A 57,671-nucleotide genomic window follows, 5' to 3' on the forward strand; every position below is an offset into this window, starting at 1 on the left:
ATGGCTACCGAAACCTCGAACGATTCTTTTTGAGATTGCGCCTCGAGCTTGGTGGTTAAAATAGCAACCACGTGTTATGGTGATGAGCCAAAATTATGGAGTAATGCAAATGTTTCGTTTTGATGACGAAAGACCTGTTTCCCTTAGGAATCGTTGACTTCCGAAATAAAATTCATCTATTCTTAATGAGATTGAAAAAAACTGATAATATATTTTTCCGTTTTTTTTTTTCTTGCGAGGACGAATGAAGCAGACGAGAGGGGAAGTTTATCTATTATGAAACGTATTATTATTCGTGCAGGTATGACACCATTCGAACAGTTCGATGCTCCTTATTTGATGAAACATAATTCCATTGGAGGAAACGTTGGAAATCTTATCTATCAATACAGTATCTTTCGTACGTTGATGACAGAAGGTACGACGATTACACCTGACTATTACTATTACGACGAAGAACGGGCAGACGAAATCAATGCCAACTTTGATCTTTATGTCATTCCGTTAGCGGACGCATTCCGAAAAGAATTCGTACCGACGTTACGGAAATATACACGTCTCATCAAAAAATTAAAGATTCCAGTCGTCGTCATCGGTGTAGGATTACGTGCACCGTTTGAACCAGACTTAGATGGTGGATTCCCATTCGATGAAGATGTTAAAGCATTCGTCAGTGCCGTTCTCGAGCGCTCAAGCATGCTTGGTCTTCGCGGAGAGATCACATCGAAATACTTAACACGTCTTGGTTTCCGCGAAGGGATCGATCATCGTGTCATTGGATGTCCTTCGATGTACGCGTTTGGTCGCGACTTGCACATCCGTGAAACGAACATCACACCTGAGTCGATGATTACGGTCAACTCGTCACGTTTGGCTCCACAAAACGTCCTTGATTTCATTACACGCGGAATGGAAGAATACCCGAATCATTACTTCATTCCCCAGTGGATGAAGGAACTGAAGTTAACGTACACAGGAACGCACCCGATCGCAGATCTTTCAGTGACGAACTATCCGGTGAAGATGTCGGATCCTGCTTATATGAATGATCGGGTCCGTTTCTTCTTGAACGCACAGACATGGTTCGATTTCATCGGACAAGCAGACCTTAGTTTTGGTGCGCGCTTGCACGGAAACATCACAGCGACGCTTGCGGGTACGCCGAGTATCCTCATTCCAAAAGATGCACGGATGCGCGAATTGACGGAATACCATCAATTGACGCACATTTGGGCGAACGACATCAAAGCGGATACACAATTATCCGACATCGTAGCCAACGCTGACTTCCAAAGTCCAGCACGTGTTCAAGCGCGTAACTTCGACAACTTCGTTGACTTCTTGAACGTGAATGATCTTGAGCATATCTATCAAGAGACGAACTATCCTGAGAATGTACCGTTTGACCGTCAAATGGCGCAAACTGAGTTGCTCCCACCAGTCCAACCGATTTCTGGCGTAAGTCTTGAAGAAGCAGTCGCCCGTTTCGAACGGTTCTTCCCGGAACAAGAGAAGAAGATTGCGGATGCGCAAAAACAAACAAAAGCACAATTAGCTGAAAAAGATAAGAAAATCAAAGCATTGCAGAAACAAACAGGAACGGCTCAAAAGGATCAAGAGATTGCGGCGCTCAAAGCGCAACTGGCTGCCCAAACGAAGAAAATGAAACATCTGCAAGGGACATTGAACCGGAAAGCGGTTCGTGCAGCCTTGAAAACAGCGGATTTATTCGCTAAAAAATAAGACCTCCAAACATTCCGGATCGATACGATGCGGAATGTTTTTTGGATAGAAGTATTCTGAATTGTGTTGACAATTCGAAAAAGACTTGATAGGGTTAGGAACAATTACATACTTATCCAGAGAGGTGGAGGGACTGGCCCTATGAAACCTCAGCAACAGGTCGAAAGATACTGTGCTAATTCCTGCGGGTGCTGCACCCGATCGATAAGATTTCCGAATTGTCGACCTACGCATCCGTGAGGATGCGTTTTTTGTTTGAAATAGGTGGAATGAGGAGGAAACGAATTCATGAAAACGAGTGGGGCTTTTCGACGCAAGATGGAATCACGTCATCTGATTATGCTGTCGTTAGGTGGTGTCATTGGAACAGGATTGTTTTTAAGTACAGGTTATACGTTAGAACAAGCAGGACGGGTCGGGACGATTTTGTCGTATTTGATTGGGGCAGTCGTCGTCTACTTAGTTATGTTAAGTCTCGGTGAACTCGCCGTGCACATGCCGGAAACCGGTTCATTTCATAAATACGCAACGAATTACATCGGACCCGGTACCGGTTACACAGTCGCCTGGCTCTACTGGCTGACGTGGACGGTCGCCCTTGGTTCAGAATTCACGGCAGCAGGTATTTTGATGCAACGTTGGTTCCCGTCGATTCCGGTGTGGGTGTTCAGCGCCTTATTCGCTGCGATGATCCTTGGTATCAACGTCTTGAAGGTCCGCGTGTTCGCTGAAGTCGAGTTTTGGTTTTCAGCGATTAAGGTCGTGACGATCATTGCTTTCATTTTACTTGGTGCGGGAGCCATCGTCGGCTTCATTCCACTGCAAGATGGTAGTCCGGCTCCATTCTTTTCTTCGTTAACCGAAGGCGGGTTGTTCCCAAATGGCGCTTTCGTCATCTTCATGACGATGCTTGCCGTGAACTTTGCTTACTCGGGAACGGAACTGATCGGTGTAGCAGCAGGTGAAGCAGTCGATCCGAAACGGACGATTCCGCTTGCGATCCGGACGACGATTTTACGACTGGTTCTCTTTTTCGTCGGTACGATCATCGTGTTAGCCGTCTTGTTGCCAACGGAAGGGAAAGGCGTACTCGAAAGTCCGTTCGTCGCCGTGTTTGAACGAATCGGAATTCCTTACGCAGCAGACGTGATGAACTTCGTCATTTTGACAGCGATCTTGTCGGCAGCGAACTCTGGACTTTACGCCGCCTCTCGGATGCTCTGGTCGCTTGCGAACGAACGCATGATTCCACGCTTCTTCGCCCAGGTGACGCCAAATGGGGTGCCACTACGAGCCGTATTGTTCAGCATGCTTGGCGGAGGACTTGCCTTGCTGTCTAGCATCTATGCAGCAGGAAGTGTCTATATTGCGCTCGTCTCGATTTCCGGTCTCGCTGTCGTCGTCGTTTGGATGAGTATCAGCGTTGCCCAGTATCGCTTCCGGAAACAATTTCTCCGCGAAGGGCATACGGTCGACGAATTGGTCTATCGCACACCACTCTTTCCATTCGTCCCGATCGTTGCTTTCGTCGTTTGTTTGATTTCCCTGATTGGTATCGGATTTGATCCGACCCAACGCATTGCCTTGTACTGTGGTATTCCATTCATCGTGATCTGTTATGTCGTTCATGCGTTCACGAATTCTTCTCAGAAACGGAGTGTTGAAGATGTCCCGAATCAAAAATCCAGTTGATCAACGATTACAGGAAGTTCCCTTTCTCATTTTAGATGGTGCCCTTGCAACCGAACTTGAACAGAAGGGATTCGACCTGAACGACCCGCTTTGGTCAGCACGTCTCTTAATCGAAGCACCGGAACAGATCGAACACGTCCATCGTGACTACTTTGAAGTAGGTGCCGATGTTGCCATCACTTCAAGCTATCAAGCAAGTATTGAAGGATTCAAGCAACGTCATATTACGACAGAAGAAGCACAGGCGCTGATTCGACAAACAGTCACCTTGGCGCAAAATGCACGCTCGCGTAGCGGAAAGAGTGACGCATTAATCGCGGGATCAGTGGGTCCTTATGGTGCCTACTTAGCAGATGGCTCTGAGTATCGCGGTCATTACGTGGTGTCAGCAGATGTGCTAGAAGCCTTTCACAGACCACGTATCGAAGCGTTGATTGAAGCAGGAGCGGATCTGCTGGCATTCGAGACGATTCCGTCGCTCGAGGAAGCGGTCGTGTTGTTCCGGATACTTGAAGCGTACCCAGAAGTGTCTGCTTGGCTGACGTTCTCGCTTCAAGATGCGACACATATCAGTGAAGGAACGGCACTTGCGACGTGTATTGAGACGGTTGGACAACACCCGCAACTGGCAGCAATCGGTGCAAATTGTTTTCCGGCATCTTACGCGACTGACTTTATCCGTCACGTCAAGGCGTTGACGGACGTGCCAATAATCGTCTATCCGAACTCTGGTGAGGTCTATGATCCGGTCGCAAAAACATGGTCGGGTACGAATCAGTGTACGTCGTTCCAAACCGTCGCGAAGACATGGTATGAGGCAGGGGCACGATTGATCGGTGGTTGTTGCCGAACGTCACCTGAACACATCGCACAAATTCGTTCGGTTTGTCAGGTTACTCATACATCATGAATAATGACGAAAAAACGGACGCGAAATCGATTGATTTCGCATCCGTTTTTTTAATGGTGTGATTCCGTTATCGTTCGCGCAAGGCACGATTAAATTGTTGGAGCAGGCGTCCAAAATCTTCGGCATCATCCGATGGCCAGTCCATCAGGAGACGTTCGATGCTCGCGAGGCGCGCTGTCCGGTAAATCGTGAGCTCTTCTTGTCCTTTATCTGTGATGTGATAGAAGAAGGCACGTCCATCTGTCGGATCTTTTACTTTTTCAACGAGTTGCTTCTGATCGAGTGCCGCAGCTTGGCGACTGACGGTCGAGACATCAAGCTGAAGTTCACGGGCAAGTGTTTTAACACCGACCTTACCGGAATCCGCTAATTGTCGCAGTAACAGGTAGGAAGCACGATCCAAATTACGATTGTCTGCCGTCGCTGTCGTCAAGCGCCGGATCAGGATCGCTAACTCCAATTCAATGGTTTCGAGTGCTTGTTGAGACATCGGGTATCTCCCCTTTCAAAAAAGTCTCTCTGTCCCTCATGATTACCCAATGTGGATAAGCTGTCAATCCGAAAAGCAGGAGGCTTGACAGAGTTGTAGTTGTATTATACAATCATTTTTGTTCTTTTAATTGTATCATACAACTTTTTATATGAGAAACGAACGACAAAGGAGAATTCAGATGAAAGCTAATGAGTCGATGAAACAAGAAGTCATCACGGTAAACGATACAGATCTGATTCGGACGGTCATCGAACGATTCATTCAGTCTGATATTAGCGGCGTTCCTGTCATCAATGCTGAGCAAGAAGTCGTCGGATATATCAGTGACGGAGATATCATGCGCGCGATCGGAAAACACAAGGACATCATCGTCGATACATTCTTATATGTAGATGTCATCAAAGGAGACGAAGAAGATTATGAAGACCGGATTCGTCATATCTTGAACCGACCTGTCATGGAACTGGCACGCCGGAAAGTCGTAACAGCGGACGCTGACACCGAAATGGAAGAGATTGCGGCGACACTTGGCGCAAAACGGATCAAAAAGCTTCCAATCCTTAAAGCAGGACGTCTTGTTGGGATTATTAGTCGAGGCGACGTCATTCGCCATTCGTTTAAACAGTTCATGTAACACATTCAATAGAAAGAAGGGACACTATGGCACTTGCTGAAAAAACAACGACGCTTGAGCCGGAAACGGTATTAGCAGAAAGCAAACATGGATTATTCCATCAACCGGTTGCTGTCTGGGCAGTCTTTTTCGCCAGTATTACAGCATTCATGGGAATGGGGCTCGTCAATCCTGTCTTACCGACGATTGCCGAGAATTTAGAAGCGTCAAAAAGTGAAGTAACGCTCTTATTTACAAGTTATAACGCCGTCATGGCATTCGCGATGTTAATTACAGGCGCGATCTCATCACGGATTGGTCAAAAAGGAACATTGATGCTCGGGATTGCCGTCATCGCAATCGTTGCTGGTTTTGCTTCGCAAGCAGACAGCATTTGGACGCTCGTCGCGTTACGCGGGGGATGGGGACTTGGGAACGCTTTGTTCGTCGCAACAGCACTCGCTGCGATCGTTTCGCTATCATCAGGCGGAACAGCAAAAGCGATCATTTTATATGAAGCAGCCGTTGGTCTCGGGATTTCGATTGGACCATTGTTAGGTGGAACGCTCGGTTCGATCACATGGCGCGCTCCATTCATGGGTGTTGCGACAATCATGGTCATCGCATTCCTCGTCTTGCTCTTCTTGATGCCAAAACCAGCAGCATCTGTCGCACCGAAACAGAAGTTATCATTAAAAGCACCGTTTCAAGCGATGAAGCATCGTTCACTCTTGACGCTCGGGATCGTGGCGGCACTTTATAACGTTGGGTTCTTTACGATCATGGCCTATGCACCATTCGTCATGAAACTACCAGCGCAAGGACTCGGATTCGTTTTCCTCGGTTGGGGAATGTTGCTTGCGATCACATCGGTCTTAACGGCTCCGAAACTGAAACAATGGTTCGGAACAATCAAAGCAATGGTCATGATGTTGATTACATTCGCAATCTTGCTTCTTTTAATGGGGATCTTCACGGAAACGCCAGCCGTCGTCATCGTCTGTGTCATCTTAGCGGGAGCCGTGCTTGGGAATAACAACACGCTCATCACAACAGCTGTCATGGACGCAGCACCTGTCGAACGTTCGACAGCATCTGCGGCATACAGTTTCCTACGTTTTCTCGGGGCAGCCATCGCGCCATTCATGGCCGGTAAATTGGCTGAAATCTTCAACGCAAACCTACCGTTTTATGTCGGAAGTGGCTTTGTCCTCTTATCCGTCATCATCATCGGGGTCAATCTCAAACACATTCGCCATATCGATCGGACGGAAGGCGGACATTAATTTTAAAAAAACAGCCGAAGCGAATCTGCTTCGGCTGTTTTTGATTGAAATCAAGAAGGGTACCTGTCTCTTAACGTGCGGATCGAGTGCTCGATCATTTCCCGAAGTACGTCTAAATCGATGTCAGTCAGTCGTTTTACGTAGAGGCAGGATTTACCGCGTCGATACGTACCGAGACGGGCAAGTAGTCGTTCTGAGACTTCGTCTTCACCAAGCGCGAGATAAAGGACGAGATTCGTCTTGCGCGGAGAAAAGCCAACATAAAAGCTGTCGCCCTCGCGACCAGAGGCATAGCGATAATGGTAGGAACCAAAACCAATCAAGGATGAACCCCAAAGGACGGCTTCGTATTTCGTGACATCTTCGAAGAACTGACGTAATGTGATACCATCTGCTTGACGTAGTGGCGGTTCGACTAGTGCCAGAAAGACATCAACGGACTGTTCGGTAGGACCTGTCTTTGGCGTATCAGACATAAGCAGACTCCTTTCGGATTAAGACGATACCAGTTACTTTTACTTTCGAGAAGTGCTAGTAAATATCCTGTGGCTCAGAGGTGGAAATCGAATGAAGCATCGCATCGTGTTTCGAGGAGAAGAAAGCAGTGTATCATGGGACATCTTACACGTCTATCCAACACAAGAAGAACTAACGATTCAGATGAAGGGACAAGATAGTGAACACAACATTTCAGTTTCATTTGACGAATATGATCTGTTCATCCGTGCCTTTGCTCGCGTCCATGAGTCGTTACACGGTGAAGTCGTATTCGAGCAGGGCGTGATTCGTCTCCGTTTACGATATGACCGGCTTGGTCGTGTTTTCATCAGTTGGTCTGACGGACGAACAAGTCAAGAGTTTCGTAGTGATCAAAGTTATTTAAGTGAGGCGTTGGCACAGCTTGGTGTGTACTAAACTAAACACAGTAAAAGTAAAAGGAACGACTTTAGGTATTCCACCCGAAAGTCGTTCCTTTTTTATTTAAAGCGATGGAAGTGATTGATGTAATGGTGTGTTGATCAAGTTGAAGCAAAACGCAATCGTTTGTTCATACTCGGACAACGGAATCGACTCATCGACTTGATGCGCGAGACGAAAATCATGGAAAGAAGCAATCGCAATCGGAAATGCTTTTTTCGCTTGGCTGAACATCGCACCATCCGTTCCACCTGGGATCGCGATTTTTCGTGGTATCACGCCGCTGACCTGTTCCATCGTATCTGCGACCTGTTGTAAGAAAGGCGCTTGTTCATCGGTTTCACGGGAAGGAATATCCTTAATGACGGTCACGCTCATGTCAAAGTCGGGATCTTCTACAACAAGTCGACGCTCAATATCCGTAAAGGCAGCAAGTACGTCCGCTCGACCGAATCCAGGAATCGTCCGGATATCCATATAGAACGAAGCCTGACTCGGAACGACGTTTGGTCCTTCACCTCCTGAAATCGAGGTGATCGACGCCACGACCGGACCGAGTGCCGAGTGATGATTCGCCGTGATCGAGAAGCGTTCCGACTTCACTTCCTGGATGACGCGATATACGTCATCAATCGCATTACGTCCCAGTTGCGGGGCAGAGCTGTGTGCACTTTTCCCACGGCATGTTACTTCTATCCCGACAACCCCTTTTTGTGCATAACCGATCATCCCACTCGTCGGTTCTGTGATCAGTAGAGCATCTAAATCATCCGCATGCCCTTGTTCGGTCAAATGACGAGCTCCTGTCATGCCATTTTCTTCATCGGATGTAATCAGAAGTTTGACGGTGTTCGGACGGTTTTGACGTTCCTTGTATTGAATGAGCGCTTGCACCATCGCCATGACACCTGATTTCATATCTGAAGCCCCACGACCATAAATGCGTCCGTCTTCGATTTCACCACCGTATGGATCTTTCGTCCAGCCGTCTCCTTGGACAGGAACCGTATCGAGATGACCAGATAATCCGAGTACAGCAGGACGTGAAAACTCCTCGCTCGCAGGAACGATCGCGACGAGACAGATTCGTTTTGGTGAGACTTCAATCCATTCTGTCGAGATCTGATAATCAACCAGTACATCGTACACATAACGTGCGACGACTTCTTCTCCGTCCATTGGGTTGACGCTTGGAATTTGAAGACACCGTTGTAAGTAAGTAATTGCTGTTTGCATAAGTATTTCCCCCTTTACCTATCCTGTACCCTGATAAAAATACTTCAGGGAGGTAAACGAATTCGTAAAATAATTTACGGGGCTGAACGTCTTGAGATAAAAGAAAACGGTGCAACCAGAGGGTTACACCGTACCTTGCTCATTCACTTTTTTCTGCTTCGTCTTTCCATTTCGAATCGATTAACATCTCTCCCGGCCATGTATAAGCCATGATACCGCCGTCTGCTGTGATGTCCTCACCTGTGACATATGAGCTGTCGTCAGAAGCAAGGAAGAGGGCGACCGTTGCCATCTCGCGTGGTTTACCGAGTCGTCCGAGTGGTGTGATCCAAGCGTTCGCATCGCGGAACTGTTTACCTTGCTCTTTTTCTTTTTCACCAACAAGTGTATCGATGAGTGGTGTTTCGATTGTTCCTGGCGACAACGAATTGACACGAATGCCATGACGCGCATAATCGATTGCCATCGCGCGTGTGAAGTTCGCAATCCCGCCTTTCGCTGCGTTATAACCGGACCGGTTCAAGTCAGCTGCACGACCAGACATCGATGATGTATTGATGATTGAACCACCGTTATCAAGCATGAGTGGAATCAAGAATTTACTGACGAGGAATGTACCGCGCAAGTCGACCGCGATGATCCGATCGAAGAGATCGATGGGATACTCATGGACTTTCCCGCCTTGTTCATCGATTCCGGCATTATTGAAGAGGACGTCGACCGTACCGTATGTCTCTTTGATGTGCTTCGCAAGTTGCTCGACACTCTCGACGTCTGAGACGTCAACATGGACGGCTTCCGCTTTTCCACCGTGTTGTGTAATCTGTTCTACTGTTTGTTGTGCTTTTTCAAATGAGACATCGGCACAGATGACCGTTGCTCCCTGTTCTGCGAAGACAAGCGCGGTCGCTTGTCCAATCCCTGTTGCCGAGCCGGTAATGACAGCTACTTTTTGATCGAGTCTACCCATTGCTAAATCCCTCCCAAGTCATATCATTCACCTTATGAAACATTCCCGGAGAAATAGAGATTAAACCCATCGATGCGTCTAGTGTTGGTGGATAGGGGGTACATCTACAACAGCACAATCGCTGTAAAAAGGGAGATGAGAACGCTGACATCCGATCAATGGCATCTTGCCAAAAAATTATTACAAGAAGCCGTCCAGTACCAAATGACACTCGAGAAGAGTGCATTCGCAAGTGAATTGATCGACCAAACGACACCGGTCCTCTGGTTTGGTGATGCGACGCGTAGCAGTTGGATGACGATCGCGACGAACCCATCCCGATCGCAATTTTTAGACCGAACAGGGGCATTACGATTTGACGAGCACGGTCCGCTCTTCATTCGTCCGCAGTCGATGGCATGGGAGGCTTATCTACAGGAGGAAACACTGACAGATTCGATTCGGCGATTTAACGATTATTTCAAACAACCGAACGTTTACAGGACTTGGTTCGGTCGACCGGGTGGCGGTAAGCTCGAAGGATTCTTGAACGGACTCGGTGCGTCATTTTACGAGAAGACGCTTGATCCGGTCATTCACCTGGATTTTTTCCCGTTTCCGACACACCATTACATGGGAGCAATCAAAGAACGCAGAGTGTTGGAAGATAGTCCGTTCGGTCAGACATTTTTGTTACGCCTGCTCGAACTGTTTTCGATAAAAGGAATCATCCTGCTCGGGAAGGAACACACGGAACGATTTGCGAAGCTTGAACCAGACATCGATTGGACGATCTATCGACCGACGGATTATCCGGACGCGATTTTTCAAGTCGGCGTCTCGTCACGATTTCAGGTACCCGTTGTCGGGCTCCACTTCAAACCAAGTGAGCAGTTCATCGGTCTCGGTAATCGAAAGGATGAAAACGGCGTCAGTCATGGCACCTACAGGTCAGCAGAGCACTTACGTCAAATTGGAGAGATTGTCTTTGAAAAAGTCGCGACATACAGTGAAAAAGGAGATTGACAGATATTTCGAACTCCCTAATAATAGGAGATGAATTAGCACTCTATATGATTGAGTGCTAAAAAAGGGAGGCAGAATGAGCATGGAAACGAAACAATTTAAGGCGGAATCAAAACGATTGCTGGAGATGATGATTCATTCCATCTATACGCATAAGGAGATTTTCCTGCGCGAATTGATCTCGAATGCAAGTGACGCCATGGATAAGATGTACTATAAAGCATTGACGGACGAGACGATTTCGTTCGAGAAGGAACACTACAAAATTACGATTGAACCAAACAAAGAAGCGCGTCAACTGATCATTCGGGATACGGGAATCGGAATGACGAAAGAAGAACTAGAAGAGAATCTCGGTACGATCGCGAAGAGTGGATCGCTTGCCTTCAAGGCAGAGAACGAGGCACAAGATGGTCATGATATCATTGGTCAATTCGGTGTCGGATTCTATTCTGCATTCATGGTCGCAGACGTCGTCACCGTCGTTACGAAACCGTTCGGCAGTGCAGTCGCTTATAAATGGGAGTCTCGTGGTGTCGAAGGTTATACGATCGAGGAAGTCGACAAAGAAACCGTCGGAACGGAGATTACGCTCCATATCAAGGCGAACGAGGAAGAAGAATCGTATGACGAATACCTCGAGACGTATCGTTTGCGCAGTATCATCAAAAAATACTCAGATTTCATCCGTTATCCGATCGAGATGAAGGAACTCGAACGTCAGCCAATCGAAGGTAGTAATGAGACGGAAGAGGTCGAAGTCGTCAAGACGATCAACAGCATGGTGCCGATCTGGCGGAAGAACAAACGGGAATTGACAGACGAGGACTATACGAACTTCTACCAAGAGAAGCGGTATGGTTTTGACACACCGGCAAAACACATTCATATCAGTGTCGATGGTGCCGTTCGTTATCAATCGATCTTATTCATTCCAGAGCAGGCACCGTACGATTATTATTCGAAGGAATTTGAAAAAGGTCTCGAGCTTTATGCGAATGGTGTCTTGATCATGGAAAAATGCAGTGACTTGCTGCCGGACCATTTCAGTTTTGTCAAAGGAATGGTCGACTCGGAGGACTTATCGCTCAACATCTCGCGTGAGTTACTGCAGCACGATCGTCAATTGAAGCTGATCGCGAAAAATATCCAAAGTAAGATCAAGACACAACTTGAAGCCCTCTTGCGTGAGGATCGCACGAAGTACGAAACGTTCTATCAAGCGTTCGGACGCCAGCTGAAGTTCGGTATGTATAATGATTATGGCATGCACAAAGAACAGGTGCAGGATCTGGTCCTCTTCTACTCAGCTAAGGAGAAGAAGTTAATCACACTCGCGGAATACGTCGCAGCGATGCCGGAAGATCAGGCACATATTTACTACGCCGCTGGTGAGAGTACGAATCGTCTGGATAAATTACCACAATCCGAGCTCGTCCGTGATAAAGGGTATGATATCTTGTACTTCACGGAAGAGATCGATGAGTTCGCGATCCAGATGCTCGTGACGTACAACGAGAAGACGTTCAAGTCGGTCACGAGTAGCGATCTAGGGATTGAAGCAGAAGAAGCGGAGACGACGGACGCACAAGCAGAGATGTTCCAAGCGATGCAGGAAGTGCTAAGTGGACAAGTCAAGGAAGTTAAGGCATCGACGCGTCTCAAATCGCATCCCGTCTGTTTTGCGACAGATGGCGCCGTCTCGATCGAGATGGAGAAAATCCTGAAGGCGATGCCGAATAACGAAGGGGTAGAAGCGGTCAAGATTCTTGAATTGAATCCGTCACACGCGGTATTCCACTCTCTTGAAACGGCGTATCAAAACGATCGTTCGAAATTCGAGCGCTATACCAAACTGATGTATCAACAAGCATTGCTGGTCGAAGGGCTTCCACTCGAGGATCCAGTAGCGTTTGCGAATGATGTGTGTTTACTGATGGTGTGAAACGAATAGATATAAAAAAGGCATTGGATGCGCGCATCCAATGCCTTTTTTCGTAAAATGCTACATTAATCGGTCTGTAAATCCGAAGCGGTTTCTCCTTTTTTTGAGAGAACGTTCAAGACGACGACGAAGAGTACGAATGTGACAAGAGCTCCGATGAAACCGAAGACCGAAGACTCCGTGAAACCGATGACTAAATAACCGACTGCCGCAGTCACGGCACCGACTAGCGCATACGGTAACTGTGTCGTAACGTGGTCGATATGATGTGATCCAGCCCCTGTCGAACTGAGGATCGTCGTATCGGAAATCGGTGAACAATGGTCACCGAAGACAGATCCAGCAAGAACGGCAGCAAGCGTCGGTAACAAGAGTGAGGCATCGACAGCCATGACGAGATCCGCACCGATTGGCAACATGATCCCGAATGTGCCCCAACTTGTTCCTGTCGAGAATGCCATCAAGCCGGCAATCAAGAATAATAAGAACGGCAAGTACGAAGCAGAAATCGAGTTGCTGACGAAGCTCGCTAGATAATCGCCTGTTTTCATATCACCGATGACAGCAATGATCGTCCAAGCGAATAACAGAATCACGACTGCTGGCCACATCGAACGCATACCAGCGACGATGCTTGCACGGTAATCGCGACCCGGAATTTTTCGTCCGATCAGCATCAGGAAAGCGACGATTAAACTGATGACGACACCTGCGACGAGTGAACGTGTGACGTCTGTTGCCTCAAATGCTCCAATTAAAGTAAACGGGCGATTGTCGGCAGCAAGTGCCTGAGCACCTGTTCCGAGCAACGCACTGATCGTAGCGATGACGAGAACGACGATCGGAACGACGAGATCCCGTACTTTTCCATTCGTATGTTCGTTGACCTCTTTTGCCATCCCCATCGGTGTTCCTTTTGATGCATCAAAAAGTTCACCTTTCGCGGCACGACGTTCATGTTGTTTCATCGGTCCGACAGAGACGCCAGAGTAAGCGATGTAAAGTGTTAAAAGTAGCGCGAAAATCGCATAGAAGTTCATTGGAACGATCATCATGAAGGCACTAAACGCTGAGTAATCCGTAATCGAGTGCGTCGTTAAGATACCGGCGATGATGGAGATGATGAATGCGCCCCAACTCGAAAGCGGACTGATGACACAAACAGGCGCAGCTGTTGAGTCGATCAAATAGGCAAGTTTCGCTCGCGAGACACCACGACGATCCGTTAACGGACGACTAACGTTTCCGACAGCAAGACTATTGAAGTAATCATCGATGAAAATCAAGATACCGAGTCCGAAGGCGACTAAGCGTGCACCACGCGCCGTTTTGACGTGCGTAGAAGCCCATTCACCGAAGGCACGAGCGCCACCTGATGTCTGAATGAGCGTGGAAAGGACGCCGAGCAATAACAAGAAGACAAGTAATAAGACGTTCCACTCGTTCAAGGCACCGTCCGCCCAAAACAGGCTGAAGATGTTCTTGCCGAGATAGGTTATCGTATCGATCGGATTAAAACGGTGGAGTAACAGGGCACCGACGAGAATGCCGACACCTAACGAAAGAACGACCTTTCGTGTAAAGATGGCTAATAAGATAGCTAGTAAAGCAGGTACAAGGGCAATGATGGAATCTGAATAGTTGACCATGAAAAATATCCTCCTCTTTAATAAATGGCTTAAAGATGAGACCCCGCGGCACAAAAAAAGCAAGGGCACCGGCAACAAAGCCGACACCCTCGCTGGATGCGTCTTTCTTAGCCGAATTGGAGCGCTCCATACAAGTACTATGTATGGCAATCGATCGGGTGTTTCCCGAATCGACCAACGACGATATGTTAGACACATACTGTCATTTCGGCGATGTCACCTTTCCTGTAGTCGTCTTCGTTGTCATCCTCGGACCAAGTACTGATTGAAATCGCGCCTCTACCTCATCGATAGAATAGTCATATTCTGTTCTTATGGACACTTTATCATGTAATTCAGAAACGATTCAACCATATATTCTGATAATTTAAGATAAAGTTATTTATTCAGCAAAATGTTGAATGAGCTGTTTCATCAAATAGGCTTGGTTTTCTTCGAATTGTTTTTTTCGATGACCATTCGCACCAGAGGGATGAGGGAATCCCGAAAGAAGCTGATGCTGTTCGATTCGTCCGTCATGAATCAACCCACGGACTTGTGTCTCGACGACACGACCGAGCGGAATCAATAGCGCCGGTTCGCGTAGCTGATTGATTTCAGCGACGAAGTGTTCTTCTGCATAATGTTTTAGCAAAGGACTACGGCTGATTTTCGGTTGATGACCTGAGTAATTCTTTTCGCGATAAAAGACGGGTTGCTTTAACAGTGACGTCGGTTGCAATAATTTTTGATATTGATGAAATAAGCTAGCCGTCGTCTCGATTCCGAGCAATGCTGGAAGTTCGAGTGTATCGAGCATCTGAACGAGGTTACGTCGCATCGTTCCAGCAAAGCTTGCTGTATATTTGACGAGGCGTGCCGTCTCTTCTAATGAAACACCATGATGGAGGGCATCCGTCGCTTCTTCGAAAGCGATTCGCATCTGTTCAAAACCTGGTGTGATCCCGATGAGGACGACTTTTGCTTCAGTATTGACATATTCGCCAATCGGAGAGTAATAGACGGTCAGCTCGTTCTCCTGTTGCAATAAAAAATCGTCCGTCCATAATTCATCACGTCGTAACGTACGATCGTCAGGTAAGCTACGAATGGCTTGTTCAAATATAGTTAATGAATTCATGAAGGACCCTCTCTCTCTGTAATGGCACTATGATAACAAATAATACCATTTGTGACAATTCGACCCTTTCACTATTTGTATATAGGTATCTAAAAAGGACTCGAGACGAGTCCTTTTCGTGCATCATGCGCGTTCTTTGACCGAAGCGACTTCATATGTCAGAATCTCGCTGCCGAGCATTGGCGATTCTCCTGCCTCACTACTCGCAGGTCGACTATGTGACGCTTTGAAATCGTCACTTTCCCGCCACGCTTGAAAACTCTTCATGTCTTCCCAGTACATGTTGACGTTCATTTCATCGTGTTCTTCGATATTTTGCGTCAATAAGACCTCGACGCGGATGAATCCGTCCATCGTATCGAGTCCACTTGGACGCGTAAAACGAGGAGCGAGAGCTGCAGCCATCCCTTTTTTGACTTTAATCCGGTTCGTAACGACGATCATCATAAAATCCCCTTTCAAAAAACGAGTAACGTACTTCTTCAGTATAGTACGATGAGGGTAAGAATGCCGGAAAGAAGGAACAAAAGACGATGAATGAACAGGAATACGATCAACGATTACGAATCGAGACCATTGAGATGCAACATCTTTATGGTGTGTTTAGTCACTATAATCGATATGAACCGACACCTTATGCGGCACTAGACGAATTATGCGAAACCTATCCGTTCCAAAAACAGGACACTGTCATTGATTTCGGGTGTGGGAAAGGGCGTTTGAACTTTTACTTACACGACCGATTCGATTGTTCCGTCATCGGAATCGAGATGAATGGACAATTTTACGAAGATGCGCTTCGGAACATGGCGAATTACGAAAGTAGACGAAAGCGACGTTCGGGAAGTTTACGATTTGAACAGGCGTATGCTGAGCAGTACGTCATTCCGGATGAGGCGAATAAGTTTTATTTCTTCAATCCATTCTCTTCCCAAATTTTCATGAAAGTGATTGATCAGATTTTAAGTTCGGTCGAGCGTTCCTCGCGTTCGGTAGATCTCATCTTGTATTACCCGACCGATGAATACCGGGAATATTTAGAGCGACATACCGTATTCGAGCAAGTCGATGAGATTCGATTACGAGACCTCTATGAAAAAAATCATGACGAGCGGTTCGTCATCTATCGCTTTGATCCGAACAAACTGCTTCAAAACGGGTATGAATACAGTGATGAGAAAAATAGGGGATGAGGAGGTCGGATGATGATCCGTTTGGAGCATGTCACGAAAGAGTTTGCACCGGGGCGTGGGATATTTGATGTCAGTTTTACAGTTGATCCGGGTACGATATTCGGTTTCATCGGACCAAACGGATCTGGAAAATCAACGACACTCCGACATTTGATGGGACTACTGGCTGCGGACGATGGAAAGGCGACGATCGGTGGTTTTGATTGCTGGAAGCAAAGTAAAGAAGTGAAGCAATTGGTCGGTTATTTGCCGGGAGAAATTAGTTTGCCTGGAGACATGACGGGAGCAGACATGCTCGATTTGATGCAACGACTGCATGGTAGTGACCCGGCACGGCGACAACTGTTGTTGAAACGATTTCCCTTTGAGACAAAGACGAAAATCCGCAAGATGTCAAAAGGGATGAAACAAAAACTGGCACTTGTCGGTTGCTTCATGAAGGATGCACCCGTCTATCTACTTGATGAGCCGACCAGTGGACTCGATCCTTTGATGCAAGAGCGTTTTTTAGAGTGGATCGAACAGGAGAAGAATGCTGGGAAAGCGATTCTAATGAGTTCACATCACTTTCCGGAGATGGAAAAATCGTGTGATCGAGCGGCTTTAATCAAAGCAGGGCGCATCATCGTCGAATCGGATATTCATGAGTTGGTTCGATCGAGTCGAAAGACGTACACGATCGTCTTCCGAACTGAGGTGGAGGCGGCACAGTTCGCGATGCAAGTCGGTGTTGAACCGAAGCGGCTAGAAGTCAGTTTTCAAACGGATGAGACGCTGAGCTTAAATCAGGCGATCGCTTATTTAACCCAGTACGATGTACGGCTGATTCGTCCGTCAGCAGATGATTTAGAACAGGTCTTCTTGCATTATTATGGAGAGGAGGAATCATCGTGATATTGCTGATCCGCTCTTTATTCAAGCAGGTTAGAAAGCCCGTGCTTGCTTACGCGATTGGAACGAGTCTCTACTTATTGATGCTTGCGTTGCTTTATCCATCGATGATGAAGACTGGTTTACTAGAAGCAAAACTAGAAGCGTTACCTCCGGAAGTCTTGAAAGCATTTCAATACGATAAGGTGACGGGATTCGATAACGTACTGGATCTGCTCGGTGGGAACTATTATGGACTGATCTTTCAAGTCATTGCGAGTCTATTCTTGCTCTCATTAGCAGCGCGCCTCGTTGCGCGACCGATCGACAACGGAGAGCTGATCGTCTATCTCGCAGCCCCGATCACCCGGAATACGTATACGTTTGCTGTCGCGATCGTCATGGGTATCGCAAGTATGGTTCTCGTAGGGCTGAATGGACTCGTCTTGATGGTATCCGACTGGTGGATGACAGATATTTCGATCAATGACGTCATCTTATGGCGGATTCAGCTCAATGCGCTATTGTTACTCTTGGCGATCGGCGCCTTTACGTTATTCGTTGCGACGTTATTTGACGAAGAACGTCGTGCTTTTTCGCTTGCCGGTAGTGTGCTGGTTCTATCGATCGTCTTGACGATTCTGTCGGAGCTAAGTGGCAAGACGGAGTGGCTCCGTTATCTATCCGTCTTCTCCTTATTCAACACGACGCAACTATTAGAAGGAACGAATCATTTTCTTCTTCATTCCATTCTTTTACTTGTCCTCTGTCTCGTGTTCTTGACTGGAGCAGTCGTTCAATTCAGGCGTCGGAGTCTGTCGATTTGATCGAAAGTGGCGCAAAAACTTTACAGAAAGTGAACATTTAGGATTTGAACGTTGCGTCACGCGCTGATTTTTACTAAGATAAAGGAATGTTGTAGTTCTGGAAAAAGAAATGAGGTCTTTCGAAATGAATAAACCATCCATTTATGGATTAACGCTTGAGCAGATGACAGAATGGTTATCGAATCAAGGGCACAAACCATTCCGTGCCAAACAAGTATGGGATTGGCTCTACCGTAAACGTGTCACGACTTTCGCGGAAATGACGAATGTCAACAAGGATTGCCTTGAGTTGTTAGATCAGAGTTTTACGATTGACTCGATGACAGAAGCGGTCAAGCAAGAATCAGCAGACGGAACAATCAAGTTCCTTTTCAAATTATATGATGGCAACTTGATTGAAACGGTTCTGATGCGTCATAAATACGGTCTTTCTGTCTGTGTCACGACACAGGTCGGCTGTAACATCGGCTGTAGCTTCTGTGCAAGTGGTCTGATCAAGAAGAGCCGTGACTTGTCAGCAGGCGAAATCGTTGAGCAGATCATGAACGTCCAGCATCACCTCGATGCAGTCGGTAACGAAGAACGTGTCAGCCACGTCGTCGTCATGGGTATCGGTGAACCGTTCGATAACTTCGACAACATGGTCGACTTCTTGAACGTCATCAAGGACCACAATGGTCTTGCGATCGGTGCACGTCACATCACAGTTTCAACAAGTGGTTTGGCAGACAAGATCTACAAGTTCGCTGACTTGAAACTCCAAGTCAACTTGGCGATCTCGCTTCACGCACCAAACAATGAATTGCGTACGCAAATCATGAAAATCAACCGGGCGATCCCGCTTGAGAAATTGATGCCAGCGATCGATTATTATGTTCAAACGACGAACCGTAAAATCACGATCGAGTACATCTTGCTTCGTGGCGTCAACGACCAAAAAGAACACGCAGTCGAACTCGCAAAACTGTTCGAAGACAAACGTCACCTGACGTATGTCAACTTGATTCCGTACAACCCAGTCGATGAGCACGGTCAATATCAGCGCAGTACGTCTGAAGATATCACGACGTTCTACGATACGTTGAAAAAGAACGGCTTGAACTGTGGTGTTCGTCTTGAGCACGGAACAGACATCGATGCAGCGTGTGGTCAATTACGTAGTAAGCAAATCAAAAAAGATAAAGTAGCATCCAAATAATTCGTTGGGCTTCTCATCGTTTCGGTGGGAAGCTTTTTTTACGATAAGAAATGAGGACATCCGATGACACGTACACGATTCAATGATTTTAACTTAAGCACACCGATTCTCGATTCGATCGAGCAACTCGGTTACACGACACCAACCGAAGTCCAACAATCGGTCATCCCCGTCGTATTATCCGGAAAAGACGTCATCGTCAAATCACGGACGGGGAGCGGAAAGACGGCATCGTTTGCGATTCCACTGTGTGAACTCGTCGAGTGGGAAGAAAATAAACCACAAGTCTTAGTCTTGACGCCAACACGTGAGCTCGCCTTACAGGTCAAAGAAGATATCATGAACATCGGACGCTATAAGCGGATCAAAGCGACAGCGGTCTTCGGCAAGCAACCGTTCCGCGGGCAAGTGACGGAGCTCAAACAAAAGACACACGTCGTCGTCGGAACACCAGGGCGTGTACGCGATCATATCGAGCGGGGCACGTTATCACTTGAGAAAGTCCGTTACGTCGTTTTAGATGAAGCGGATGAAATGCTGAACATGGGCTTCCTCGATCAAGTCGATGCCATCTTGTCCGAGTTACCAAAAGAGCGGATGACACTATTGTTCTCTGCGACCTTCCCAGAAGACATCGAACAGTTGAGTGACCGTTACATGGACGCGCCGAAACGAATCGAAGCAGGCGAGACGGTCGTCTCGACGATCACACATAGTTATATTTCAGTGACGGATAAGACAAAATTCGCGATTTTGAAAGATGTTCTCGTCGCTGAAAATCCGGATCGCTGCATGATTTTCTGTCGGACGAAAGAACACGTTGATTTCGTCGCGAATGGTCTCCGCGCACATGACTATCCGGTTGAAGCAATTCACGGTGGAATGGAACAAGACGATCGACTTGATGCGATGAAAGCCTTCCGTGCCGGGAAGTTCCGAATTCTCGTCGCAACAGACGTCGCAGCACGCGGCATCGATATTGAAAACATCACGCATGTCATCCAGTATGATCTCCCTGTCGAACGGGAAAGTTACGTGCACCGGACCGGTCGGACGGGACGTGCAGGAGCAGCAGGACAAGCGATCAGTCTCGTCACGGCGGCAGACGAACGTCGCCTGAAGGAAATCGAGCAGTATCACGGGAAGCTGACACGTCGCCAAGCACCGACAGAAAAGGACTTGATGCGGACAGCGGATGCGTTCGAAGAGAAAATGGCGACGGAAGATACACGTTCTTCGAAAACGGAACAGCTTGATGCGGACATCATGAAGTTGTTCTTCAACGGTGGGAAGAAGAAGAAACTCCGTGCCGTCGACTTCGTTGGAACGATTGCGAAGATTGAAGGCGTCACAGCAGACGACATCGGCATCATCTCGATTCAGGATACGTTGACGTATGTCGATATCCTCAACGGAAAAGGTCCGCTTGTCCTCCGGGCGATGAAGACGACGAAGGTCAAAGGGAAACAATTGAAAGTGTACGAAGCATTCAAGAAATAAGACAAGCCGGTCATTCTCCGCTTAAGCGAAGAGGGACCGGCTGTTTTGCGTCAAGGTATGTCCAAGATGGAGTCCGCTTGCGGCTGCTTGGGCAAGCGAGTGTGTAGCACCGGAACAATCACCGATCGCATAGACACCAGGACATGTCGTCTCAAACGTCTCTGATGTCTCAAGCATCGGTGCGTAAAACTTGCCATCTAGTCCATAAAGCAACGTATCTCCCGGAAGTTCCACTTCAAGGAGTTGCTCAAGGCGTTCTAAAAACCCTTCTAAGACGAGCAGGTCTTCTGCAGGCATTTCCACGTGTAAATCTCCAGGGGAAGCAACTAGCGAAGGGATGATTCCGTTATGAAGCAATTGATCCGTTGTCGTCGCTTGCGATTTTCGAAAATCACCGAGTCTTTGAACGAGAATGCGATCCTGTCCTTGATTGATTCCTCCGATAATGCACGTGGCATACGCATTCGCTTTCGCTAGTGTCGAAAAATAACGCGGGAGAAATAGCGTGAAGTTCAGATTTGTCGAGCCGTCTGCTGTCTCGTGGACGTTTTGGCCGTCCGGCATGACGAGTCCTTCTTGATACTTGCGGATGATCCGTCCGCGCGGATTCATGCAATAGGTGACGGCTTGACCGTAAGGCGAGTCGTAACCGAGCTTCGTCTCGAACGTCTCCTGTAACAATGTCCGAAATAGTCCCTCATCCGTCTCAATTCGCACCCCGAGATCGAGTCGGGTCCGCTGTGGGGCGACGCCAAGCGTCGCTAACTGGTGCAACGTAAAGTCTGCACCTGAACGACCTGTTGCGAAAACGATCCGTTGACTGACGAAGGTCTCGTCCGCTGTTTTGATCGTAAACGACTTCGACTTCGTGATCTGCTCGATTGTCGTTTCGAATCGGGCATCGAGACGCGGTAATAAGGCGTCCTCAAACGCCGTGAAGACAGCAGCTGTCCGTACTGTGCCTAAGTGACGGACGGTCGTCTCGACCGAATGTAGACCGGCGCGACGGGCACGAGACGCTACAGTAGGGGAATGCGTGGAATAGGTCTCAACTGTACCTCCACCATATGTACATAAGAGATCATCGACTTCTTGGAACAGTCGTCGTGTCGTCTCTTCACCGATTTTTGAGACGAGTTCCCCGCCGAATCCCGTCGCATAATTGAACTTTCCTTCTGATTTGCCAAGCCCTGCGAATCCAAGATACGCATCTTCTGCTGTTCGTTCACGGATTGGTTTTCCGGCGTCAATCAATAAGACGCGTTGCCCATCTTCAACAAGCTGATGGGCGAGGAAAATTCCTGCCATACCGGCTCCGATAATCGTCACATCATACATCACAGACGCCTCCTTTTCTTTGAGTATACAAAAAAGCCGGATACCTGTGAAAGGAATCCGGACTAGGTGATATCGCTTATTTCCACTCTGCGATGTCAGCGATTGGTAGACGAACCGATGGGTATCCTGCGTCGACTGCTTTACCGATTGAAAGCAGCATGACTGGAAGATAACGTTCTTTTTCAAGACCGAATGCTTCTGCGATTTGGTCTTTTTCGTAACCACCGATTGGGTTTGTATCGTAACCGTGTGCACGAGCGACGAGCATCAATTGCATCGAAACGAGACCTGAGTCGATCAAGATGCTATCACGTAATGTTTCAACGTCTTCTGGACGGTAGAAACCTTTGATAGCTGGTACTTGGCGATCACGTACTTCTTGCGGCATAAGACCTTTTTCAACAGCCATATCATAGATTGTCTCGATGCTGTCGACTGCGTTCATGTCACCGAAGACGGCGATGACAGCAGAAGATGTCTCGACTTGGACTTGGTTGAATTTCGCGAGTGGTGCAAGTGTTGCTTTGCCTTCTTCGCTATCGATGACGAGGAAACGCCATGGTTGCATGTTAACTGAAGAAGGTGCAAGTGTTGCTTCTTCAAGGATTTGTGTCATTTCTTCTTTTGAAATTTTTACGTTTGTGTCGTAGTTGCGAATCGAGCGGCGTCCTTTGACGATTTCCATGAAGTCCGTTGTTGTTTGAGTAGTCATAATTATTCAATCTCCCTTGTGTGTTTTCTCTTTTTTATAGTGTGAAAAACTTATTTCCAGTCTGCGATATCGTTGATTGGTAGGCGAACCGATGGATATCCAGTGTCGACTGCTTTACCGATCGATAGCAACATGACCGGTACATAGCGCTCTTTTTCAAGACCGAATGCTTCCGCGATTTGATCTTTCTCGTAACCACCGATTGGGTTTGTATCATAACCGTGTGCACGAGCGACTAGCATCAATTGCATCGAGACGAGACCCGAGTCGATCAAGATGCTGTCTTTCAAATCGTTCGCCGATACACTGCTGTACATCCCTTGGATCGCTGGTACTTGGCGATCGCGTACTTCTTGTGGCATGAGTCCTTTTGCAACAGCTGTATCGTAGATGTTCTCGAGTTGATCAACAGCGTTCATGTCGCCGAAGACGGCGATGACAGCAGAAGATGTCTCGACTTGAACTTGGTTGAATTTCGCGAGTGGTGCAAGTGTTGCTTTACCTTCTTCGCTATCGATGACGAGGAAACGCCATGGTTGCATGTTGACGGAAGAAGGTGCGAGTGTTGCTTCTTCAAGAATTTGTGTCATTTCTTCTTTTGAGATCTTCACGTCTGTATCGTAGTTACGGATCGAACGGCGTCCTTTGACGATTTCCATGAAGTCTGTTGTTGTTTGCGTTGCCATATTAAATCGACTCCTCTTTTAATTTAGGTAATGTGTCGGCGTTCGCTTCGATGCGTTGAATCATCTCAGCTAACGTCCGTTGTTCTTCAGCAGAGAATCCTTCGAGTAAGTTCTCGAGAAACTCATCTTTTTGTTCGCGTAATCGTGCAATGCGCGTCGCCCCTTGCTCCGTCAAGGAAACAAGAATCACCCGATTGTCAGCAGCTGAACGTTCACGAGCAATCATCCCGGTCGATTCCAGGTGCTTCAGGTGACGGGTCACTGCCGCATGATCGACATTGACGCGTTTTTGCAGTTCCTTTTGACTGATCGTTTGATCGACTTGCAGTTGAGCAAGTAAGTCCATTCGAGTCTGACTGAATCCATCCGTACAGCGATCGAATTTTTGAGCAATCGTCTTATTGACGGAGACGAGTGCATAGATCAAACGTCCTTTTTCGTTGCAGGAAATACTCAATCCATCACATCCTTCCCTTCGTTCGAAGAAACCTTTGACGTATCAAAGATTGATATGTAAACGAATATAACGTGTTTATTTTGGTGACGCAACTTATCTGCTTCTGACATAAAAAAAGATATCATTCACGCAGAATGATATCGAGTCAGGCGACTTAACTAATTTGGCGTTCAGACGCTGAAAGTCCTTTTGCATCAATCGCTGCAATGATCCGGCGGAAATAGAACAACCAAAATTGCAGGAACGGTCCGATTAAGAAAATCGAGAGGATCGTACCGAAGAAAACAGGTCCCCCAAGCAACCAGCCAATGCCGCATGCCGTAACTTCCATGATCGTCCGCATCAGACGAATCGACGTTCCAAAGCGCTCTGCAAGTGTCAATGTCAACCCATCACGTGGACCAGCTCCGTAACCGACAGCGACATACAGACCAGCGCCCATTCCAATGATAAAGATGCCGAAAATCAGCCAGAGTGTATTCAACCAGATCGATTCAAAAGACGGTAAGAGATGAGAACCAAGAACAAGATTCATGAAGACACCGACGAAAATCGCGTTGACGAGCGTTCCGATTTGCGGTGTGACACGGTCTAACGCGTATTTAACGAACACGAGTAAGAGACCAACAAGCAAGATGATCGTTCCGATGGATAGTGGCGTCTTCTTTTGAAGACCAAGATGCAACACGTCCCACGTCGAGACACCGAGTTCAGCTGTGATCATCATCGATGAGCCAAGAGCGAGTAAAAATAAACCGAGTAGGAAGAGTCCCCACTTTAACGTAGCGCGTAACAACCAGGAAGCGCGATGACGCGTCATGTCTGGCACCTCATTTCTTAAAAATAATTGATTCGTTAACTGTATCATGAGGAAAGTGGAAGAAGAAAGACGAAATTTTCCGTTTTTTCCATCTTAAGAAGGAGGGGAAGGTCAAAAGAGAAACGTATACTGAAGAAAAAGGAGGGATAGAATGAAAGCGATCCGGCACCTGATTCGTTTTACATATATAGAAGCCGTCTGTTGCGTCTTTCCCGTGATGATTTTCGCAGCGCTTGCTCTTTCACGTTATCTTCCTACTGAACCGGTTGCTCGATACGATCTCCTGTTGCTCTGGTGTATTCTCGTCCAAATCGCCTTACTCGTCACGCGTTATGAAACGATGGAAGAATTCAAACTGATCTTATTGTTTCACGTCATCGGTCTAGCACTTGAACTGTTCAAGGTGAACGTCGGGTCTTGGAGTTATCCGGAAGACGCTTTGACGAAAGTGGCTGGTGTTCCCTTATATGCAGGATTCATGTATGCAAGCGTCGCGAGCTATGTCTGCCAGGCGTTTCGGCGATTTCAATTACGATTCATAGCATTTCCTCCCCCGTGGCTTGCGATCAGCGTCGGCAGTCTCGTCTATCTCAACTTCTTCACCCACCACTGGATCTTCGATGCACGCTGGCTATTGATGGTCCTCGTCGTCCTTGTCTTCTATAAGTCTTGGGTTCATTTTACGATCGAGCAGACGATCTACCGGATGCCGCTCGTCCTGTCCTTTTTACTGATCGCCTTTTTCATTTGGATTGCAGAGAATATCGTGACGTTCTTTAAAGGCTGGGTCTATCCGCATCAAGAAGGAGGCTGGGCAGTCGTTGACCTCGGAAAGTTGTCTTCTTGGTTCCTGCTTGTGATCATCACGGTTTTGATCGTCATCGTCGCAAAATATAAGCGTCAGGATCCGGCTGTGGAAATTCAGCAGCGTACCTAAACAAAAAAACAACCCGGTTATTTTTTTGAACTACTTCCGCGTTTTTTCGTTGCTATAGTGAAAAAAACGCAAAGGAAGTGGTTACGGATGATGCAACAGGTGTTGGAACGAGCAACTGAATTGGTACAGATGAAATTAGCAGTCGTGGAGCGGTATGAAGATTGGCAACTCTGGCTCGACGAAGTGAACGGAATCGACGAATGGGTCAAGATGTCAGCGTATTATGCACCGCGCGACGTTCAAGAAACACTAGTCATCGACGAAGTGAAACGAGAGAAGCAGACCATCGTAATGCCACCACAAGTACCTGTCGAGCCAGTACGCACGCAACGTTATGCCTATACGTTTCAGCGGGGGTTAAAAGGCGGTACTTTACTAGAATGGTCCGGCAGTCATATTTCAGAACGAGACGTCCGCGATTGGAATCTCGAGCACGGCATGGAAGTTCGGGTCCGTGCCGAACGGCAGGATGATCAAAAAACGATGTGCCGTGTTGAAGCCGTCGTCTCGACGGAGCGAATGAGAGAAAATCCGGAACGTGTCGTGTTTGAACAAGCCATCGTCAAGGCACATGGAATCATTGAGGAAACGGTGAATGGTCCACTGCAAGATGAGTCGGACAGACCGTTTTATTATGTCGTACCAGTAGAAGACATGCGCTATTTCCGACTAGAAGCAGGACAACTCGTCGATCTCGCCATGTGGCGCGGACGGAAAGATACACTAACGATTGCCTGGAAACATCCGTTCACGTATGAAGAGCCGATCGTCAACACATCATCAAACCGTCCATCTGAGGTCAAGCAACCGGTAGTGAAGACGCCTGTGACAACGAAAAAGTCAAATCGGTATGCACGAAAAATGAAACGACAAACGATTCCGAAGGCTAAAAAAGTGCAGCGGCGCATTCGCATTCAAAAAGAGCAAAAGATTGAACCCATCGTGACGACAGCCGTCCCTGGACAATTGATGGATTTCGTCGATAAGACACCGCTAGATTTCACGCGCTTTGAAGGAATGCGCCTCGTCATCGTTGGAAACGAACAACAAACGGCTGTTTATCGTGAGTTCTTTGCGCCAACAGGAATCGAATTGATTCATCTCGCAGGAGACGCACAGTCTGCGAAAAAGATTGCTTGTCTCGCCAAAAAGACGGATGCCATCGTCGTCGTGACGAGCCGTGTCTCTCATGCGGCGAGTGCACATGTCATTGCACAGGCGAAAAAACATGGTATTCCGTTCGCGATGGAACGCCTAGACGGTCGACGATCGCTATATACAGCGTGTGAACGACAACTTGAGCGTGCTTGGCTCAACCAGCAACGAGACGGGAAATTATTGAAAAAAGAGTGAAACATTAGAAGAATTCGACCGTAAAGTAAGGTGAGAACTTATTTTTCAAGGAGGACCTTACTCATGTCATCTCAATTAAAAAAAGCAGCGAAGGAGTCGCTCAGCGGTCGTTGGGGATTTGCAGTCCTAGCATTCCTGCTGTTTAGTATCATTCAGGGTGTTCCTAACTTATTTGGATCGGATATCGATGAGCCGTCAAATAGCATGGATCTCGTCGTAATGTTAGTATCGATTTTACTGATTCCATTAGGAGTCGGTTGGACATGGATTGCCATGTCGATTGCTCGTGGAGAAGAAGCGAAAGTGACAGGTCTATTTGAGCCATACGGGATGTTCCTGAAAGTGGTCGGGCTCGCAATCGTTCAATTCATTTTCATCGCACTTTGGACGTTGCTCTTGATCATTCCAGGGATCATCAAATCGTTCTCTTACTTGTTGACGTTCTACATCCTTCGGGATGAACCGTCGATTGGTATCCTCGAGGCAATCACACGCTCGCGTCAACTCATGGACGGTCATAAGATGGAAGCATTCTTACTCTTCCTATCATTCATTGGTTGGGCATTACTCGTGATCGTTACTCTTGGTCTTGCTATCCTGTGGGTCGGACCATACTTCAGCGTCACACTAGCCAAGTTCTATGATCGTGTTCGTGGTGAACAAGCACCAGAGCAGACATCAGATTTCGTCGCACCATATTAATACCGGATCCCGACACTACGTCGGGATTTTTTTATGCTCGAAATAATTCCGATAGGAAAAGACGGTTTAATGGTTGCTTTAGTTCACTGAATTCTGTACGATGAATGCAACACATCTTATCTAGAGAAGTCGAGGGACTGGCCCGAAGACACTTCAGCAACCCCGCTACGGCGGAAGGTGCTACTTCCAGGAAGGGATACCTTCCGAAGATAAGAGCGGACAGGACAAGATACCGTCGCTCTTTTCGAACTTCGAAAAGAGCGTTTTTTTGTGATAAGGGGGACGATGGAGTGGAGTATGGTTTTTGGTTACCGATTTTTGGGGGATGGTTACGTAACGTCGAGGATGAACAGATGCCACCGACATTCGATTATGCAAAACAAGTCGCACAAACAGCAGAACGGATCGGCTTCTCGACGACGTTGATCGCGGAATTGAACTTGAACGACATCAAAGGCATCAAGGAACCGAGTCTTGAGGCATGGACGACGGCAGCGGCGATTGCTGCAACGACAGAACGGTTAGAAATCATGACAGCGGTTCGCCCTGGGTTCCATAATCCAGCGACGACTGCGAAGATGGCGGCAAACATCGATCAGTTGAGTGGTGGACGCTTTACGCTCAACGTCGTTTCGGCGTGGTGGGCAGAGGAAGCCAAACAATACAACGGTATCTTCACAGCACACGATGAACGCTATGCTCGGACGGAAGAATTCGTCACGGTCATGAAAGGACTATGGGCAGATGAGTCACCGTATAGTTTTTCCGGTAATCACTACACGATCGAGCAGGCGGAACTTCATCCGAAGCCCGTCCAGCGTCCAGGCATCAAGCTCTACGCTGGTGGAGAGAGTGAAGCTGGAAAGCGGACAATCGTCGAACACTGTGACGCTTATGTCATGCACGGGGGCACGGTCGAAGAAGTAGCCCATAAAATCAACGATATGAAAGTACGCCGGGAATCGACGGGACACGCACCGCTCGAGAGTTTCGGTCTTGCTGCCTACATCATTTGCCGGGATACGGAAGAAGAAGCACTGCTTGAGTGGCAACGCATTACGGACGTCAAGGAAGACAGTGCCGGTTATGCCGGTTATCAGGATTTCATCAGTAAATCGCAACTGGAGCAACAGGTCGAGCGAAACGATTATTCCGTCTCGAACCGTGGTCTACGACCGAATTTGATCGGAACATCAGAACAAATTGCAGAGCGCATTCTAGCGTTCGAAGCCGTTGGTGTGACGTTACTCTTATTACAATTCTCACCACAACTCGAAGAAATGGAACGCTTTGCTCGTGACGTAATGCCACTGGTCGAAGCGAAACGAAAGGTAGGTCAACAATCATGACAAAAATTCATATTCTCCACGAAAACCAAGAATGGACGGACCATCTCATCAAACGTCTCGAAGAACTTGAGTTACCGTATGAAGAGTGGCATCTAAATGAAGGAATCGTTCCACTCGATGAACTACCGCCAGAAGGTGTCTTTTACAGCCGTATGAGTGCCTCTTCGCATACACGCGGGCACCGTTACGCGCCGGAGTTGACGGAAGGGGTCCTTGCTTGGTTAGAAGAACACGACCGGACCGTCTTCAACGGAACGCGTGCGCTCCGTCTTGAAGTCAGTAAAGTCAATCAGTATACGGCACTACGTAAAGCAGGCATTCGTGTACCGAAGACGACGGCTGCCGTCGGACGCGATCAAATCGTACAAGCAGCAAAAGAGATCGGCGTTTCGTCATTCATCACGAAACACAACCGTGCCGGAAAAGGTCTCGGCGTCCAGTTATTCCACTCGATTGAAGCACTTGAAGCTTATCTCGATGGTCCGACATTCGACGAACCAGTTGATGGCATCGCATTGATTCAAGAGTATATTCAAGCACCAGAACCGTACATCACGCGTTGTGAGTTCGTAGGTGGAAAGTTTGTCTACGCGGTCCGAGTCGATACGTCAGAAGGTTTTGAGCTTTGCCCAGCAGATGCATGTGTGATCGACGACTTGTTCTGCCCAGTCGGAGAAGAAGCACCGCAAACTCCAATGAAGTTCCAAATCGTTGAAGGCTTCGATGACCCAATCATTGAAAAGTACGAAGCGTTCCTCCAAGCGAACCAGATCGCGGTCGCAGGCATCGAGTTCATCAAGGATGCGTCAGGTACGATCTATACGTACGACGTCAATACAAATACAAATTACAACTCGGACGCTGAAGCAGCTGCAGGACGCTACGGTATGCTTGAACTAGCGAAGTTCCTCGGTGCAGCCCTTGAAACAAGCACAGTAAAATAAGAATCTGCTCCTACCCTGTTACCGGACGTTACAAGACCGGATGACAGGGTATTTCTATTAAAAAAGGGGGCAGGTGTATGATTACGTGGAGAGAAGAACGACAGCTCGATATTCCGATTGAGGAAGCATGGCACTTGTTTGATCATACGCGACTGCAGCGTCTGATTCCGAACGTCGTCCAGCATGAGGTGATTGAACGAAAACCGGGTGTCGTCGGTTCGACATATCGTCAAACGTACATGCAGGGCAACCGACTCGAAACCTATATCGTGACTGATTTAGCCTATACGAACGAACCCGACTTCAAACAAAATACGATTGGATTCACATTAGCACGGATCTTCAAAATCGAAATGACCTTTACGCTCAAACCGCTCGGACCCGATCGGTGCCTGTTGATCTATACGGGAAAAAACGAAGGAGCCAACTTTGTTGGAAAAAGTCTGCTATCGCTTGGAGGCGAGCAAGAAAACGAGAAAATCGTTCATGGGCTGTTGCAACGTGTCGAAGAAGAAGCGGCGAAACAAAAGAAGAACAACGCATGAAAAAACGGATTCCCGTGCCTGGGAATCCGTTTTAGCATCTTATCGATTCGTATATGATTTTTGACCGCTCGTTAAGCCGGATAGATGACCAATACGCATACCGATTCCATCTTTCATCGACTGTTCACGTACTTTTGGATCAACTAAAAGATCAGTTACCGACTGCTAATTTTAAATATAAGTATTGTGATTAAACTTTCGTTTCATCAAATGATTATATCGTTACGATAGTAGGCGCAAACGGGAAATCTGAGGATCATTTTGCATCTCATTCAGTGGTCGAAATCGAACAGCTCGTAATTCTTGTTGATCAAGTGGTAGTTCAGGATCAATCCCGAGTTGAAGTACAGAACTATTCGTGACACGTCGGACGAGAAAACACGTCTCCGTTCCTTGATCGATCGAAATCTCGTAGAGTTGTCGTTCGACCGTGACGTGAAGATGTGTCTCTTCTAATACTTCACGTACGATAGTTTCTTCTTTTGTTTCGCCGTTCTCGACACCGCCACCGGGTAACGTCCAGAATGTCCGGGAAGGGGTGTGTAACTCAACCATTAGGATCTGTTGCTCTTCAATCAACGCAGCGCATACGCGATGACGCATGACTCATTCCTCCTTCAAAGTGTTCAAAAAAGAGACCGAAACGACAGTTCCGGTCTCTTTCAAAATCATTGTGCGTATAACGCTGTTAATTGCTGTTGGATCGTATCATTGTTCAAGTACTCATCGTATGTCGTTTCTTTATCGACGATACCGTTTGGCGTCAACTCGATGATACGGTTCGCGATTGTTTCGACGAACTGATGGTCATGCGAGCTGAAGAGCATTGCGCCTTTATAAGCGATCAAGCCATCGTTGAGTGCCGTAATTGATTCGAGATCCAAGTGGTTCGTTGGATCGTCGAGTACGAGGACGTTAGCACCGCTGAGCATTGCTTTTGAAAGCATACAACGGACTTTTTCGCCCCCAGATAAGACAGAAGCTTTCTTCATGACTTCTTCTCCTGAGAAGAGCATCCGACCGAGGAATCCACGGAGGAACGTATCGCTCTCATCTGCCGGCGAATACTGACGGAGCCAATCGAGAATCGTTTTATCCGAGCCTTCAAAGAATTCCGAGTTGTCTTTTGGCAAGTACGACTGCGAAGTCGTAACGCCCCATTTGAACGTACCGCTGTCCGGTTCCATCTCACCCATAAGGATTTTGAACAGTGTTGTGATTGCGATATCACTCTGGCTGATGAACGCGACCTTATCCGTTTTGTTCAATGAGAAACGAACGTTATCAAGGACTTTGACACCATCGATCGTCTTCGAGATACCGTCGACCATCAAGAGATCATTTCCAATTTCACGTTCCGGTGTGAAACCGACGAACGGATAACGGCGTGACGACGGACGAATGTCATCGAGTGTGATTTTATCAAGCAATTTCTTCCGTGACGTCGCTTGTTTCGCTTTCGAAGCGTTTGAGCTGAAACGTGCGATGAAGGCTTGAAGTTCTTTGATCTTCTCTTCTTTTTTCTTGTTTTGGTCACTTGCCATACGTGAAGCAAGCTGACTTGATTCATACCAGAAATCGTAGTTTCCGATATATAGTTGAATCTTACCGTAATCTAGATCCGCCATGTGCGTACAGACGTTGTTCAAGAAGTGACGGTCGTGGGAAATGACGATGACCGTATTCTCAAATCCGATTAGGAATTCCTCGAACCATTTGACGGCTTTCAAATCAAGTCCGTTCGTCGGCTCATCGAGTAAGAGAATGTCTGGTTTACCGAACAACGCTTGGGCAAGCAAGACTTTGACCTTTTCCGATCCTGTCAGCTCAGCCATCGTTTTCGAATGAAGGTCTTCTTTAATGCCAAGTCCTTGAAGAAGCATTGCTGCTTCCGACTCCGCTTCCCAACCGTTCATTTCAGCGAATTCACCTTCGAGTTCAGCAGCACGCATGCCGTCCTCGTCTGAGAAGTCTTCTTTCATATAGATCGCATCTTTTTCTTTCATGACTTCGTAGAGACGTTTGTGTCCCATCATAACCGTTTCGATGACTTGGAATTCTTCGTATTCGTAATGGTTCTGACGGAGAACGCCTAACCGTTCGCCTGGTGTGATGATGACATCGCCTTGTTGTGCTTCGATATCACCAGCGAGAATTTTCAGGAATGTCGATTTACCGGCACCATTCGCGCCGATTAGACCATAACAGTTACCTGGTGTGAACTTGATGTTGACGTCTTCGAATAATTTTCGGTCTGCAAAGCGAAGACCGACGTTTTGTACTGTAATCATATAGAGATGAACCCTCGTTTCTAGTAAGTGATGTGCTCATTCGAGTGTACCACAAATCGTGATCTGTCGTAGAGCAGGCAAAGTTCCCTCCATATTAGGACAGAAATTAAAAATAAGCAACCAGACATTTAAAAAAATGAAACATTTTCCAGATAGCTACGTAGAAGAAAGTAAGGAATTCGTTAGAGGAGGGGTTAGATGGCCATCTTTTTCACATTATTGTTTTTCGCCCTCATCGTTTTGCTTGGCATGGAACTCTACCGCTATATCCAAGAAAAGATCGATAAAGGAGATTCAGAATGAGAGAAATCAAACCAAAGAAAAAAATTCGCCCATCGATGATCATCGCTGGTGTGCTCGTACTAGCGTTGCTCGCAACAACACCGTTCATCGTTGAACAAATCGAACCTGGACAAGTTGGTGTCGTCTATACACCGTCAAGCGGTGTCAAAGATGAGACGTTATCGCAAGGCTGGCATGTTGTTTCACCAATCACACGGGTGACGGAGTATCCGATTCGGACACAGACAAAAGCACTTGAAAACATGACGCTTGCGACCAAGGACGGAAAGAACATCGTCGTTGACTTTACATACAGCTTCTCCGTCTCACCGGATAAGGTGACGAAAGTCTTCAATAAGTTCGGACCGATTGAAATCGATGAGATTGCAAAAGGGTATCTGAAACAACGTCTCTATGATGCATCGCGTGAGCAAATCTCGAAAGTTACTGTCCTTGAACTGTTCGGTGAAAAATCAGGGAATGTCTCGACGAGCATTCAGACGCAGTTTGCAGAAGACGTCAAGGACATCGGTTTCATCATCGAAGATGTCGCACTCGGTGCGCCGAAACCAGATGAAAAGACACAGGAAGCAATCGATGCGCGTGTCAAAGCGTCGCAGGAACTCGATAAAAAGAAAACGGATCTTGAAATCGCTAAAGCAGAAGCAGAGCGTCTTCGCGTAGAAGCGAAAGGAGCAGCAGATGCCCGTTTGATCGAAGCCCAAGGTTTAGCAAAAGCTCAAAAAGAACTACAGAAGACACTGACAGAAGAAATGATTCAATACGAAGCTGTCAAGAAATGGGACGGGAAGTCACCACTCGTCAGTGGATCGGGGAGTATGGTTCAACTGCCGATTCCTGACGGTACGACACAAGAAAAAAACTAAGTAAAATATATCTAAGATAAATCGCTAAAAAACACCAACACCAAGCATAAAAAAAGCAGATTCTCAGCGCTGAGAATCTGCTTTTTGATTAGCGTGAAGCTTGTTCAAATCCTTGAGCGATGGCAATGATGACTTGTGTTGCTTTCACCATGTTATCGACAGAGATGAACTCGAACTTTCCGTGATAGTTCTCGCCACCGGTAAAGATGTTCGGTGTCGGAAGTCCCATGTATGAAAGTTGTGATCCATCCGTTCCACCACGAATCGGTTTAATGATTGGTGTGATGTCAAGCGACTCCATCGCTGCATGAGCGATATCGACGATGTGCATATGAGGTTCGATTTTTTCGCGCATGTTGTAGTACTGATCGTGTAAATCGATTTCGACACTGCCGGCGCCATACTTTTTGTTCCACTCATCGACAAGGGCAGATAAGAAGTGTTTCCGTCCTTCGAACGCCTCACGATCAAAATCACGAATGATATAGTCGAGCGTCGTTTTTTCGACAGAACCATCAAACGAAATCAGGTGGAAGAAGCCTTCGAACCCATCCGTGAATTCAGGAGACTCTTCTCCAGGAAGACGATCGTGGAATGCCATCGCATGTTTCTGCGAATTGACCATCTTATCTTTTGCTGTTCCCGGATGGACATTTGTTCCGTGGAAGACGATTTTGGCTGCAGCCGCATTAAAGCTTTCGTATTCGAGTTCACCCAGCGGACCGCCGTCAACCGTATAAGCATACGTGGCATCGAATGCTTCGACATTGAAGTGATGTGGTCCACGACCGATTTCTTCGTCTGGCGTAAAGGCAACACGAATGCGACCATGCTTGATTTCTGGATGTGAAATCAGATGATGCATGGCTGTCATGATTTCTGCGATTCCGGCTTTATTATCGGCACCGAGTAATGTCGTACCATCCGTTGTCATTAAGGTATGACCAACATAGTTGTGTAGTGCCGGAAAATCAGTTGGCGACAGGATGACGGACGGTACTTCACTTAACGTGATCGGATTTCCGTCATACGCTTCCACGAGTTGCGGACGAACATTCGTACCTGTAAAGTCCGTTGCTGTATCCAGGTGAGCAAGAAAACCAATTGTCGGAATGTCTGCATCTGTATTAGCGGGTAACGTCGCCATGACATAACCATTGTCATCGACCGTGACCTCTTCCATGCCAATGGTCTTTAATTCTTCTACGAGCAAACGAGCTAGTGTCCATTGCCCTTCAGTTGTTGGAACCGTCGTACTCTCATAGTTCGACTGTGTATCGACTTTCACGTATGTAGTTAGACGATCAATCAATTCTTGTTTCAAATCAAAAACGTCCCTTCTCGTCATAAGATACCTTCATCATAGCATGAACGACTAATGTGAGAGAATTCTGAATCATGATAGACTAATAATGGAAAAGGGGGAATTTTTCATGAGAGCATTCGTAGTCGATCAATATGGAAAAGACGCATCACTTACAGAAAAAGACGTCACACCTGAAAAAGCGGGGAAACACGAATTACGGGTTCAAATCGAGGGGTCGAGCATCAATCCACTTGATACGAAGATGTTCTTCGGACATGTGGCGGCGGCTTCGACGACTGGAATTCTCCAGGGGGATGTAACGGGGAAAGTCATTGGGATTGGGGATGGTGTGACGTCTTTTTCTATCGGCGATCGCATCGTCGCATTCGGCGGTGGACTCGGAACACGTGCCGGTGCGCTAGCGGAAGAAATGCTTGTGCCTGAACAGATGGCAGTTTTACGACCGGAAGGGGTCTCGGCTGAGGTTGCTGGTTGTTTACCGGTGATTGGGTTGACCGGGATGGAAATATTAAAAGAGCGAATCGCGATTACTCCAGGCATCCGTGTATATGTAGCAGGTGGAACGGGTGGAGTAGGACATCTTACCGTTCAACTCGCACGTCATTATGGATGCGACGTCACAGCGAGCGCCTCTTCTGACGAGAAGGCAGCTTGGCTAGAAGCGAAAGGGATTCGCGTTCATCGGTATAAGGAAGAATCAGCTGAAGCGTTATTAAACCGACTTGATCTGGACGGATTCGACGTCATCATTGATACAGTCGGTGGTGACCATTTACAAGAATCGTTCATACTCGCAAAAGAGCGAGGACGCATCATTTCGATCGCGACACGGACGACACAAGATTTAACGATGATGCATAGTAAAGCCTTGTCACTTGAAGCTGTGTTCGTCGCGCTTCCGTTACTGAAAGGAAAAGTAGATGAGATGAAACAACAGCAACGTCACTTATCAGAACTCATTCGTTTAGTGGAAGAGGGAACGATTGAAATTCGGATTGAAGAGCAGATCCCTTATGAACGCGATGCGTTAAACGATCTCTATCAACGATTTGATCAAACATCACACTTTGGTAAGGTAAGTGTCTATCCAACTCATAAAAAATGATTCTCCATTCATTTTACATTTCCTGTTAAAATTATAAAAAAATCCGTTACTGAAAAATTCAGTAGCGGATTTTTTAGATAACAGATCATTTACGGCGAACAAGAATGCTTTTTGGAGCGAGTTGTGGCATGGAAGGAGGAGTCGGGAAATCTTTCTGCTCCGGTTGCTCCCACACGACTTCGAATTTTTGACGCAATTTGTTGAAAGCCTGCTCCACAGCTTTTTTCAATTGTGACGCATCAAGAGTAGGACTATCTGTCGTAATCGCAAGCAGTCCTCCGCGATTCGTCAGATGAATGACTTTTTGGATCCAAAGGGCGAGATCCTGTTCGGTCCGAAACTGACGTGTCCGTGTATTGACTTGTACAGGCGGATGGAACAAGACAACGTCAAAACGAGTCTTTTTATCCGCTTGTTCGATGTAGTCGAACGCATCCTGAACTAAAATCTTCTGTTTCTCAGGAGTAAAACTATTCAACATCAGATTATCTTTTGTCTTATTTCGACTACGTGTCGAGAAATCAACGCTTGTCGTTCGAGCAGCTTCACCATAAAGGGCAGTTACTGTCAGCGTTCCTGTATCGGAAAAGAGGTTAAGCACGGTCTTTCGTTCGACGGAATCGAGAAGGATTCGGCGAAGTTCACGTTGGGCGATGTCAAAACCAGTCCGCATACCAGCGTCCAAGTCATATTCATACAACACACCATATTCTTGTGCGACTTCAGGAAAATCGCCTCGTTCCCCCTTCAAAAAGTCGTCGCCTTTGACCGGTTGAAGATCGACGAGGAAATCTCGTTTTTCATAAATGCTTCTATAATTCAGTAGTGATTCAAGAGCCTCAAGAATCAGTGGGCGGAATGTATAGATGCCTTCATTTTCGAATGTAATGAGGTAATGATGATCATAACAGTCGATCGTCAAACCACCAATACCATCCCCAGCACCGTTAAAGATACGGAATGCTTCTGAATACTCTTCAAAAAATTCATTTCGTTTGTCTAACGCTTTTTCAAAAAGTTGTTTGAAGAAGGCGACATCAATCGCTTTTTGCTCGTCCATTGAGAGAGTCCAACCGACACCTTTTTCCTGCTTGCCAAAATAACCGGTCGCGAGGTATTCTTTATGTTCTGTCATCAGATGAAGCAGTCCGCCTGCCTCTTTGACATGGTGCAAAGCTTCGAACATTTCCTTGCGTAACGCGGGATACCCGCTTTGAATCGATTCAATCCATTCTGGTTTGACGACAACTGGATAAAGTTCACGGGGCATGTTAGTTTCCTCATTTCTACTTGTGGATAAGTGCCATAAGTATACCATAAATGGGGTTATCCACATGTGGATAACTGGATATAAATAAAACCGCTATTCTTTGTATAAGTCAAAGGAATAACGGTTTTTGTTATGATAAGCAGAGAACTGAAAAATCTATAATGATTTGGAGTGAAACATAAAAATGAAAAAACATATTCAAGTCGTAGGGGCTGTCATTCGCAATGATCATAATGAAATATTGTGTGCACTTCGTAGTAGCCAAATGTCATTGCCCAACTTATGGGAGTTTCCTGGGGGGAAAATTGAGCTACATGAAACGCCTTCACAGTCTTTAGTTCGCGAGATCAATGAAGAATTAAAATGTAACATTAAGGTCAAACAACCAATCGAAAAAACGACGTACGAGTACGATGCTATTATTGTTACACTGCATACGTTTGAAGCTGAAATCGTAACAGGAGAACCGATTGCCGTAGAACATGCAGAGCTTCGCTGGGTATCTGTTTCAGACCTTGATCAGCTTGAATGGGCCCCTGCTGATATTCCTGCAGTTGAGTACATTAAGAAAGAGTTTGCCACTCCTTAAACAGTTCAATTGATAGTGGAGAATGAAGTGACCAAGTCACACTAATCGGTTTAGAACCTGTACTTTGAAGATGCTTTAACTGGCCAAAGTATGTGAACGGTAGCGCTCTTCCTTGTTCTTTATCTGCTTTGCGCATGAACAAATGAATACGAATTCCTTCGCTCTCATGGTTTTGATATAAAGTACCCGCTTTACCTGTAGCGGTTGCATTGCTTTGAGACTGCCAGTGGAAACGATATTGATCTAAGAAATAATCGTTATATTTTAGTTGCTCATCAATGGCTTCATCTTTGTGTAAATTCACGAATAAAATGTAGTCGTCACCAGCTTGAGCTACGCCTTCACGCCAAGAACCTTCCTGACTTGGTGAACATAGGAGACGTTGGATAACAGAACGATTGTATGTTTGATGTAATAGAAACGCCTGATCTTCGATCAACCAATTAATTCGATCTGGTAGTTGGTGAAATGCAAGTAGACCTGCTTGGATAAAATGCATCATATATGAACGTAATTCAGTTAATTGTTGAAGTGCTTGAACGACTGTATTTGAAAAGCGATAGCGTTCTTCTGATACAGCATCTAGCAATTGAATACGATCATTTTTAAACGCAGTAGACCAGCGTTTAAAAAGATGATGAATAATTGGTCGCTTTGAAAAAGAGTGATTCGGTGATAAGGCGAATTCTTTGAAAACTTCTTGTTCAATATCTTGTACTGAAGCAGAGGGGTGATGCAGTAAATGTTTTAAAATTAGTAAGCTGAAGGGCTCACGAATTGGAAATAGTCCTTCGAGCTGTTCAACAATTTTGCGTGTAGTGTCATCGAGCAATAAACGTAGTTCTTCATCGGTAGCATGTTTTTCAAGTTGTTTAAGACGTAATGTACTTCTCCATTGCTGAACAATACTTTCAACAGCTGGCGCCTCTTTATGTGTAACTAAATCATTTAAACTCGGAGGATTTCCGATCATGCGTGTCAGCCTTTGATAACTTTCACGGAGCTGTTTGCTAGCTGAAAACTCTATTTTTTTCATTTGTTCAATAATAAATCTTTCTGTAATTGAATCTAGAATGGCTAAAGAACCTTCCGGTAAAATCGGAAAATGCTGTTTTACAGCAGTAGCAATTTTATAACGATCAATAGAATGAAACGATTGTTGACCAGACAACACAAGCGGTGCAACAAAAGCCTTTTGACTATTTCCGATAAAATCTAAAATCGTAACAAATTCTTTTGAGCTATGTTTACGTAAGCCTCTCCCCAATTGTTGAATAAAAATTGTAGGAGACTCCGTTGGACGTAAAAATAGCATTAGATTGACTTTTGGAATATCGACTCCTTCGTTAAACAAGTCAACTGTAAAAATATATTGCAGTGGATCTTGATCGTCCTCTAGTCGGCGAATGGCCTCTTCGCGTTCATCTTCGGACTGTTTACTTGTAACGGCCATTGCTTCAATCTGATGTCGTTTAAATTCTTGCTCCATAAACTCTGCATGATTGATATTGACGCAGAATCCTAATCCAACAGCCTGATTACCACTAAACCCAAATTTACGAATCATTTCAACAATATAATCTGTTCGTGTTGATCGTTCGAGTGCAACAACAAGATCTTGTTCTACATAAAAGCCGTTTTGCTGAGGAATAAGAGAATAATCAATCGATTCATCATCTTGAATCCCAAAATAATGGAATGGTGAAAGTAAATCTTGTGCTAAGGCATCATACAGACGAACTTCGTAAGCGACATTATAGTCAACAAGCTGGAAGATATTTTGACCATCCATTCGTTCTGGCGTTGCCGTTACGCCAAGCAAAAATTGAGGTGTAAAATAGTTAAGAATGTTTTGGTAAGAAGCAGATGAAGCGTGATGGAATTCATCAATAATGATGTAGTCAAACGTATCCTGTAAAAATTGTTTGAGATGAACCTCTTTTGAAAGTGTTTGAACGGTAGCAAAGGTAAATTGTGCATCTTGAATTTGTTGTGATCCTGAATATCTACCAAATGTATAACTTTCATTTGAAAAAACTTGCCTAAATGTATTCTCAGCTTGTGATAGTAACTTTCCACGATGTGCAACAAATAATACTTTTTTAGCCTGAGCTTGACGGACATCAAATGCTGCTAAGTACGTTTTCCCCGTTCCTGTTGCCGCAATGACCATTGCTTTTTTTTCTTTTCGCTCGCGCAAACGATTCAGTTCTTCTAAAGCTGGAATCTGCATGAGGTTTGGTTCAATAACGGTGTAATCGACAGCGGGTTCGGCAACTGTATCGCGGATAGAAAATGATCTTATAGGTGGTGTTTCTTGTTGGTACTGTTCGTATTGAACTAATAATTCTTCTGTACATATAGTCGCTTCGTGGCTGTTCCAAAGCTGTTCAAACAAGTTTTTCGCTTGAGTGACTAATGTTGTGACGGGTGTAGAAGGTATACGAATATTCCATTCCATGCCGTGCGTTAAAGCTGATTTTGATAAATTAGAAGATCCAACAATAGCACTATCCAACTGATCAGGACGTGAAAATAAATAGGCTTTCGGATGAAACGCATGATTTTTTTTAATCGGTTCATAAATTTTTACTTCGATATTGCTGAATTCCATCAACTGTCGGATAGCCTTCGCTTCTGTAATATTCATATAGAATGAAGTCAAAATACGAATTGGTTTGTTTTGAGCTTCTGCTTCTTTTAAAGCTGGGACAAGCGTTTGGATTCCAGAATGTCGTGTAAAACTTACCATCCAATCAGCAGCAGATGCTGTCCACAATTCTTGATTGATGTGATGCAATAACTGTTCTTGTTCAAGTTGGCCAGGAGCAATGAGTTCCCAAGCACGCAAAGAATTTTTATATTGTGTAGGTAAAGCATGAGTTGTGCTAGTAGTGAGTTCACGATGAAGCGGCGAGTCGATCGGAGGTTGATTTAAATGAAGGAGCCATTCATTGACCGTTTCAACCATTTGATCAGGTTTATCTTGTTTTTGTAAATGGTCTAAAGATTGATATAGTACTTGATTAAGGTGTGTAAGTAATTCTGTTGTGTAGTCATGTGCTGGTACAGAGACACTTGTTGTATCAGATTGTGAGTTAGTTTCAGTTGAAGAACGTAGTGTTTCATAATAAGACATGGTTATCCTCCGAATGATAGTAAATGGTATTTATAATGAGTAAATCATCAATAATATACCAATAAATAGATAAATAAAGTAAAAAATCATCGTTTAACTAAAAAGTTAAACGATGATTTTTGTTTATTAATTTGAGATTCGCTCCACAACAGCCTCAAGCGATACTTTTACATTACCAGCTAGTGCCCGCGTAATCATACACGAACCTTCCGCTTTTTCAGCGAGACGTTGTGCCTTCTCTACATCACGATCCGACAGATCGGCTGGTAATAAGAGAGTAGGGCGATGAATAATCGCGTCGTAAGTGAAGACACCGTTCGTAACATCGACGATACCTTCAGATTCCATCGTTAACGAAACCTTTGGAATGTGACTACGCTCAAGCATCGCGGCAAGCGTGATGATGTAGCACGTAGCAGCTGCCCCAAGTAACATCTCATCTGGATTCGTACCAACTCCTGGACCATCCATGGCGTCCGGAATTGAGATTTTTGTTTTTAGTTCACCCGTCTCGATCTGACCAACATCATTGCGATTGCCCGGCCAGTCTGCGGTTAAATGAAAATGGTGCTTCATGATCAATCGCCTCCATGCCTCCATCATACGAAGTTCAGCATGATTTTTCGCCTATTCTGCTCATGTTCATAAAAAGAGAACGATCAGCTAAAAATTTGGTCGATCTTTTCGATATCTTCTTGCGACAACTGAACGTCTAATGTACGCAACGTATCCGTCACCTGATCTGGTCGTTTTGCACCAGGAATGATGGCATCGATACCGTCCTGTGCCAGATACCACGCGAGTACGATGTGTGCGACTTCTGCATCGTGTGCTTCTGCAATCGGGCGCAGTTGATCGACTTTTGCGAGGTTTTGTTCGAAGACATCTTTTTGGAACAAGGGATCGTTTTTTCGTAAATCGTCAAATGTCGTCTCTTTCGTATATTTCCCTGCCAATAATCCAGCAGCGAGTGGGAAGTACGGGACGAAGGACATACCGTTCTCAACGATGTACGGGAGTAACTCTTTTTCCGCATCCCGTTTGAATAGGTTGTATTCTCCTTGATAGACGTCGACGTGTCCGTCTTTATTCGCTTCCTTCAGTTGTTCGAGTGAGAAATTCGAGACACCGATTGCGCGAATCTTTCCTTCTTTTTTCAGTTCAGCAAGTGCTGCGACGGCTTCGTCCTTTGGTGTCGATTCATCCGGAAAATGAATGTAATACAAATCGATATAGTCTGTCTGAAGACGTTTTAAACTCTCTTCGACCGATTGACGGAGAAAGTCTGGTGAATTGTTCATGACGACGTTTCCGTCAACGAACTGATGCGCACCTTTCGTCGCGAGCACGACATCTTCTCGAGCGACTGTGTCGTTCCAGACCTCACCGACGAGTTCCTCCGAACGTTCTGGTCCGTAGATGAAAGCTGTGTCGAGGAAATTGATTCCTTGCTTCAAAGCGACACGGACGAGATCGCGTCCGGCTTGCTCATCGAGATTTGGATACAAGTTGTGTCCACCGACAGCATTCGTACCGAGACCGATGGGGTGAACGAATAATTTAGATTGACCGAGTTGAACATGTTTTGTCATGAAAATGACCTCCTTAAACGATATCGAGTGGTTCTTTTTTTGTTGGTGCTGGGAATGCTTGATCAAGTGCAACCAGCTCTTCCTCTGTCAAATTCAGGAGCGCGGCGCGACCGTTGGCTTCGACATGATGTGCTTGTCCTGCTTTAGGAATTGCGATGACGTCACCTTCACGCATCGCCCAAGCAAGTAAAATCTGTGCCGGTTCAACACCATGTGTCTCAGCGAGTTCCTCAACGGTTGGATGATTCAGGAGTTGATCGCGTAGTGAACCACCTTCAGCTAGTGGGCAATACGCCATTACTGGAATACCATGTTCGCGTAGTAACGGTAGCAATTCATACTCGATTCCGCGTGATCCGAGATGATAGAGTACCTGATTGACAGCGCATTGATCACCGTTTGGCAGTGCCAACAGTTCTTTCATGTCTGATACGTCAAAGTTTGATACACCCCAACGGCGAATCTTGCCTTCCTGTTTTAAAGCTTCCAGTCCTTCGACGGTTTCTTCAAGTGGAATGTCACCACGCCAATGAAGAAGATAGAGATCAAGATAATCCGTACCGAGGCGTTCAAGCGATTCGGAACAAGCTTTTTTTAACGCTTCCCCACCAGCGTGATGCGGGTAGACTTTCGAGACGAGAAAGACTTCTTCTCGTCGATCAGCGATCGCGTCACGAATCAATTCTTCAGAAGCACCTTCTCCATACATCTCTGCCGTATCGATGAGTTCCATCCCACTGTCGAGACCGACAAGGAGCGCTTCGATTTCAGCCTCATGCTTCTCCGACTCTTCCCCCATGCGCCATGTACCTTGTCCGAGTGCCCGAACGTGCGTCTGATCGGGAAGCGTCACCGTTTTTTGCTTTAATGCAGCAAGTATCAACGTCTTTTCTGTTGCGTTCATCGTTCTTCCTCCTTTAGTAGAGAGACAATAGTAGGGTTTACCACGCGAACTCCGAACAAAAACGTCTTCTTCAATAGAAGGAGACGTCACCAATGCTCAAACAAAGGACCGTGATCACCGAATACAGGATCTTGAGTTGGGCGCATCACCTGACGAATACGTTGAAGATTTTCCGGTCGTTCACTTGTTTGACCTGTCAGCGTATCGTAGTCTTGACCATCCGGATAGGCACCGATCACTCGAAAGTGTCGACTTGTATCAAGTGCTTTATGTCCCGTACCTGCAGGAAGTAAAAGAATATCTCCGCTCGTCAAAGTGAAGGTCTTACCGAGCGGACCACCCAGCTGAACGGTTGCATGCCCTTCAAGAATCCCGATCACTTCATGAGCGATACTATGATAATGATGAAAGTCAAAAATCCCATCCACCCAGCTGTTACGCCAGTCATGTGCATGGAAGGTCTGTTCGATGTGTGATGGCTCTTCAAATGCGTGCCGATAAATCAACACGGGGAATGTCGGATTGTTCGGAATGTGACCGTCATCCTCAAAATAAAATACCTCAACGCGCATCTTCGTTGCTCCTTTCTCTGATGTGGCACAAAGTAATAATTACATCTGTAATTACCCGTAATTAAATATCATCAATCGTCCGAGCATCTTTATGGCGTAACGAATTCGGAGGTGCTAAGATGCTTAAGTTAACGAAAGTACAAAGGAGGCTTTCCGATGATCGCCATCGAAGCAAAATTAGAAGTACAACCCGCAAAACGAGAAGAATTTTTAGAAGCAACTAAAACACTAGTGGCAGGATCACGTGCTGAAGCAGGTAACATCAGCTATGACTTGTTCCAAAGCACAGAAGACGAAAATGTCTTCATGATGATTGAAAAATGGGAAGACCAAGCTGCAATTGAAGCACACAACACGAGTGCCCATTTCGGACAATTCGTTGCGTTTGCTCAAACGGCTCTTGCTAAACCATTAGACGTTCAATCGTTCCAAGCATAATCATAAGAGATTGACGTAACACATAAGGAAGGTATTCGGGGTTCATGGCCTAGAATACCTTCCTTTTTTATTTCATGCGACACGGTTGATCAAAGCCTCTACTTTTAACGAAACTTTAAGTTAGCAGTATTCCACTTTTCTTTTACAATCATATGACATTTCATTGAAACTGTTAGTTTTTCCCTGATTAGGGCATTATTCTTATAAAGACACAAAAAGGAGGCTTTTATCATGAATGAACGAACGAATGCACCAGGGTCGAAGCGATCATTCTTCAAGATGCCTCATACATACGCCATTATCATGGCAATTCTCATCATCTCAGTCATCTTGACGTATACACTTCCAGCAGGACAATTCGATCGTGAAAAGCAAGATGGACAGACTGTCGTCATCGATGGTACATATCGCGCGGTAGAGTCTGCGCCTGTCAATCTCTTTGGTTTATTTGAAGCAATTCCGCAAGGCATGGAAGCGGGTGCTGCGATCATTTTTTACATTTTCTTAGTTGGCGGTGTCTTCGGTATCATTCGTCAAACCGGTGCTATTGAAGCGGGAATCAATCAATTAATCCGTCGATTTGGTCAAAAAGGGCACATCATGATTCCGATGACGATGTTCGTCTTTTCGATTGCCGGAGCAACGATTGGTATGGCAGAGGAAACGATCATCTTCGTGCCGATTGGGATCATGTTAGCGCGTGCCCTTGGATATGATGCGATGACAGGAGCCGCGATTGTCAGTCTAGGGGCGGCGGTTGGTTTTGCCGGCGGGATGTTGAATCCGTTTACGGTAGGTGTCGCTCAATCAATTGCGGAAGTACCGCTCTTTAGTGGTCTTGGGTATCGAACGGCTGTGTATATCGTATTTTTAGCGGTGACAATTCTTTATGTCATGAACTACGCACGGAAAGTCAAACATGATCCGGCGCGCAGTCTTGTTTATGATCTAGAACAACGTCGTTCGGAAGAAGCAGCGACGACGATTTCGCGCTTTTCGAAACGTCATGCTTTCGTCTTACTGGTTTTAATCGGTGGGATCACGCTCAATGTGATCGGAATCTTTGAGTGGGGCTGGTATTTGACGGAATTAACCGCATCCTTCTTGATCATCGGGATGATTGCGGGAATCGTTACGCTTGGTGTGAACGGTACGTTCGAGAGTTTGATTGACGGCGCAAAAGCCGTAACGTTCGGCGCGTTGATTGTTGGATTTGCTCGTGCGATTGTCGTCATTCTCGAAGAAGGACGTGTTATCGATACGGTCATTTACGGCTTATCAAATGCCGTAGGACATTTACCGACGTTCTTTGCCGTCATCGGGATGTACGCCGTGCAATTGATTACGAATTTCTTCATTCCATCGGGAAGTGGACAAGCGGCGACGACGATGCCCATCATGGCACCATTGTCGGATTTACTGGGAATCGAGCGTCAAGTGGCTGTCTTAGCATTCCAATATGGAGATGGACTGACGAACATGATTTTCCCGACGAGTGCTCATTTGATGGCATTTCTCGCAATCGCAGGCATTCCGTACGAAAAATGGCTTCGTTTCGTCTGGAAGCTTTTCGCGATCTGGATTGCCTTGGCATGTGCCGCCTTACTACTTGCCGTGACACTTGGCATTCAATGAAGTCTACCTTCCGGACAGATGTTCGGAAGGTTTTTCAGTTGCAGGAATCGGGAAGCGTTATCACGAACGGAATAGGTAATGACTAAAGGGGGAACTGAAGTGACATATTCAATCGTTGGGTATTGTGAAAAAGAACAAGCATGGGGCGTTGCCGTTCAGTCGAAGTTTTTAGCCGTCGGGAGCGCTGTTCCGTTTGCGAAGGCGGGAGTAGGTGCTGTAGCGACACAATCGTTTGCAAATACGACGTATGGTCCTGAAGGATTACGGATGATCGAACAAGGGGCTTCAGCAGACGAAGTACTGCGTCGATTGACGGAAGCAGATGAAGGACGAGCGGATCGTCAGGTCGGGATCATCGATGCTACTGGAAAGAGTGCGACATTCACGGGAGAAGGATGTAATGACTGGGCAGGTGGTATTGCCGGGAAACATTTTGCAGCGCAAGGGAATATTCTTGTAGACGGTAATACGGTGAAAGAGATGGCACGTGTCTTTGAATCAACGCAAGGTCCGCTTGCAGAACGTTTATTGCGTGCGTTAGCAGCAGGTCAAGCAGCAGGTGGGGACTCACGCGGAATGCAGTCAGCGGCACTTCTCGTCGTCAAGGAGGGTGGCGGATACGGTGGATTCAACGACCGCTATATTGATTTACGCGTTGACGATCATCCGAGTCCGATTGAAGAACTCGAACGCATCTATCAACTGCATACCCTTTATCTACAACCGAGTAAGCCGGAAGAAATCAAGCCGATTGATGACGCCTTAGAGTCAGAGTTGATGGATAAGTTGTTATCGCTTGGTTACCGCGGTGATTTCGAAGACGCGTTCCGAACGTATCTGCATACGGAAAACTTCGAGATGCGCGAACAAGCGGATCGTGCGATTGATACACGTGTTCTCGCATATATTCGATCTCAATGAAAAAATGACAGGATGGACCGCGGTCCATCCTGTCATTTTGTTCATACTTGTGTCGACTGGGCGCGAATCGGTACTTTGAATCCGGTCGCGATGAATCGTTCCATTTCCGGTTCCGATTTAGCGTTCAAACCGACTGTTCCGTCTCCTTTTAGTGCTACGTTCGTCAGCTTGACGTGAGTGATGTCTGGACCGATCGTAATCCCATGTTTGGCGGAATCTTCAATGCGGATATCACGAAGGCGCACGTCTTCAGCCCCGTTTTCTCCACCAAAGATTTGGATGTCTGATTTCGCTTGACGGAATCCGCTCATCTTCAACTGACTGATCGTGACGTTCCGTGCCTTATATTGAATCCCAATCATCGGTTGTTCTTGATAGTCATAATACGGATCACCGAGCACCGTGAAATCATGAATGACGACATTACGATAAGCAGAAACGACGAGTGCGCGCGGTTTTGAATTCGCATATAGCTCCGTATATTGAGGTGTCTGAGCGATCAAACGCGTTGCGATGATATTATAAGCCGTCTGAGACGTCGGATCAGTTGCTTGATGATGTCCGATGTGTCGGAAGTTAAAGGCGCGATGATCATCAATCGATAGGTGTCCGACGATTTTGACGGTCGAGGCAGCAGAAGAGGTCGCATGTGCCTTAATCTCAAGTCCACCGAAACAACGACTTGTTGCGTTGTTGAACAACCAGACGTCGCGTGATCCATCATCGATCTCGATTCCATTTGAATTGGAGAAGCCTTCTGCATGGGCACGTCCACTTGGATCATGCATGAAACAGTTCGAGATGAAGAGGTGATCACTATGATGCGTCGTAATCCCGTCATCTCCGAATCCAGAACCGGTCAATCCATCGAACCAGATGAATGAACTACTTAAATTTGCTCGAGCTCCGTCTCCATTGTAATTGTAATACGGTGTCGAGATATCAAAACAGTGAAGTCCCGGGTTGACGGCCTCGACATCAAAGACCCAGCCATAGGTGACATGCGCATACGTAAGACAACTGGAGTGATTGCCCCATGTGCTACTTTTTTTCGCGTCACCGATGCGCTTAATGTTCCAGTCAAGTGTCATTTTCTCGACGAGTAGGTGATGATTGCCGAGAAGATAATTTTGGTTCGTCACGAGACGACGACCTTTTGGTGCGTCATCGTGCATCTTTAAAATCGTTTTCCCTTTGCCTGCTCCCGTCAAAATCGTATAACTAGGCAAACGAATTCCCCGAACGACGTACGTACCGGCTGGGACATGGACTTGTCGATGTCCATCACCGAGTGCGTCGATGAATGCTTGTGTATCATCCGTTTGTCCATCACCGACTGCTCCAAAGTCAGTGACATCGACGGTTTCGACATCGCTGATCAAATGTTCGAACTCATGATTGAGCCGGCCGAACCAACTTGGTCGAATCTCATCGCGTGGCGTTACAAAAGCCGGTGTCAGCGGTAGAATATGTTTATCACGATTCGTCAAAAATAATGGTGAGATCATCGAACGAAGTGTCCGACTAAGATTAGGATCACGTCGTGGTGCGATGAATGGACTATCATGTAGCAGTTGTTCCGCTTGTCGAACTGCTTGTTCGTTGGTTGACGTTTCAACATATTCCTGAATCAACGCCGCATTTTGATACGGATCATGCGTGTGATCGAGTTTTAACATGAAATGGTTCCCCTCTCTGAATAGGTCTGTCTACCTTTTCCCCTCTCCTTACACAATCATTCCTCGTTTCGATACATCCATAAAAATACATGTAAAATTCTTAAATGGATTATAATGGATGTTAAAAGGGGGTCTTCTGATGTCACTTCGCAAACGACTCATAACGGGTATCGGACTGATTTTGCTAATCTTAGGGATTGGTAAGCCACTGACAGAAGCGGCTGTTCAAGCACTGAAGCCAAAAGCGGTTCAGACGTCTGTGGTCGAAACGAATGGATCGTGTAAACCGAACTGCAATAGAAACGGCAAGCTGTTAAATATTCCGTTTCTTTCGTGGTTGCCTAAAAAGCAAATGAAGAACGATGAAGATCTACGTGTTTGGGACACGAATGAAAAGCCAAAGAAACAGAAAGACCTCAAACCGAAAAAGAAAAAGAATAAGCTCATCGTTGTAGGGGTTGAAAATGCTAAGCGAGGTACGAACGAAAAAGGGGGATCGTCCTCATCGATGTTACTGATGAGCCTGCTTGTTTTACCTCTAGTCATAATAGGTTATATCGTTTGGCGAAAACGTCGAAAGACCAAGAAGCAGGACGAGGAATCGATAAGAGCCGACATCCCGTTACAGCCCTTATCCAACGACTTTGTTTTAACTGAGAATCCGGTCGAGCTACCAGATGCCTGGATTCGCAAACAACTCATTCAGTTCAATCACATACTCCCGGCCCGCTCACGACGACATGATACAGAAACACTTCAGGAATGGTGCCTGCGGATCGGATTCAAACCGTCACATATCCTAATAAAAGCCTACCTCTTAGAACGCTACACAGAACGAACTGCTACGATATCGGAGATGGACAAGCAAACGATTCAGGGAGAATTTGGTGCCTTCGTCCATCAATTTGATTGAAACCTTTTGAAAGGAAGGACGTAAATGGAACAGGAAAGGGGAGATGATGATGTACCTAGCAGATGCCGTGAAACTAAAGAGTATTTTGAGGAAGCAACTCGATCAGCTAATCGAAGAAATGGATCGCGTCGCGTTCATTGATTTAGAAAAGGGAGAAGCACTCCCCGCGCAACAAGGACGGACCTTAATCGACGTCGAAGCCGCGATGGACATCGTGCGTCACGATATGCGAGTCTTGGATCGTCTCGTTTATGCAGCGAATCTAAACACTGTGATCGTGACAGATGAAGGAGAAATGCCGCTCGTCGAAGCAATCGAATGGGCTACCCAATTACGAGCGAAAGCACAAAATTACCAGATGCTTGCAAGTCGACCGAAACGCGAGTTCCAATATGGATTCGAAGGGACGACGGTCATTCGCCATGCCTTATTCGATCCCGATACTTATCGCCTAAAGGCGGAGGAAGTGGAGCGACAAGCGCACAAAGTATCAAATGCGATTAATGCCGCGAACTACCAGACGACGATCGATTTTGATGGTGGACGTTACATGTAGCTCCTTGGCGTGGTGAGACTCCACGTCAAGGGGAGGGGACGGACCTTAATTTTCCTCTGTGGAGAAGAAATGGCGACGGCAAACCGATGACCACGAACCATTGACAGATTGACCTGTTACCTTTGACCACCTATGGAACCCTGATGCTTTTTCCGTCCCCGATCCCTGCCGTTTCTTTGAGAAACGGCAGGGATTTTTAGTGTGTCGATGGAAACAACAGGGTATAGAGAAGCACAAGCGAAAGGAGAGAGATCATGGAACACACTTTTTCAGCCTTCGTCGTCCGCGAAGTGGACGGATCGTATGAGGGGAAAATCGAGATGAAACACATCGATGAGTTACCGGAAGGAGACGTCCTGATTCGTGTCACGCACTCATGCGTCAATTATAAGGATGCTTTATCGATGACGGGTAATCGAGGGGTGACGAAATCCTATCCGCATACACCAGGCGTTGATGCAGCAGGATACATCGAACAGACAACAGATGAGCGTTTTCAAACGGGTCAAGCAGTCGTCGTCAATGGCTTTGATTTTGGAATGAACACCTCGGGAGGTTTTCAAGAATACATACGTGTGCCGGCCGATTGGGTAACGCCACTCCCGGAAACAATCCGTCCGTTAGAAGCGATGCAATACGGAACGGCAGGATTGACGGCGGCGCAATCGGTTGATGAATTGTCACGAATCGTCTCGAAGGATGCAGGACCGATTCTTGTAACAGGTGCGACGGGCGGTGTTGGTACGATTACGATCGCCTTACTCATTCGCTTAGGCTATACAGTACACGCCGTGACCGGTAAACGCGCAGAACAAGAACGGCTGCTAAAAAAGGGGGTGGCTGAGGTGTTAGACCGCACTACGTTCTTAGACGAAACGGTCCGTCCATTAAAAAAAGGAACATATGCTGGTGTCATAGATACGGTAGGAGGACCATTGCTCGCGTCCGTCATTCGCTTCGTACAATATAGTGGTGTCGTCACGACGTGTGGGAACGTCGGTGGGGCAGAAATGACGTTGACAGTCTATCCGTTCATCCTACGTGGCGTCCGCTTGATTGGAATCGATGCGGTACAAACACCAATCGCCTATCGCGAAGAGCTATGGCAACGTTTAGCGAGTGACTGGCAGGTCGATCTTGCGTCAGAAGTCGATGTCAAAACACTAAACGATTTACCTGAAATCGCAGAAGCCTTGCTGACTTCACGTCATCGTGGTCGAACTGTCATCGAAATTTAAATCTTTCGAGTAAACATTGGTGGTATAGTGGGGAAAAACTGTGTCGACTTTTTCAGGAGGAACCATACATGAGTGAACACCAACAAGAACAAGAACGACAGTCTCGACAAGAAAGACGGAAACAAAAACGAAATCGTCGAGGGATTGCCTTTGGTGGTATTCTCGCGACATTATTCATCGTCGGTGGTTGGTTGTATATGTTGACGAATAACGATGCTTCTCAAGCAACATCAACACTCGAGAAGCCGAAAACGACGGATCAAGCAACGAAAAACGATGAGTCGAAAAAAGAAACAGCAACAACGGATGATAAAAAAGAAGCGAAAAAAGAAAAGAAGAAATCAAAGAAAAAAGCAGCAGAGTATGCGCAAGCGGCTTGGGTAACGCGTCCGTTTGCGAACGTCTACGGCGATGCGAGTCGTAGTAGTGTCATCTACAAAGCAGATTTAGGTGATGTCTATGAGGTACTGGATGCGAAGGACGGCATGGTCCACTTGAAACTCAACGATAGTATCGAAGGGTATTTGCCTGAGACCGATGTCCGATTAGAAGCACCAAAAGGAACATCAGATAAAGCAGTCCTTACGGCACTCTCACAAGCAGTTGCCAACCAACCGATTGATAAGCCGGAGCAGTATCTCGGAAAACCAATTGCTGACTTCGAAGCAAAATATGGTGTTGTTGGTAATACGCAACAGGACGCGGTCAATACCTATTACTTCTCGAACGCCGGATACCTGCTCGTCGTTTCGGATGGAATCATTGAAGCGATCGACTGGACGAATGCTTCGACTGGTGGATTATCGACACTGGGTGAACCCGTCGTCGATACGAGCTACGGTACGTGGTACGAAGGAGAATCCTTACAACTAAAAGTGTTCCCGGATAACGGAAAGATGCGTTTACGTCTTGCGCGTGATCCTGGACAAGAATGAATGAACGGCGGATTCGCTTGAAGCGAATCCGTCCTTTTTTGCGCAAAAAACCTCCCGAGTCCGACACTCGGGAGGAAATATGAAAATCCTTTGGGAGGAGATTTTCTTAGTAGACGCCTACTGCATCAAATGATTTTGCTGCAGCTGTTGCTTCTGCACTTGTTGAACCATAAAGGTCTTTCGCCGATTGAACGACTGCTGCACGGAGTGAGCTGAAGTTCGAGTTCGGAGTCAAGTACACGTTGAGAGCACGGTAGTAGATCGCACCGAGTTTCGGTACGCCGATTCCTGTGACAGATACGTTGTAGAACGTTCCACCGTTACCGAGGAGGTAAGCCGCTTTGTTGATGATACCAGAGTTGATGTGGACACCACCGTTATCTTGTGTACCTGTGTAACGTTTAGAGTAGTGATCTGGATCGCCGTAAGCAGCTGGGTTAGACATCGAACGGAGGGCGTCACCGCTGACTCCAGGTGTGTAGATGTCTTCTCCTACGAGCCAGTCGAAGTTCGATCCAACTGTATATTCAGCTACTGTACCCATGATATCTGAAACGGCTTCGTTGATCGCACCAGATTCGTTTTGATACACGAGACCAGCTGTGTATTCTGTGACAGCGTGCGTCAATTCGTGAGCGACGACGTCAAGTGCGCCTGAGAGTGCGACGAATGTCGTGCCATCTCCGTCACCATAGACCATCTTCGTGCCATCCCAGAATGCGTTGTTGTAGTTCGTTGAATAGTGGACCGTTGAGTTCAAGCGTGCACCAGCGTTGTCGTAACTGTTACGACCATATGTGTTTTTATAGAAGTCATATGTTTTTGCAGCGTTGACGTGTGCACTGACAGCAGCGCGGTCATATGTTGCGTTGAAGACGTTATCTGCATCTGCCCAGAGTGTTCCCGGAAGTGATGTCCGGTTTTTCGCGTCGTATGTGTAGACACCTTTTCCGCGCGTCGTATCTTGAAGATAGTATTTCCCAGCACTCAACGTCGTGTTGAATGTTGCGCTTGTGCCAAGTACTGTCGTACCTGTTGCGTGAGCGAGTTGGTCGAACTTGTTAAGTACTTTACCTGAGTTCGCATCGATGAAGTATGTCCAACGTGATGGCTCTTTGCCAGCGAGGACAGTCGATGTGACTTTGTATGCATAGACAGCATCATCTTTTACTGGATAGATGACGAGTTCTGCTTTTGGAGCGACTTCGAATTTAGAAGCCTTGATTGCTTTTTGATAAAGTTTGATCGCTTTCTTTTCAGAGAGCGTTGCTTTTTTCGCGAGACCTGGTTTTCCTTTGACGTTGATCGCATCGTTTACGACTGCTTTCAAAGTACCGTCTTTCGCGACGTTCCCGACGACGACACTACCAAAGACAGGGACGCCATCCACTTCTTGTTGGAGACGTACGATCTGTGAAGATCCGTCTTTTTCGACGTTCTGAACAGCAAAGTCACCTTTTTTGTTCACGAAATCTTTAACGATCGTTGCAGCTGGTTCTGACGAAGCTTTCGTGAGTTTACCAGCTTGAAGACCTTCTGCACCTACGACCGTAGGAACAACAAGTACACTTGCGACAAGCGATGTAGCGAGAAACTTTTTCAAAATAAATCGCCTCCTTGTTTGGGTTGAGTCTAACTATGCCAAAGAATTAGAGAAGCGAGAATAAGTCATTCGAATTAAATCGAATTTTCTGAATATAGTCCGTAGTACCTGTACTGAATTATTAAGTGTGAAAGATATTTCAACGCAAAAAAAGAACCATTCAAGAGAATGGTTCATCGAATCCTTTGGTAGAGATGATGGACATCGTCTCGTGTCTCATCAATCTTAAAGTCATGAGGATCAAGTTCAATCCCTTGTTTTGAGGCAAAGCGTTGAATCTTTTCGAATGACTTCCAAATTTCGATATCGGGTCCTTCATGTTTCCAAAAGACATAACGCGCAGCAGGGATCCGGTGACCTTTCATTCCTTTTGGAATACCGTCGAGTGATGCAACAGGATACCCGACACATTGCGAGTATTTGGTTCCGTTTCGTTCGAGTGAGATATCGAGCGGATAGCTATCTGGTTTCGCAGGAATCTCATGCGAACGTCTTGAAAATTCACGCCAGAGTTCCGGCATCAACGTATGCAGTTCGTTTTCTTCACATGTCAGTCCAAGACCGACAAAATAAAATTCATGACGTTCCACGATTTTAGGATGCATGAGAAACTCCTTTCCGTACTTATGACACGTCTTCGATCGGCGAACGTTTCAAGTCTAGAAAAAGACGCGTAAAGGTGGCGTCCCACTGTGTACCCATGCCCTCTTCCAAGATGGATAAAGCTTTTTCCACTGGCATTCCTTTTCGATAAGGACGATCGGATGTCATCGCATCATAGGCATCGGCAATCGCCATGATTCGACCAAAGAGTGGGATGTCCTCTCCTATAAGACCTTCCGGATACCCCTTTCCGTCGTAGCGTTCGTGATGGTACTTTACCCCAGGAAGAATCGGTTGTAACGTCTTTGGAAGCTGAACTTGCGATAGAATGTGCACGCCGATCACTGGATGTTGCTGAATGGCATGAAATTCTTCATCGGTGAGGCGTCCTTCTTTCAATAACACATCGTCTCGAATCCCAATTTTCCCGATGTCATGCAACAGCGCTGATTTACGTAATAGTTCGATTTGTTCGTTCGATAGATTGGCAGCGGTCGCGATTTCGACTGAATAGGCAGCGACACGAACGGAATGACCGGCTGTGTAAGGATCGCGGGCATCTAATGTCGCGGCAAACAAGGTGAACAAACTATCTAGTAACTGTTCGTTTTCCGCATCACGCTTTTTGATACCTTCCATCATCAAGTTAAAACCAGAAACGAGGTGGGAGAACTCGTCCGAATAGGGATTCGGTAACGAGACGAGTCGATTGCTTTCGACATCTTGAATCCCTTGTTGCAGGGTGACGATCGGTTTGCGAATATTTTCATACAGAAGAAGACTACAAAACGTCGCAACGGATAAGATGACGATTAAAATGAGTGTCGCCCAACTCCAGTAAGAGCGAAGGCTCTCATTTTCCGTTAACTGGACAGCTGAGGCGAGAACGAACAGCATGACGGGAAAAACACCGATGATCAGTGTACTGATGAGCATTTTTTGCTTTAGTGTGACGACCGTCGTTTTTTTAGGGAAATCAAATCCGTGTTTAAACGCATAGTTTTCTAAAGTGAGTAGCATACGTTCGGTAACACGATAGGTAAGAAAAAACTCAATCAGCGCATGCAGAATGGCGACGAGGACCGCACCAAAACAAGCAAGACCAATTAAATAGTACGGCATCTGTAACCACCCTTGAGAGATCGCCAGGGCTGTCAGAAGTGAAGCGGGAACGGAAAGACCTAAAAAGTGTGGTCCCATGATGCGCTGGACAGTCAGTACCGGAAAACGATGCGTCGTTTGATAGGCTTCTTGAAACGAGACGAGAGAAGGAATATCGTTTTCGAAAAAGCGACGTAAGGAAGCGACATGTCGGGAGTAGAGCGTGTATTCCAGTGAAAACATCAGGCTGACGGACGCAGCCATGATACCGATTAAAATCAATTGTTCTATTCCAGTGAAGGTAAGCGTCTCGAAAATAAATAGGCAACCGACGCCAAAGACAGCGACGAATGAACCAATCAGGTAGTTTCTAAGTAAATGACGTTCAAAATGTCGTAAAGCGCTCATTGGATCCTCCTTATGGTAATCAGAGTGCCTTCAGCGTACCGTTTTCTAAAATGAGAGAAGCGTATTTTTTTGAAAAAGAGGTGAAAGAATCTTTTGAAAATCTTTTGAAAATAATCCCCAAAAATAGGTATGGTTACAAAGCACTAATTGTTTTAAAAGCAATTGATTAACGAAATAAAATAATCTATGATTTGAATATTCAGAAAAGTATAGTAATCAGATGCTTTTCACTACTACATAGGGGGTCAATTCACGTGGGAAAAAAGAAACAGCTTAGTCTAGCCGTTCTATCTGGAATTACGGCAGCTGCGTTTGCTGTTGGTCCGGTCTTACCTGGTGGGCAGGTAACGTCCGTACAAGCAGCAGAAAAAGTAGCACCTGGTGCACCGATGGATTTGAACACGGTCGATCAGGATCGATTAGCAAAAGTGCTTGAAAAACGTGGGGTCATCTCAAAAGCAGCTTCAGCAGAAGCAAAACAAAAAGCCGTTCAAAAGTACCTGGACAAAAAGGCGAACGGAAAACCGGCCGTCGATCATGACCACGATCATGAATCAAGTAAAGAAGCCGCGTTTGATAAGAAAACAAAAGACTTCTTAACAAAACAAAAGGAACAACTTGCTAAACAATTGAAGAAAAAACACGACAACTACAAAAAAGGTAATCCGAATG

Annotated in this window: 55 protein-coding genes and 3 riboswitches (1 of these 58 running past the window's edge); of the genes, 30 read left to right on the forward strand and 25 right to left on the reverse strand. The window is 46.3% G+C overall.

Features of this window, described 5'->3' with window-relative positions:
- The first annotated feature begins 276 nt into the window (after positions 1-276).
- From KNQ15_RS08255 to mmuM, 3 genes are all read left to right on the forward strand, one after another.
- Positions 277-1,743, forward strand: a complete 1,467-nt coding sequence (locus tag KNQ15_RS08255; protein WP_214728764.1) for a polysaccharide pyruvyl transferase family protein — start codon at positions 277-279, stop codon at positions 1,741-1,743.
- Positions 1,744-1,852: 109 nt separating this feature from the next.
- A riboswitch (SAM riboswitch) is annotated at positions 1,853-1,954 on the forward strand.
- Positions 1,955-2,031: 77 nt separating this feature from the next.
- Positions 2,032-3,435, forward strand: coding sequence for an amino acid permease (locus KNQ15_RS08260; RefSeq protein WP_029342990.1), 1,404 nt, complete (start codon positions 2,032-2,034; stop codon positions 3,433-3,435).
- Positions 3,410-4,345 (forward strand): homocysteine S-methyltransferase, encoded by a 936-nt coding sequence (gene mmuM / locus KNQ15_RS08265; protein WP_214728766.1) that lies wholly within the window; start codon positions 3,410-3,412, stop codon positions 4,343-4,345. The genes KNQ15_RS08260 and mmuM overlap by 26 nt, the downstream gene beginning before the upstream one ends.
- Before the next feature lie 67 nt (positions 4,346-4,412).
- Here the strand turns inward: mmuM and KNQ15_RS08270 are convergent, their stop codons facing one another.
- A complete protein-coding gene (locus tag KNQ15_RS08270) occupies positions 4,413-4,835 on the reverse strand; it encodes a MarR family winged helix-turn-helix transcriptional regulator (protein ID WP_214728768.1) in 423 nt (140 codons plus the stop codon).
- A gap of 181 nt (positions 4,836-5,016) precedes the next feature.
- On the opposite strand from KNQ15_RS08270, the gene KNQ15_RS08275 reads away from it, so the two are divergent.
- Positions 5,017-5,472, forward strand: a complete 456-nt coding sequence (locus KNQ15_RS08275) for a CBS domain-containing protein (protein WP_214728770.1) — start codon at positions 5,017-5,019, stop codon at positions 5,470-5,472.
- A 26-nt stretch (positions 5,473-5,498) separates the two neighbouring features.
- The gene (locus tag KNQ15_RS08280; protein ID WP_214728772.1) at positions 5,499-6,737 is read left to right on the forward strand and encodes an MFS transporter; all 1,239 of its coding nucleotides are present in this window, start codon (positions 5,499-5,501) and stop codon (positions 6,735-6,737) included.
- Between the two features lie 50 nt (positions 6,738-6,787).
- On the opposite strand, the gene KNQ15_RS08285 is transcribed toward KNQ15_RS08280, so the two are convergent.
- Complete coding sequence (locus KNQ15_RS08285) at positions 6,788-7,213, reverse strand: DUF1801 domain-containing protein (protein ID WP_214728774.1); 426 nt, start codon at positions 7,211-7,213, stop codon at positions 6,788-6,790.
- Positions 7,214-7,304: 91 nt separating this feature from the next.
- Here KNQ15_RS08285 and KNQ15_RS08290 point away from each other — a divergent pair, with 91 nt between their 5' ends.
- Positions 7,305-7,652 carry a WapI family immunity protein gene (locus tag KNQ15_RS08290; protein ID WP_029342984.1) on the forward strand — a complete coding sequence of 116 codons (348 nt, stop codon included), beginning with the start codon at positions 7,305-7,307 and terminating at the stop codon, positions 7,650-7,652.
- 66 nt (positions 7,653-7,718) lie between these two features.
- Here the strand turns inward: KNQ15_RS08290 and KNQ15_RS08295 are convergent, their stop codons facing one another.
- Both KNQ15_RS08295 and KNQ15_RS08300 read right to left on the reverse strand, forming a co-directional pair.
- Positions 7,719-8,891 (reverse strand): M20 family metallopeptidase, encoded by a 1,173-nt coding sequence (locus tag KNQ15_RS08295; RefSeq protein WP_214728776.1) that lies wholly within the window; start codon positions 8,889-8,891, stop codon positions 7,719-7,721.
- Positions 8,892-9,030: 139 nt separating this feature from the next.
- Positions 9,031-9,861: an SDR family oxidoreductase gene (locus KNQ15_RS08300; RefSeq protein ID WP_214728778.1), complete on the reverse strand. Its 831-nt coding sequence runs from the start codon at positions 9,859-9,861 to the stop codon at positions 9,031-9,033.
- A 135-nt stretch (positions 9,862-9,996) separates the two neighbouring features.
- Between KNQ15_RS08300 and KNQ15_RS08305 the strand changes: the two genes are divergently transcribed.
- Positions 9,997-10,866, forward strand: a complete 870-nt coding sequence (locus KNQ15_RS08305) for a hypothetical protein (RefSeq protein WP_214728781.1) — start codon at positions 9,997-9,999, stop codon at positions 10,864-10,866.
- Positions 10,867-10,948: 82 nt separating this feature from the next.
- A complete protein-coding gene (htpG, locus tag KNQ15_RS08310) occupies positions 10,949-12,811 on the forward strand; it encodes a molecular chaperone HtpG (RefSeq protein ID WP_214728783.1) in 1,863 nt (620 codons plus the stop codon).
- A 65-nt stretch (positions 12,812-12,876) separates the two neighbouring features.
- Here the strand turns inward: htpG and KNQ15_RS08315 are convergent, their stop codons facing one another.
- From KNQ15_RS08315 to KNQ15_RS08325, 3 genes are all read right to left on the reverse strand, one after another.
- A complete protein-coding gene (locus tag KNQ15_RS08315; protein ID WP_214728785.1) occupies positions 12,877-14,460 on the reverse strand; it encodes a Na+/H+ antiporter NhaC family protein in 1,584 nt (527 codons plus the stop codon).
- A gap of 111 nt (positions 14,461-14,571) precedes the next feature.
- A riboswitch (Lysine riboswitch) is annotated at positions 14,572-14,750 on the reverse strand.
- 92 nt (positions 14,751-14,842) lie between these two features.
- Positions 14,843-15,580 (reverse strand): uracil-DNA glycosylase family protein, encoded by a 738-nt coding sequence (locus KNQ15_RS08320; RefSeq protein WP_214728787.1) that lies wholly within the window; start codon positions 15,578-15,580, stop codon positions 14,843-14,845.
- 123 nt (positions 15,581-15,703) lie between these two features.
- On the reverse strand, positions 15,704-16,024 hold the full coding sequence (locus KNQ15_RS08325; RefSeq protein WP_023469797.1) for a heme oxygenase: 321 nt from the start codon (positions 16,022-16,024) through the stop codon (positions 15,704-15,706).
- Between the two features lie 89 nt (positions 16,025-16,113).
- On the opposite strand from KNQ15_RS08325, the gene KNQ15_RS08330 reads away from it, so the two are divergent.
- The 5 genes from KNQ15_RS08330 to KNQ15_RS08350 all read left to right on the forward strand — a co-directional run bounded on the left by KNQ15_RS08330 (position 16,114) and on the right by KNQ15_RS08350 (position 21,168).
- Entirely contained in the window at positions 16,114-16,773 is a 660-nt protein-coding gene (locus tag KNQ15_RS08330) for a methyltransferase (protein ID WP_069940104.1), read from the forward strand.
- Between the two features lie 12 nt (positions 16,774-16,785).
- Complete coding sequence (locus KNQ15_RS08335) at positions 16,786-17,667, forward strand: ABC transporter ATP-binding protein (protein ID WP_214728789.1); 882 nt, start codon at positions 16,786-16,788, stop codon at positions 17,665-17,667.
- Positions 17,664-18,470: an ABC transporter permease subunit gene (locus KNQ15_RS08340; protein WP_353048902.1), complete on the forward strand. Its 807-nt coding sequence runs from the start codon at positions 17,664-17,666 to the stop codon at positions 18,468-18,470. The genes KNQ15_RS08335 and KNQ15_RS08340 overlap by 4 nt, the downstream gene beginning before the upstream one ends.
- Before the next feature lie 124 nt (positions 18,471-18,594).
- On the forward strand, positions 18,595-19,668 hold the full coding sequence (gene rlmN / locus KNQ15_RS08345; RefSeq protein ID WP_023469793.1) for a dual-specificity RNA methyltransferase RlmN: 1,074 nt from the start codon (positions 18,595-18,597) through the stop codon (positions 19,666-19,668).
- Between the two features lie 63 nt (positions 19,669-19,731).
- Positions 19,732-21,168 (forward strand): DEAD/DEAH box helicase, encoded by a 1,437-nt coding sequence (locus KNQ15_RS08350; RefSeq protein ID WP_214728791.1) that lies wholly within the window; start codon positions 19,732-19,734, stop codon positions 21,166-21,168.
- Between the two features lie 21 nt (positions 21,169-21,189).
- Here the strand turns inward: KNQ15_RS08350 and KNQ15_RS08355 are convergent, their stop codons facing one another.
- The 5 genes from KNQ15_RS08355 to KNQ15_RS08375 all read right to left on the reverse strand — a co-directional run bounded on the left by KNQ15_RS08355 (position 21,190) and on the right by KNQ15_RS08375 (position 25,181).
- On the reverse strand, positions 21,190-22,506 hold the full coding sequence (locus tag KNQ15_RS08355) for an NAD(P)/FAD-dependent oxidoreductase (RefSeq protein ID WP_214728793.1): 1,317 nt from the start codon (positions 22,504-22,506) through the stop codon (positions 21,190-21,192).
- Between the two features lie 76 nt (positions 22,507-22,582).
- Positions 22,583-23,218, reverse strand: coding sequence for a nitroreductase family protein (locus KNQ15_RS08360; RefSeq protein ID WP_023469790.1), 636 nt, complete (start codon positions 23,216-23,218; stop codon positions 22,583-22,585).
- Positions 23,219-23,268: 50 nt separating this feature from the next.
- A complete protein-coding gene (locus KNQ15_RS08365; protein WP_214728795.1) occupies positions 23,269-23,904 on the reverse strand; it encodes a nitroreductase family protein in 636 nt (211 codons plus the stop codon).
- A gap of 1 nt (position 23,905) precedes the next feature.
- Complete coding sequence (locus KNQ15_RS08370; protein ID WP_214728797.1) at positions 23,906-24,361, reverse strand: MarR family winged helix-turn-helix transcriptional regulator; 456 nt, start codon at positions 24,359-24,361, stop codon at positions 23,906-23,908.
- Positions 24,362-24,515: 154 nt separating this feature from the next.
- Positions 24,516-25,181: a YczE/YyaS/YitT family protein gene (locus KNQ15_RS08375; RefSeq protein ID WP_214728798.1), complete on the reverse strand. Its 666-nt coding sequence runs from the start codon at positions 25,179-25,181 to the stop codon at positions 24,516-24,518.
- 151 nt (positions 25,182-25,332) lie between these two features.
- Here KNQ15_RS08375 and KNQ15_RS08380 point away from each other — a divergent pair, with 151 nt between their 5' ends.
- From KNQ15_RS08380 to KNQ15_RS08405, 6 genes are all read left to right on the forward strand, one after another.
- Positions 25,333-26,118 carry a DUF817 domain-containing protein gene (locus tag KNQ15_RS08380; RefSeq protein ID WP_214728799.1) on the forward strand — a complete coding sequence of 262 codons (786 nt, stop codon included), beginning with the start codon at positions 25,333-25,335 and terminating at the stop codon, positions 26,116-26,118.
- An 87-nt stretch (positions 26,119-26,205) separates the two neighbouring features.
- Entirely contained in the window at positions 26,206-27,471 is a 1,266-nt protein-coding gene (locus tag KNQ15_RS08385) for a DUF2325 domain-containing protein (RefSeq protein ID WP_214728800.1), read from the forward strand.
- 63 nt (positions 27,472-27,534) lie between these two features.
- Entirely contained in the window at positions 27,535-28,173 is a 639-nt protein-coding gene (locus KNQ15_RS08390) for a DUF975 family protein (protein WP_047394162.1), read from the forward strand.
- A 113-nt stretch (positions 28,174-28,286) separates the two neighbouring features.
- A riboswitch (SAM riboswitch) is annotated at positions 28,287-28,389 on the forward strand.
- A gap of 74 nt (positions 28,390-28,463) precedes the next feature.
- On the forward strand, positions 28,464-29,522 hold the full coding sequence (locus KNQ15_RS08395) for an LLM class flavin-dependent oxidoreductase (protein ID WP_214728801.1): 1,059 nt from the start codon (positions 28,464-28,466) through the stop codon (positions 29,520-29,522).
- Positions 29,519-30,466, forward strand: coding sequence for an ATP-grasp domain-containing protein (locus KNQ15_RS08400; protein ID WP_214728802.1), 948 nt, complete (start codon positions 29,519-29,521; stop codon positions 30,464-30,466). Before KNQ15_RS08395 ends, KNQ15_RS08400 begins: the two co-directional genes overlap by 4 nt.
- Positions 30,467-30,543: 77 nt before the next feature.
- Complete coding sequence (locus KNQ15_RS08405; RefSeq protein ID WP_214728803.1) at positions 30,544-31,011, forward strand: hypothetical protein; 468 nt, start codon at positions 30,544-30,546, stop codon at positions 31,009-31,011.
- A gap of 222 nt (positions 31,012-31,233) precedes the next feature.
- On the opposite strand, the gene KNQ15_RS08410 is transcribed toward KNQ15_RS08405, so the two are convergent.
- The gene (locus KNQ15_RS08410; RefSeq protein WP_214728804.1) at positions 31,234-31,614 is read right to left on the reverse strand and encodes an NUDIX domain-containing protein; all 381 of its coding nucleotides are present in this window, start codon (positions 31,612-31,614) and stop codon (positions 31,234-31,236) included.
- 65 nt (positions 31,615-31,679) lie between these two features.
- A complete protein-coding gene (locus KNQ15_RS08415; RefSeq protein WP_214728805.1) occupies positions 31,680-33,302 on the reverse strand; it encodes an ABC-F family ATP-binding cassette domain-containing protein in 1,623 nt (540 codons plus the stop codon).
- Between the two features lie 299 nt (positions 33,303-33,601).
- Between KNQ15_RS08415 and KNQ15_RS08420 the strand changes: the two genes are divergently transcribed.
- Positions 33,602-34,471: a prohibitin family protein gene (locus KNQ15_RS08420; RefSeq protein WP_214728806.1), complete on the forward strand. Its 870-nt coding sequence runs from the start codon at positions 33,602-33,604 to the stop codon at positions 34,469-34,471.
- A gap of 88 nt (positions 34,472-34,559) precedes the next feature.
- Here KNQ15_RS08420 and pepT read toward each other — a convergent pair whose 3' ends face one another.
- Positions 34,560-35,795 carry a peptidase T gene (gene pepT / locus KNQ15_RS08425; RefSeq protein WP_058704345.1) on the reverse strand — a complete coding sequence of 412 codons (1,236 nt, stop codon included), beginning with the start codon at positions 35,793-35,795 and terminating at the stop codon, positions 34,560-34,562.
- A 109-nt stretch (positions 35,796-35,904) separates the two neighbouring features.
- Here pepT and KNQ15_RS08430 point away from each other — a divergent pair, with 109 nt between their 5' ends.
- Positions 35,905-36,903, forward strand: coding sequence for a zinc-binding dehydrogenase (locus KNQ15_RS08430; RefSeq protein ID WP_214728807.1), 999 nt, complete (start codon positions 35,905-35,907; stop codon positions 36,901-36,903).
- A gap of 85 nt (positions 36,904-36,988) precedes the next feature.
- On the opposite strand, the gene KNQ15_RS08435 is transcribed toward KNQ15_RS08430, so the two are convergent.
- A complete protein-coding gene (locus KNQ15_RS08435) occupies positions 36,989-38,173 on the reverse strand; it encodes a class I SAM-dependent rRNA methyltransferase (protein ID WP_029342955.1) in 1,185 nt (394 codons plus the stop codon).
- 184 nt (positions 38,174-38,357) lie between these two features.
- Here KNQ15_RS08435 and mutT point away from each other — a divergent pair, with 184 nt between their 5' ends.
- A complete protein-coding gene (mutT, locus tag KNQ15_RS08440; RefSeq protein WP_023469769.1) occupies positions 38,358-38,762 on the forward strand; it encodes an 8-oxo-dGTP diphosphatase MutT in 405 nt (134 codons plus the stop codon).
- Here mutT and KNQ15_RS08445 read toward each other — a convergent pair.
- The 5 genes from KNQ15_RS08445 to KNQ15_RS08465 all read right to left on the reverse strand — a co-directional run bounded on the left by KNQ15_RS08445 (position 38,737) and on the right by KNQ15_RS08465 (position 44,969).
- Positions 38,737-41,901, reverse strand: coding sequence for a DEAD/DEAH box helicase (locus KNQ15_RS08445; protein WP_051656318.1), 3,165 nt, complete (start codon positions 41,899-41,901; stop codon positions 38,737-38,739). The genes mutT and KNQ15_RS08445 overlap by 26 nt on opposite strands.
- A 126-nt stretch (positions 41,902-42,027) precedes the next feature.
- Complete coding sequence (locus KNQ15_RS08450) at positions 42,028-42,480, reverse strand: OsmC family protein (protein WP_029342953.1); 453 nt, start codon at positions 42,478-42,480, stop codon at positions 42,028-42,030.
- A gap of 80 nt (positions 42,481-42,560) precedes the next feature.
- Positions 42,561-43,493: an aldo/keto reductase gene (locus KNQ15_RS08455; RefSeq protein WP_029342952.1), complete on the reverse strand. Its 933-nt coding sequence runs from the start codon at positions 43,491-43,493 to the stop codon at positions 42,561-42,563.
- 13 nt (positions 43,494-43,506) lie between these two features.
- Positions 43,507-44,397 carry an aldo/keto reductase gene (locus KNQ15_RS08460; protein ID WP_214728808.1) on the reverse strand — a complete coding sequence of 297 codons (891 nt, stop codon included), beginning with the start codon at positions 44,395-44,397 and terminating at the stop codon, positions 43,507-43,509.
- 86 nt (positions 44,398-44,483) lie between these two features.
- Positions 44,484-44,969 carry a cupin domain-containing protein gene (locus KNQ15_RS08465; protein WP_214728809.1) on the reverse strand — a complete coding sequence of 162 codons (486 nt, stop codon included), beginning with the start codon at positions 44,967-44,969 and terminating at the stop codon, positions 44,484-44,486.
- A gap of 156 nt (positions 44,970-45,125) precedes the next feature.
- Between KNQ15_RS08465 and KNQ15_RS08470 the strand changes: the two genes are divergently transcribed.
- The 3 genes from KNQ15_RS08470 to KNQ15_RS08480 all read left to right on the forward strand — a co-directional run bounded on the left by KNQ15_RS08470 (position 45,126) and on the right by KNQ15_RS08480 (position 47,963).
- On the forward strand, positions 45,126-45,407 hold the full coding sequence (locus KNQ15_RS08470) for a putative quinol monooxygenase (protein WP_029342949.1): 282 nt from the start codon (positions 45,126-45,128) through the stop codon (positions 45,405-45,407).
- Between the two features lie 231 nt (positions 45,408-45,638).
- Positions 45,639-47,042, forward strand: coding sequence for a YfcC family protein (locus tag KNQ15_RS08475; protein ID WP_069940101.1), 1,404 nt, complete (start codon positions 45,639-45,641; stop codon positions 47,040-47,042).
- Positions 47,043-47,141: 99 nt separating this feature from the next.
- A complete protein-coding gene (locus KNQ15_RS08480; protein ID WP_069940100.1) occupies positions 47,142-47,963 on the forward strand; it encodes a DUF1028 domain-containing protein in 822 nt (273 codons plus the stop codon).
- A gap of 41 nt (positions 47,964-48,004) precedes the next feature.
- On the opposite strand, the gene KNQ15_RS08485 is transcribed toward KNQ15_RS08480, so the two are convergent.
- Entirely contained in the window at positions 48,005-49,642 is a 1,638-nt protein-coding gene (locus KNQ15_RS08485) for a glycoside hydrolase family 55 protein (protein ID WP_214728810.1), read from the reverse strand.
- A 139-nt stretch (positions 49,643-49,781) separates the two neighbouring features.
- Here KNQ15_RS08485 and KNQ15_RS08490 point away from each other — a divergent pair, with 139 nt between their 5' ends.
- The 4 genes from KNQ15_RS08490 to KNQ15_RS08505 all read left to right on the forward strand — a co-directional run bounded on the left by KNQ15_RS08490 (position 49,782) and on the right by KNQ15_RS08505 (position 53,284).
- Positions 49,782-50,555 (forward strand): hypothetical protein, encoded by a 774-nt coding sequence (locus KNQ15_RS08490; protein ID WP_214728811.1) that lies wholly within the window; start codon positions 49,782-49,784, stop codon positions 50,553-50,555.
- A 49-nt stretch (positions 50,556-50,604) separates the two neighbouring features.
- Positions 50,605-51,111, forward strand: a complete 507-nt coding sequence (locus KNQ15_RS08495; RefSeq protein ID WP_069940097.1) for a hypothetical protein — start codon at positions 50,605-50,607, stop codon at positions 51,109-51,111.
- 254 nt (positions 51,112-51,365) lie between these two features.
- Positions 51,366-52,349 carry a YhdH/YhfP family quinone oxidoreductase gene (locus tag KNQ15_RS08500; protein WP_214728812.1) on the forward strand — a complete coding sequence of 328 codons (984 nt, stop codon included), beginning with the start codon at positions 51,366-51,368 and terminating at the stop codon, positions 52,347-52,349.
- Between the two features lie 68 nt (positions 52,350-52,417).
- The gene (locus tag KNQ15_RS08505; RefSeq protein WP_214728813.1) at positions 52,418-53,284 is read left to right on the forward strand and encodes a hypothetical protein; all 867 of its coding nucleotides are present in this window, start codon (positions 52,418-52,420) and stop codon (positions 53,282-53,284) included.
- 106 nt (positions 53,285-53,390) lie between these two features.
- Here KNQ15_RS08505 and KNQ15_RS08510 read toward each other — a convergent pair whose 3' ends face one another.
- From KNQ15_RS08510 to KNQ15_RS08520, 3 genes are all read right to left on the reverse strand, one after another.
- The gene (locus KNQ15_RS08510) at positions 53,391-54,887 is read right to left on the reverse strand and encodes a M4 family metallopeptidase (RefSeq protein WP_029342942.1); all 1,497 of its coding nucleotides are present in this window, start codon (positions 54,885-54,887) and stop codon (positions 53,391-53,393) included.
- A 173-nt stretch (positions 54,888-55,060) separates the two neighbouring features.
- Positions 55,061-55,492 (reverse strand): GyrI-like domain-containing protein, encoded by a 432-nt coding sequence (locus KNQ15_RS08515; RefSeq protein WP_029342941.1) that lies wholly within the window; start codon positions 55,490-55,492, stop codon positions 55,061-55,063.
- A gap of 19 nt (positions 55,493-55,511) precedes the next feature.
- Positions 55,512-56,999 carry an HD domain-containing phosphohydrolase gene (locus KNQ15_RS08520; RefSeq protein WP_214728815.1) on the reverse strand — a complete coding sequence of 496 codons (1,488 nt, stop codon included), beginning with the start codon at positions 56,997-56,999 and terminating at the stop codon, positions 55,512-55,514.
- Between the two features lie 254 nt (positions 57,000-57,253).
- Here KNQ15_RS08520 and KNQ15_RS08525 point away from each other — a divergent pair, with 254 nt between their 5' ends.
- Positions 57,254-57,671, forward strand: partial view of an immune inhibitor A domain-containing protein gene (locus KNQ15_RS08525; protein ID WP_214728817.1) — the 5' end (the start) only. Its footprint extends 1,973 nt past the window's final position; the window shows 418 of its 2,391 coding nt (coding positions 1-418); the start codon lies at positions 57,254-57,256; its stop codon lies beyond the right edge, outside the window.

The organism is Exiguobacterium sp. s168 (assembly GCF_018619035.1).
Lineage (GTDB): Bacteria > Bacillota > Bacilli > Exiguobacteriales > Exiguobacteriaceae > Exiguobacterium_A > Exiguobacterium_A acetylicum.

Excerpts from the sequence above, each read along its gene's own strand:
- KNQ15_RS08255 (WP_214728764.1), top strand. The coding sequence starts at position 277 with ATGAAACGTATTATTATTCGTGCAGGTATGACACCATTCGAACAGTTC.
- KNQ15_RS08260 (WP_029342990.1), top strand. The coding sequence starts at position 2,032 with ATGAAAACGAGTGGGGCTTTTCGACGCAAGATGGAATCACGTCATCTG.
- mmuM (WP_214728766.1), top strand. The coding sequence starts at position 3,410 with ATGTCCCGAATCAAAAATCCAGTTGATCAACGATTACAGGAAGTTCCC.
- KNQ15_RS08270 (WP_214728768.1), bottom strand. The coding sequence starts at position 4,835 with ATGTCTCAACAAGCACTCGAAACCATTGAATTGGAGTTAGCGATCCTG.
- KNQ15_RS08275 (WP_214728770.1), top strand. The coding sequence starts at position 5,017 with ATGAAAGCTAATGAGTCGATGAAACAAGAAGTCATCACGGTAAACGAT.
- KNQ15_RS08280 (WP_214728772.1), top strand. The coding sequence starts at position 5,499 with ATGGCACTTGCTGAAAAAACAACGACGCTTGAGCCGGAAACGGTATTA.
- KNQ15_RS08285 (WP_214728774.1), bottom strand. The coding sequence starts at position 7,213 with ATGTCTGATACGCCAAAGACAGGTCCTACCGAACAGTCCGTTGATGTC.
- KNQ15_RS08290 (WP_029342984.1), top strand. The coding sequence starts at position 7,305 with ATGAAGCATCGCATCGTGTTTCGAGGAGAAGAAAGCAGTGTATCATGG.
- KNQ15_RS08295 (WP_214728776.1), bottom strand. The coding sequence starts at position 8,891 with ATGCAAACAGCAATTACTTACTTACAACGGTGTCTTCAAATTCCAAGC.
- KNQ15_RS08300 (WP_214728778.1), bottom strand. The coding sequence starts at position 9,861 with ATGGGTAGACTCGATCAAAAAGTAGCTGTCATTACCGGCTCGGCAACA.
- KNQ15_RS08305 (WP_214728781.1), top strand. The coding sequence starts at position 9,997 with ATGAGAACGCTGACATCCGATCAATGGCATCTTGCCAAAAAATTATTA.
- htpG (WP_214728783.1), top strand. The coding sequence starts at position 10,949 with ATGGAAACGAAACAATTTAAGGCGGAATCAAAACGATTGCTGGAGATG.
- KNQ15_RS08315 (WP_214728785.1), bottom strand. The coding sequence starts at position 14,460 with ATGGTCAACTATTCAGATTCCATCATTGCCCTTGTACCTGCTTTACTA.
- KNQ15_RS08320 (WP_214728787.1), bottom strand. The coding sequence starts at position 15,580 with ATGAATTCATTAACTATATTTGAACAAGCCATTCGTAGCTTACCTGAC.
- KNQ15_RS08325 (WP_023469797.1), bottom strand. The coding sequence starts at position 16,024 with ATGATCGTCGTTACGAACCGGATTAAAGTCAAAAAAGGGATGGCTGCA.
- KNQ15_RS08330 (WP_069940104.1), top strand. The coding sequence starts at position 16,114 with ATGAATGAACAGGAATACGATCAACGATTACGAATCGAGACCATTGAG.
- KNQ15_RS08335 (WP_214728789.1), top strand. The coding sequence starts at position 16,786 with ATGATCCGTTTGGAGCATGTCACGAAAGAGTTTGCACCGGGGCGTGGG.
- rlmN (WP_023469793.1), top strand. The coding sequence starts at position 18,595 with ATGAATAAACCATCCATTTATGGATTAACGCTTGAGCAGATGACAGAA.
- KNQ15_RS08350 (WP_214728791.1), top strand. The coding sequence starts at position 19,732 with ATGACACGTACACGATTCAATGATTTTAACTTAAGCACACCGATTCTC.
- KNQ15_RS08355 (WP_214728793.1), bottom strand. The coding sequence starts at position 22,506 with ATGTATGATGTGACGATTATCGGAGCCGGTATGGCAGGAATTTTCCTC.
- KNQ15_RS08360 (WP_023469790.1), bottom strand. The coding sequence starts at position 23,218 with ATGACTACTCAAACAACAACGGACTTCATGGAAATCGTCAAAGGACGC.
- KNQ15_RS08365 (WP_214728795.1), bottom strand. The coding sequence starts at position 23,904 with ATGGCAACGCAAACAACAACAGACTTCATGGAAATCGTCAAAGGACGC.
- KNQ15_RS08375 (WP_214728798.1), bottom strand. The coding sequence starts at position 25,181 with ATGACGCGTCATCGCGCTTCCTGGTTGTTACGCGCTACGTTAAAGTGG.
- KNQ15_RS08380 (WP_214728799.1), top strand. The coding sequence starts at position 25,333 with ATGAAAGCGATCCGGCACCTGATTCGTTTTACATATATAGAAGCCGTC.
- KNQ15_RS08385 (WP_214728800.1), top strand. The coding sequence starts at position 26,206 with ATGATGCAACAGGTGTTGGAACGAGCAACTGAATTGGTACAGATGAAA.
- KNQ15_RS08390 (WP_047394162.1), top strand. The coding sequence starts at position 27,535 with ATGTCATCTCAATTAAAAAAAGCAGCGAAGGAGTCGCTCAGCGGTCGT.
- KNQ15_RS08400 (WP_214728802.1), top strand. The coding sequence starts at position 29,519 with ATGACAAAAATTCATATTCTCCACGAAAACCAAGAATGGACGGACCAT.
- KNQ15_RS08405 (WP_214728803.1), top strand. The coding sequence starts at position 30,544 with ATGATTACGTGGAGAGAAGAACGACAGCTCGATATTCCGATTGAGGAA.
- KNQ15_RS08410 (WP_214728804.1), bottom strand. The coding sequence starts at position 31,614 with ATGCGTCATCGCGTATGCGCTGCGTTGATTGAAGAGCAACAGATCCTA.
- KNQ15_RS08415 (WP_214728805.1), bottom strand. The coding sequence starts at position 33,302 with ATGATTACAGTACAAAACGTCGGTCTTCGCTTTGCAGACCGAAAATTA.
- KNQ15_RS08420 (WP_214728806.1), top strand. The coding sequence starts at position 33,602 with ATGAGAGAAATCAAACCAAAGAAAAAAATTCGCCCATCGATGATCATC.
- KNQ15_RS08430 (WP_214728807.1), top strand. The coding sequence starts at position 35,905 with ATGAGAGCATTCGTAGTCGATCAATATGGAAAAGACGCATCACTTACA.
- KNQ15_RS08435 (WP_029342955.1), bottom strand. The coding sequence starts at position 38,173 with ATGCCCCGTGAACTTTATCCAGTTGTCGTCAAACCAGAATGGATTGAA.
- mutT (WP_023469769.1), top strand. The coding sequence starts at position 38,358 with ATGAAAAAACATATTCAAGTCGTAGGGGCTGTCATTCGCAATGATCAT.
- KNQ15_RS08445 (WP_051656318.1), bottom strand. The coding sequence starts at position 41,901 with ATGTCTTATTATGAAACACTACGTTCTTCAACTGAAACTAACTCACAA.
- KNQ15_RS08455 (WP_029342952.1), bottom strand. The coding sequence starts at position 43,493 with ATGACAAAACATGTTCAACTCGGTCAATCTAAATTATTCGTTCACCCC.
- KNQ15_RS08460 (WP_214728808.1), bottom strand. The coding sequence starts at position 44,397 with ATGAACGCAACAGAAAAGACGTTGATACTTGCTGCATTAAAGCAAAAA.
- KNQ15_RS08465 (WP_214728809.1), bottom strand. The coding sequence starts at position 44,969 with ATGCGCGTTGAGGTATTTTATTTTGAGGATGACGGTCACATTCCGAAC.
- KNQ15_RS08470 (WP_029342949.1), top strand. The coding sequence starts at position 45,126 with ATGATCGCCATCGAAGCAAAATTAGAAGTACAACCCGCAAAACGAGAA.
- KNQ15_RS08475 (WP_069940101.1), top strand. The coding sequence starts at position 45,639 with ATGAATGAACGAACGAATGCACCAGGGTCGAAGCGATCATTCTTCAAG.
- KNQ15_RS08485 (WP_214728810.1), bottom strand. The coding sequence starts at position 49,642 with ATGTTAAAACTCGATCACACGCATGATCCGTATCAAAATGCGGCGTTG.
- KNQ15_RS08490 (WP_214728811.1), top strand. The coding sequence starts at position 49,782 with ATGTCACTTCGCAAACGACTCATAACGGGTATCGGACTGATTTTGCTA.
- KNQ15_RS08495 (WP_069940097.1), top strand. The coding sequence starts at position 50,605 with ATGTACCTAGCAGATGCCGTGAAACTAAAGAGTATTTTGAGGAAGCAA.
- KNQ15_RS08500 (WP_214728812.1), top strand. The coding sequence starts at position 51,366 with ATGGAACACACTTTTTCAGCCTTCGTCGTCCGCGAAGTGGACGGATCG.
- KNQ15_RS08505 (WP_214728813.1), top strand. The coding sequence starts at position 52,418 with ATGAGTGAACACCAACAAGAACAAGAACGACAGTCTCGACAAGAAAGA.
- KNQ15_RS08515 (WP_029342941.1), bottom strand. The coding sequence starts at position 55,492 with ATGCATCCTAAAATCGTGGAACGTCATGAATTTTATTTTGTCGGTCTT.
- KNQ15_RS08520 (WP_214728815.1), bottom strand. The coding sequence starts at position 56,999 with ATGAGCGCTTTACGACATTTTGAACGTCATTTACTTAGAAACTACCTG.